This window comes from Dactylosporangium sp. NPDC000521, from assembly GCF_042898305.1.
GTDB lineage: Bacteria > Actinomycetota > Actinomycetes > Mycobacteriales > Micromonosporaceae > Dactylosporangium.
Genome location: NZ_JBIAYW010000013.1, coordinates 42,110 through 98,688 on the forward strand (window position 1 = coordinate 42,110; position 56,579 = coordinate 98,688).

General features: G+C 72.1%; 51 protein-coding genes, 2 tRNA genes, 1 pseudogene and 1 riboswitch (1 of these 55 cut by a window edge). Of the genes and pseudogenes, 19 read left to right on the forward strand and 35 right to left on the reverse strand.

Annotated elements, in window-relative coordinates:
• Positions 1–311: pseudogene (locus tag ACFY3L_RS35415) on the reverse strand (hypothetical protein); the annotation flags it as partial.
• 106 nt (positions 312–417) lie between these two features.
• Here ACFY3L_RS35415 and ACFY3L_RS35420 point away from each other — a divergent pair.
• Complete coding sequence (locus ACFY3L_RS35420) at positions 418–1,104, forward strand: hypothetical protein (RefSeq protein WP_389334316.1); 687 nt, start codon at positions 418–420, stop codon at positions 1,102–1,104.
• Between the two features lie 318 nt (positions 1,105–1,422).
• Here ACFY3L_RS35420 and ACFY3L_RS35425 read toward each other — a convergent pair whose 3' ends face one another.
• The 3 genes from ACFY3L_RS35425 to ACFY3L_RS35435 form a co-directional block, all read right to left on the reverse strand.
• The gene (locus ACFY3L_RS35425) at positions 1,423–2,784 is read right to left on the reverse strand and encodes a DUF1996 domain-containing protein (RefSeq protein WP_389334319.1); all 1,362 of its coding nucleotides are present in this window, start codon (positions 2,782–2,784) and stop codon (positions 1,423–1,425) included.
• A gap of 114 nt (positions 2,785–2,898) precedes the next feature.
• On the reverse strand, positions 2,899–3,546 hold the full coding sequence (locus ACFY3L_RS35430; RefSeq protein WP_389334322.1) for a response regulator: 648 nt from the start codon (positions 3,544–3,546) through the stop codon (positions 2,899–2,901).
• An 11-nt stretch (positions 3,547–3,557) separates the two neighbouring features.
• Positions 3,558–4,778: a sensor histidine kinase gene (locus ACFY3L_RS35435; RefSeq protein WP_389334324.1), complete on the reverse strand. Its 1,221-nt coding sequence runs from the start codon at positions 4,776–4,778 to the stop codon at positions 3,558–3,560.
• Between the two features lie 86 nt (positions 4,779–4,864).
• Here ACFY3L_RS35435 and ACFY3L_RS35440 point away from each other — a divergent pair, with 86 nt between their 5' ends.
• The 3 genes from ACFY3L_RS35440 (at position 4,865) to ACFY3L_RS35450 (ending at position 8,101) form a co-directional block, all read left to right on the forward strand.
• Entirely contained in the window at positions 4,865–5,569 is a 705-nt protein-coding gene (locus tag ACFY3L_RS35440; protein ID WP_389334327.1) for a helix-turn-helix transcriptional regulator, read from the forward strand.
• A gap of 676 nt (positions 5,570–6,245) precedes the next feature.
• Positions 6,246–6,584: a VOC family protein gene (locus ACFY3L_RS35445; protein ID WP_389334330.1), complete on the forward strand. Its 339-nt coding sequence runs from the start codon at positions 6,246–6,248 to the stop codon at positions 6,582–6,584.
• 137 nt (positions 6,585–6,721) lie between these two features.
• Positions 6,722–8,101, forward strand: a complete 1,380-nt coding sequence (locus ACFY3L_RS35450) for a UDP-glucose dehydrogenase family protein (RefSeq protein WP_389334333.1) — start codon at positions 6,722–6,724, stop codon at positions 8,099–8,101.
• A gap of 19 nt (positions 8,102–8,120) precedes the next feature.
• Here ACFY3L_RS35450 and ACFY3L_RS35455 read toward each other — a convergent pair whose 3' ends face one another.
• Entirely contained in the window at positions 8,121–8,648 is a 528-nt protein-coding gene (locus ACFY3L_RS35455) for a hypothetical protein (RefSeq protein WP_389334336.1), read from the reverse strand.
• A 2-nt stretch (positions 8,649–8,650) separates the two neighbouring features.
• Positions 8,651–8,791: a hypothetical protein gene (locus tag ACFY3L_RS35460; protein WP_389334339.1), complete on the reverse strand. Its 141-nt coding sequence runs from the start codon at positions 8,789–8,791 to the stop codon at positions 8,651–8,653.
• Between the two features lie 235 nt (positions 8,792–9,026).
• Between ACFY3L_RS35460 and ACFY3L_RS35465 the strand changes: the two genes are divergently transcribed.
• Both ACFY3L_RS35465 and ACFY3L_RS35470 read left to right on the forward strand, forming a co-directional pair.
• Complete coding sequence (locus ACFY3L_RS35465; protein ID WP_389334342.1) at positions 9,027–9,341, forward strand: proprotein convertase P-domain-containing protein; 315 nt, start codon at positions 9,027–9,029, stop codon at positions 9,339–9,341.
• Between the two features lie 124 nt (positions 9,342–9,465).
• Positions 9,466–10,452 (forward strand): fibronectin type III domain-containing protein, encoded by a 987-nt coding sequence (locus ACFY3L_RS35470; protein WP_389334345.1) that lies wholly within the window; start codon positions 9,466–9,468, stop codon positions 10,450–10,452.
• Between the two features lie 197 nt (positions 10,453–10,649).
• On the opposite strand, the gene ACFY3L_RS35475 is transcribed toward ACFY3L_RS35470, so the two are convergent.
• Positions 10,650–11,654 (reverse strand): hypothetical protein, encoded by a 1,005-nt coding sequence (locus tag ACFY3L_RS35475; protein WP_389334348.1) that lies wholly within the window; start codon positions 11,652–11,654, stop codon positions 10,650–10,652.
• Positions 11,654–12,268, reverse strand: a complete 615-nt coding sequence (locus ACFY3L_RS35480) for an RNA polymerase sigma factor (protein WP_389334351.1) — start codon at positions 12,266–12,268, stop codon at positions 11,654–11,656. The genes ACFY3L_RS35475 and ACFY3L_RS35480 overlap by 1 nt, the downstream gene beginning before the upstream one ends.
• 74 nt (positions 12,269–12,342) lie before the next feature.
• Here ACFY3L_RS35480 and ACFY3L_RS35485 point away from each other — a divergent pair, with 74 nt between their 5' ends.
• The gene (locus ACFY3L_RS35485; protein ID WP_389334864.1) at positions 12,343–12,759 is read left to right on the forward strand and encodes a DUF4357 domain-containing protein; all 417 of its coding nucleotides are present in this window, start codon (positions 12,343–12,345) and stop codon (positions 12,757–12,759) included.
• A gap of 464 nt (positions 12,760–13,223) precedes the next feature.
• On the opposite strand, the gene ACFY3L_RS35490 is transcribed toward ACFY3L_RS35485, so the two are convergent.
• A tRNA-Ile gene (locus ACFY3L_RS35490) sits at positions 13,224–13,297 on the reverse strand.
• A gap of 92 nt (positions 13,298–13,389) precedes the next feature.
• A tRNA-Asn gene (locus ACFY3L_RS35495) sits at positions 13,390–13,462 on the reverse strand.
• Positions 13,463–13,710: 248 nt separating this feature from the next.
• Here ACFY3L_RS35495 and ACFY3L_RS35500 point away from each other — a divergent pair.
• A complete protein-coding gene (locus ACFY3L_RS35500; RefSeq protein ID WP_389334354.1) occupies positions 13,711–14,058 on the forward strand; it encodes a hypothetical protein in 348 nt (115 codons plus the stop codon).
• Positions 14,059–14,116: 58 nt separating this feature from the next.
• On the opposite strand, the gene ACFY3L_RS35505 is transcribed toward ACFY3L_RS35500, so the two are convergent.
• The 11 genes from ACFY3L_RS35505 to ACFY3L_RS35555 all read right to left on the reverse strand — a co-directional run bounded on the left by ACFY3L_RS35505 (position 14,117) and on the right by ACFY3L_RS35555 (position 28,261).
• A complete protein-coding gene (locus ACFY3L_RS35505) occupies positions 14,117–15,124 on the reverse strand; it encodes a sugar phosphate isomerase/epimerase family protein (protein ID WP_389334357.1) in 1,008 nt (335 codons plus the stop codon).
• A 360-nt stretch (positions 15,125–15,484) separates the two neighbouring features.
• Positions 15,485–17,035, reverse strand: a complete 1,551-nt coding sequence (locus ACFY3L_RS35510) for a ThuA domain-containing protein (protein ID WP_389334360.1) — start codon at positions 17,033–17,035, stop codon at positions 15,485–15,487.
• Between the two features lie 194 nt (positions 17,036–17,229).
• Entirely contained in the window at positions 17,230–18,408 is a 1,179-nt protein-coding gene (xylA, locus tag ACFY3L_RS35515; RefSeq protein ID WP_389334363.1) for a xylose isomerase, read from the reverse strand.
• On the reverse strand, positions 18,405–19,541 hold the full coding sequence (locus ACFY3L_RS35520) for a Gfo/Idh/MocA family protein (RefSeq protein WP_389334867.1): 1,137 nt from the start codon (positions 19,539–19,541) through the stop codon (positions 18,405–18,407). The genes xylA and ACFY3L_RS35520 overlap by 4 nt, the downstream gene beginning before the upstream one ends.
• 81 nt (positions 19,542–19,622) lie before the next feature.
• A complete protein-coding gene (locus ACFY3L_RS35525) occupies positions 19,623–20,678 on the reverse strand; it encodes a substrate-binding domain-containing protein (RefSeq protein ID WP_389334366.1) in 1,056 nt (351 codons plus the stop codon).
• Between the two features lie 142 nt (positions 20,679–20,820).
• Entirely contained in the window at positions 20,821–21,876 is a 1,056-nt protein-coding gene (locus ACFY3L_RS35530) for an ABC transporter permease (protein ID WP_389334369.1), read from the reverse strand.
• Positions 21,873–23,444, reverse strand: a complete 1,572-nt coding sequence (locus ACFY3L_RS35535) for a sugar ABC transporter ATP-binding protein (RefSeq protein WP_389334372.1) — start codon at positions 23,442–23,444, stop codon at positions 21,873–21,875. The genes ACFY3L_RS35530 and ACFY3L_RS35535 overlap by 4 nt, the downstream gene beginning before the upstream one ends.
• On the reverse strand, positions 23,441–24,631 hold the full coding sequence (locus ACFY3L_RS35540; protein WP_344506037.1) for an ROK family transcriptional regulator: 1,191 nt from the start codon (positions 24,629–24,631) through the stop codon (positions 23,441–23,443). Before ACFY3L_RS35540 ends, ACFY3L_RS35535 begins: the two co-directional genes overlap by 4 nt.
• 1,112 nt (positions 24,632–25,743) lie before the next feature.
• Complete coding sequence (locus ACFY3L_RS35545; RefSeq protein WP_389334375.1) at positions 25,744–26,562, reverse strand: ABC transporter permease; 819 nt, start codon at positions 26,560–26,562, stop codon at positions 25,744–25,746.
• Positions 26,562–27,329 carry an ABC transporter permease gene (locus ACFY3L_RS35550; protein ID WP_389334378.1) on the reverse strand — a complete coding sequence of 256 codons (768 nt, stop codon included), beginning with the start codon at positions 27,327–27,329 and terminating at the stop codon, positions 26,562–26,564. Before ACFY3L_RS35550 ends, ACFY3L_RS35545 begins: the two co-directional genes overlap by 1 nt.
• On the reverse strand, positions 27,329–28,261 hold the full coding sequence (locus ACFY3L_RS35555) for an ABC transporter ATP-binding protein (RefSeq protein WP_389334381.1): 933 nt from the start codon (positions 28,259–28,261) through the stop codon (positions 27,329–27,331). Before ACFY3L_RS35555 ends, ACFY3L_RS35550 begins: the two co-directional genes overlap by 1 nt.
• Before the next feature lie 78 nt (positions 28,262–28,339).
• Between ACFY3L_RS35555 and mptB the strand changes: the two genes are divergently transcribed.
• Positions 28,340–29,986 (forward strand): polyprenol phosphomannose-dependent alpha 1,6 mannosyltransferase MptB, encoded by a 1,647-nt coding sequence (gene mptB, locus ACFY3L_RS35560; protein WP_389334384.1) that lies wholly within the window; start codon positions 28,340–28,342, stop codon positions 29,984–29,986.
• Between the two features lie 418 nt (positions 29,987–30,404).
• On the opposite strand, the gene ACFY3L_RS35565 is transcribed toward mptB, so the two are convergent.
• Together ACFY3L_RS35565 and dnaG are read right to left on the reverse strand one after the other, a co-directional pair.
• Positions 30,405–30,944 carry a hypothetical protein gene (locus tag ACFY3L_RS35565; RefSeq protein ID WP_389334387.1) on the reverse strand — a complete coding sequence of 180 codons (540 nt, stop codon included), beginning with the start codon at positions 30,942–30,944 and terminating at the stop codon, positions 30,405–30,407.
• Between the two features lie 421 nt (positions 30,945–31,365).
• Positions 31,366–33,216 (reverse strand): DNA primase, encoded by a 1,851-nt coding sequence (dnaG, locus tag ACFY3L_RS35570; RefSeq protein ID WP_389334390.1) that lies wholly within the window; start codon positions 33,214–33,216, stop codon positions 31,366–31,368.
• 121 nt (positions 33,217–33,337) lie between these two features.
• Between dnaG and ACFY3L_RS35575 the strand changes: the two genes are divergently transcribed.
• Both ACFY3L_RS35575 and ACFY3L_RS35580 read left to right on the forward strand, forming a co-directional pair.
• A complete protein-coding gene (locus ACFY3L_RS35575) occupies positions 33,338–34,324 on the forward strand; it encodes a vancomycin high temperature exclusion protein (protein WP_389334392.1) in 987 nt (328 codons plus the stop codon).
• Positions 34,325–34,477: 153 nt separating this feature from the next.
• Positions 34,478–35,683: a polyprenyl synthetase family protein gene (locus tag ACFY3L_RS35580; protein WP_389334395.1), complete on the forward strand. Its 1,206-nt coding sequence runs from the start codon at positions 34,478–34,480 to the stop codon at positions 35,681–35,683.
• Between the two features lie 156 nt (positions 35,684–35,839).
• Here the strand turns inward: ACFY3L_RS35580 and ACFY3L_RS35585 are convergent, their stop codons facing one another.
• Positions 35,840–36,595: a hypothetical protein gene (locus ACFY3L_RS35585; RefSeq protein WP_389334398.1), complete on the reverse strand. Its 756-nt coding sequence runs from the start codon at positions 36,593–36,595 to the stop codon at positions 35,840–35,842.
• A gap of 131 nt (positions 36,596–36,726) precedes the next feature.
• Positions 36,727–36,869, reverse strand: a riboswitch (cyclic di-AMP (ydaO/yuaA leader).
• Positions 36,870–36,914: 45 nt separating this feature from the next.
• Positions 36,915–38,429 (reverse strand): diguanylate cyclase domain-containing protein, encoded by a 1,515-nt coding sequence (locus ACFY3L_RS35590; RefSeq protein ID WP_389334401.1) that lies wholly within the window; start codon positions 38,427–38,429, stop codon positions 36,915–36,917.
• Positions 38,430–38,650: 221 nt separating this feature from the next.
• On the opposite strand from ACFY3L_RS35590, the gene ACFY3L_RS35595 reads away from it, so the two are divergent.
• Positions 38,651–39,337 carry a hypothetical protein gene (locus tag ACFY3L_RS35595; protein ID WP_389334404.1) on the forward strand — a complete coding sequence of 229 codons (687 nt, stop codon included), beginning with the start codon at positions 38,651–38,653 and terminating at the stop codon, positions 39,335–39,337.
• Here the strand turns inward: ACFY3L_RS35595 and ACFY3L_RS35600 are convergent.
• From ACFY3L_RS35600 to ACFY3L_RS35620, 5 genes are all read right to left on the reverse strand, one after another.
• Positions 39,271–40,413, reverse strand: coding sequence for a sensor histidine kinase (locus ACFY3L_RS35600; protein ID WP_389334407.1), 1,143 nt, complete (start codon positions 40,411–40,413; stop codon positions 39,271–39,273). The genes ACFY3L_RS35595 and ACFY3L_RS35600 overlap by 67 nt on opposite strands.
• Complete coding sequence (locus ACFY3L_RS35605; protein WP_389334410.1) at positions 40,410–41,075, reverse strand: response regulator; 666 nt, start codon at positions 41,073–41,075, stop codon at positions 40,410–40,412. Before ACFY3L_RS35605 ends, ACFY3L_RS35600 begins: the two co-directional genes overlap by 4 nt.
• 24 nt (positions 41,076–41,099) lie before the next feature.
• Positions 41,100–42,344, reverse strand: coding sequence for an NAD(P)/FAD-dependent oxidoreductase (locus tag ACFY3L_RS35610; RefSeq protein WP_389334412.1), 1,245 nt, complete (start codon positions 42,342–42,344; stop codon positions 41,100–41,102).
• Between the two features lie 41 nt (positions 42,345–42,385).
• Positions 42,386–43,642, reverse strand: a complete 1,257-nt coding sequence (locus ACFY3L_RS35615; protein ID WP_389334415.1) for a deoxyguanosinetriphosphate triphosphohydrolase — start codon at positions 43,640–43,642, stop codon at positions 42,386–42,388.
• A 301-nt stretch (positions 43,643–43,943) separates the two neighbouring features.
• Positions 43,944–44,297, reverse strand: coding sequence for a VOC family protein (locus ACFY3L_RS35620; protein ID WP_389334418.1), 354 nt, complete (start codon positions 44,295–44,297; stop codon positions 43,944–43,946).
• A 305-nt stretch (positions 44,298–44,602) separates the two neighbouring features.
• Between ACFY3L_RS35620 and ACFY3L_RS35625 the strand changes: the two genes are divergently transcribed.
• The 4 genes from ACFY3L_RS35625 (at position 44,603) to ACFY3L_RS35640 (ending at position 47,049) form a co-directional block, all read left to right on the forward strand.
• Entirely contained in the window at positions 44,603–44,989 is a 387-nt protein-coding gene (locus ACFY3L_RS35625) for a hypothetical protein (RefSeq protein ID WP_389334421.1), read from the forward strand.
• A gap of 25 nt (positions 44,990–45,014) precedes the next feature.
• A complete protein-coding gene (locus ACFY3L_RS35630; RefSeq protein ID WP_389334424.1) occupies positions 45,015–46,124 on the forward strand; it encodes an ADAM 12 protein in 1,110 nt (369 codons plus the stop codon).
• A 29-nt stretch (positions 46,125–46,153) separates the two neighbouring features.
• Positions 46,154–46,579: a roadblock/LC7 domain-containing protein gene (locus ACFY3L_RS35635; RefSeq protein WP_389334427.1), complete on the forward strand. Its 426-nt coding sequence runs from the start codon at positions 46,154–46,156 to the stop codon at positions 46,577–46,579.
• Positions 46,580–46,677: 98 nt separating this feature from the next.
• Positions 46,678–47,049, forward strand: coding sequence for a hypothetical protein (locus ACFY3L_RS35640; protein ID WP_344511889.1), 372 nt, complete (start codon positions 46,678–46,680; stop codon positions 47,047–47,049).
• Positions 47,050–47,071: 22 nt separating this feature from the next.
• Here the strand turns inward: ACFY3L_RS35640 and ppdK are convergent, their stop codons facing one another.
• Positions 47,072–49,744 carry a pyruvate, phosphate dikinase gene (ppdK, locus tag ACFY3L_RS35645; RefSeq protein ID WP_389334430.1) on the reverse strand — a complete coding sequence of 891 codons (2,673 nt, stop codon included), beginning with the start codon at positions 49,742–49,744 and terminating at the stop codon, positions 47,072–47,074.
• Between the two features lie 309 nt (positions 49,745–50,053).
• Here ppdK and dusB point away from each other — a divergent pair, with 309 nt between their 5' ends.
• Positions 50,054–51,175 (forward strand): tRNA dihydrouridine synthase DusB, encoded by a 1,122-nt coding sequence (gene dusB, locus ACFY3L_RS35650; RefSeq protein ID WP_389334433.1) that lies wholly within the window; start codon positions 50,054–50,056, stop codon positions 51,173–51,175.
• Between the two features lie 321 nt (positions 51,176–51,496).
• Complete coding sequence (locus ACFY3L_RS35655) at positions 51,497–52,372, forward strand: NAD(P)H-binding protein (RefSeq protein ID WP_389334436.1); 876 nt, start codon at positions 51,497–51,499, stop codon at positions 52,370–52,372.
• Positions 52,373–52,405: 33 nt separating this feature from the next.
• Here ACFY3L_RS35655 and ACFY3L_RS35660 read toward each other — a convergent pair whose 3' ends face one another.
• The 3 genes from ACFY3L_RS35660 to ACFY3L_RS35670 form a co-directional block, all read right to left on the reverse strand.
• Positions 52,406–53,203 (reverse strand): SAM-dependent methyltransferase, encoded by a 798-nt coding sequence (locus ACFY3L_RS35660; protein ID WP_389334439.1) that lies wholly within the window; start codon positions 53,201–53,203, stop codon positions 52,406–52,408.
• A gap of 93 nt (positions 53,204–53,296) precedes the next feature.
• Complete coding sequence (locus ACFY3L_RS35665; RefSeq protein WP_389334442.1) at positions 53,297–54,310, reverse strand: CU044_5270 family protein; 1,014 nt, start codon at positions 54,308–54,310, stop codon at positions 53,297–53,299.
• Positions 54,307–54,909, reverse strand: coding sequence for an RNA polymerase sigma factor (locus ACFY3L_RS35670; protein WP_389334445.1), 603 nt, complete (start codon positions 54,907–54,909; stop codon positions 54,307–54,309). Before ACFY3L_RS35670 ends, ACFY3L_RS35665 begins: the two co-directional genes overlap by 4 nt.
• Positions 54,910–55,101: 192 nt before the next feature.
• On the opposite strand from ACFY3L_RS35670, the gene ACFY3L_RS35675 reads away from it, so the two are divergent.
• Positions 55,102–55,899 carry a zf-HC2 domain-containing protein gene (locus tag ACFY3L_RS35675; RefSeq protein WP_389334448.1) on the forward strand — a complete coding sequence of 266 codons (798 nt, stop codon included), beginning with the start codon at positions 55,102–55,104 and terminating at the stop codon, positions 55,897–55,899.
• Positions 55,900–55,978: 79 nt separating this feature from the next.
• Here the strand turns inward: ACFY3L_RS35675 and cobF are convergent, their stop codons facing one another.
• A protein-coding gene (cobF, locus tag ACFY3L_RS35680) for a precorrin-6A synthase (deacetylating) (RefSeq protein ID WP_389334451.1) crosses the window boundary here: on the reverse strand, positions 55,979–56,579 show its 3' portion. It continues 155 nt past the right edge of the window; 601 of the gene's 756 nt are visible here — the last part of the coding sequence; the start codon falls outside the window, past its right edge; it ends in the stop codon at positions 55,979–55,981.

Consider the following 56,579-nt stretch of genomic DNA (forward strand, 5'->3'; position numbering starts at 1 on the left):
GCACCTGATGGCTTTGGAGCGCCCGCCGCGCCCATCGCGCCCGCTGCTTCCGCGGCGCCCGCCGCGCCCGACACGTCCATTGCCTCCGCGGCGCCTGCGTCCGGCGCGCTCACTGCTTCCGCGGCGCCCGCTGCACCCAACGCGTCCACTGCATCCGCGGCGCCCGGCATGTCTGCTGCATCTGCGGCACCTGATGGCTTTGGAGCGCCCGCCGCGCCCATCGCGCCCGCTGCTTCCGCGGCGCCCGCCGCGCCCGACACGTCCATTGCCTCCGCGGCGCCCAGCGCGTCCGCTGTCTCCGGGGCGTCCACTGCTTCTGCGGCGCCCGCTGTCTCTGGAGCGCCCGCTGGGCCCGGCGCGTCCGGCGTGCCCGCTACGTCTGGGGTGCCCGCTACGTCTGGGGTGTCCGCTGGGTCCTTGGTGGACGACCCGCGGCGGGAGTGGGTGCGGCGGGCCGGATGGGTGGCCCTCGCCGTCGCGGTCGTCGGCACGGCGACGGTGGTGCCGCCGCTGGTGCTGCCGGACGGTCGCGGCCACCCGCCGGCCGCGACCGCCTCGACACCCCCGCCGGGCGGCGCCGCCCCGGCGCCGGTCCCGACGACGCCGACCCTCACCGCACCGGCCCCGACGACGCCGGTCCCGGCGCTGCCACGCACCTCGGCGCCTTCCCCTGGGGTCTCATCGCCCCGTCCGGCCTCCGCATCGCCGGCCGTCGCGTCCCCGGCCTTCGCGGCGGTCAGCCTGCACGCGGCCGACGCGGCCAACCTGCGCAACGGCGCCCGCGTCATCGAGTGCCCGACCTGCGTGGGCGGCAGCCGGGTCGGCTACATCGGCGGGCCCAACACCCTCGCCATCCGGGTCACCGGCGTCACCGCGGCGGGCGAGCGGACGATGACCGTCACGTACGAGACCGCCGAGACCCGCACGCTCCGCGTCGCCGTCAACGACGGGCCCACGCAGTCGCTCACGCTGAGCGGCGCCGGCGACTGGCGCATCCCCGCCACCGTGACGCTGCGCGTGCACCTGCCCGCCGGCACGAGCTGGATCCGGTTCTTCAACGACGAGGGCCCGGCCCCCGACGTCAACCAGATCCAGCTGCGCTGAAGGCCCGCCGCCGCGGTGTCCACAAACGCCCGGCAAGCGATGCGAACGGACGTGACCCCGCCGGCCTTCGACGGTCGACCCGACGGCCGGGAGCAGCACACCGGACAGGTCGCCCCCACCCCACCGGACCCGGCCGCCACCGGCCCCACCGGACCCGGCCGCCACCGGCGGCGACGCCCCGGAAGGCAGGGACGGCCGGGCCGGTCGACCGGCTGAAGCCCCGCCCCACGCCACCGGTGGGGCGTCGCTCGGCCACGCGCCGCGGCGAGGAACCGCGACACCACCACCGACCCCGTGAACCGTCCCGTGGTCACGGCGCTAGAACGTCCCAGCGGTGTTGCACTTGGCCTTCTGGACGATGCAGTTCTTCACCCGGTGGCCCTGTGCGGCGTTGTCCCATGCGAAGAACGCGTCACCGTGGAACGACGACGCCATCCCCGACGACAGCGTGAACCCGTCGGCCGACCCGGGCGTCGGGTAGGCGATGACGAACGACACCGACGGGATCGCCACCGGGAACGCGCCGCCGCACTTGCCGTCGTACGTGTAGGCGACGTGCCCCTTGTGCGTCGGGCTGTCCAGGTGGACGCCGTCCCAGCAGTCCTGGAACACGAGCTGGAACAGCAGCGAGGCGCCCGGCGCGCACCGCGGCCAGTTACCGTCGGCGCTGCGCCCGATCTCGCCGCCCGGGCCCGCGCAGTAGAACTGGTTGACGGTGCCGGCCGGGGTCGGCGCCTGCAGCTTCGCGTCGCCGGCGATCATCCGGAAGCCCTGCGGGAACGGCACCGTCTTGCTGGAGTCCGTGAGCCTGGAGCCGTAGTACACGACGACGGCCTTCGGCTCGACCGGCTGGCCGTGCTCGTACAGCGTGGGCACCCAGTATGCGGAGAGGTCCGGCGCCGGCGCGCAACTGGTGCCGGCGTTGGCGAGCAGCGTGTCGGCGGTGCTGTTGGCGTCGGTGCTCCGGTTGCCGATGAAGCTGTGCATGTGCGACGCGCCCGGCAGTCCGGGGAACACGATCGGGTCGTCCTTGCGGGAGTGGCTGTACGTGCAGGACGCGTTGAACTCCGGGACCCGGACGGCGCCGGCGGGCGCGGGGTCCATGGGCATCGCGTTGAACGCGGCGAGCTGCGCATTCCACTTCGCCTGGTCGACGTCGACCCACCCGGTCGTCGCAGGGCTGCTGCTTGCCGCGCCCGTCGTGAACGAGAACCAGTTGATGTTCACGAAGTCGCCGCCGCCCGGGCTCTTGAGCACGGCGAACACCGGCTGCGGGCCGGCGGTGGCGTGGGTGCCGGTCGCGGACAGCGTCGTCCACGCCTGCCAGCCGCCGGTCGCCGCGATCGGGAACTGCGCCAGCAGCGGCCCGGTCAGCGAACCCGTCCGCAGCTCGACGGTGCCGTTGCCGACGGCGGAGGCGACCCGGGCCGCGGCGGTGACGCTGCCGGCGGGACCGAGGTCGACGCCGTCGAACCGCATCCAGTCGCCGTTGGCGAGATACGCGACGTTCTGACCGCCGCCGGCGTCGACGGTGGTCTCCACCTGTACACCGGACTGCGCGGCGAACGACTCGGCCTGCACGACGAGCGGAGTGGCGGCGTCGGCCATGTTGACAGCGGTGACGGTGACGGCGGCGAGCACGACGGCGATGACACCGGCCGCGCGCCTGAGTCTGGACATGAGGCTCCTCCTGGCGGGGAAGGGGGATTGACCGCTTTCCACGCTAGGACCGGCACGGCCGCGGCACCTGAGCCCGAAGACCCATTTTCGGGGGCCCAAATCTCGTTCTTTCGGTCAGGTGCGCAGGTACTTGAGAACGGCGAGGACGCGGCGGTGACCGTCGTCGGGGCCGGGCAGGTCGAGCTTGGCGAAGATGTTGCCGATGTGCTTGGCGACGGCGGCGTCGCCGATGTGCAGCGCGCGGGCGATCCACGCGTTGGACCGGCCCTCCGCCATCAGCCCCAGCACCTCGCGCTCCCGCGGGGTGAGCCTGGCCAGGGGGTCGGCGGCGCGCTGCCGCGTCAGCAGCTGCCGCACGACGTCCGGGTCGATGACGGTCTCGCCCGCCGCGACCCGCGCGACCGCTTCGGCGAACTCGGTGATGTCCCCGACGCGGTCCTTCAGCAGGTACCCGACGCCGGCCCGCCCGGCGGGCGCGAGCAGCTCCGCGGCGTAGGCGGTCGCGGTGTACTGCGACAGCACCAGCACCGCCGGCTGCGGGTCGCCCTCCCGCAGCGTCAGCGCCGCGCGGAGGCCCTCGTCGGTGTGCGTCGGCGGCATCCGTACATCGGTGATGACGAGATCCGGCCGGTGCTCCCGCGCGGCCGCGAGCAACGCCTCGGCGTCACCGACGGCGGCCGCGACCGTGTGGCCGAACCGTTCGAGCAGGCTGGCGAGGCCCTCCCGCAGCAGCACCGCGTCATCGGCGAGCACGATCTTCATGCCGGCCGACCTTAGGTCAGGCCGCACGGCAGGTCCACCCGCAGCGTCGTCGGACCCCCCGCCGGGCTGGTGACGGTGAACGTGCCGTCCATGACCGCGGTCCGGTCGGCGAGGCCGCGCAGCCCGGTGCCGGTGGCGGGGTCGGCGCCGCCGCGGCCGTCGTCGGTGACCGTCAACGTGAGGACGTGCCGCGTGCTCCGGGCGCTGACCGTGATCCGGGACGCGCCGGCATGGCGGACCGCGTTGGTCAGCGCCTCGCACACGACGAAGTACGCCGTCGTCTCCACCGCCACCGGCAGCCGCCGCTCCAGAGGCAGGTCGATGACGACGGGCACCTGGCAGCGTTCGGCGAGCTCTCCGACGGCGGCCGGCAGGCCCAGGTCCGTGAGCACCTGCGGGTGGATGCCATGGATCAGCTCCCGGATCGACGCCAGGGCCTGCCGCGCCTGCCGTTGCGCGTCCTCGAGCAGGTGGGCCGCCTTGCCGTCGCCGACCTCCAGCCGCGCCAGCCCGAGCGTCATCGCGAGCAGCACCAGGTGCTGCTGGGCGCCGTCGTGCAGGTCCCGCTCGATCCTGCGGCGCTCCGCCTCGAACGCGTCGACCAGGCGCCCGCGCGACCGGGCCAGCTCCTCGACCCTCCGGTTGAGCTCGGCGTCGCGCGGAGCGAGCAGCCACCGGGCGAACGCGGCCTGCGTCGCGGCGACGGCACTCAACGCGTACAGCCCGACCGCCGTCGCCGGCACCGCGAGCACCATCGCGGCCAAGGCCTCCCCACGGGTGTCGACGATCATGTCGCCGAACTGGAACGGCACCCCCGCCCGCACGAACACCGGCGCCGCGGCCACGATCAGGCAGTTGACGAGCAGGCCGAGGCTGATCAGGTCGACGAGCAACAGCACCGACGCCAGCGCCCCGACGTAGCCGAGCTCCCGCCACGTCGCGCCTTCCCCCAGCCGCGACCGGAACCACCCACCGAGCCCCGGCTTCGGCACCGGGTGCGGGCTGGGCACCGGCACCCGGTCCAGGATCCGCAGCCGCCGCCGCTCCAGCGCGCCGACCGGCAACCCCAGGAACACCACGGCCGGTGGAAACAGGATGCCGGCGATGAGCGCCATCAGCAGGCCCACCGCGACGACGACGCTGCCCAGCAGGTACACCAGGCACCGCAGCGGCCAGCTCGACAGCAGGAACCGGTGCGGAGCCCTCCCCATCGCCTGCCACACACCGCTCACGGCACCGACCATACGGACGCCACCGGCGCCGTTCAGTAGACCTGGCTCCACCATTTCTTGTCGTACCTGGTGGATAGTCTGTCGGCGTGAATCGGACGGATCGGTTGTATGCGCTGGTCGAGGAGCTGCGCGCGGTGGCGCCCCGCCCTCGCAGCGCCCGCTGGCTCGCCACCCGGTTCGAGGTCTCCACCCGCACCATCGAGCGCGACATCAGCGCCCTGCAGCAGTCCGGCGTCCCGATCTGGGTCTCCCTCGGCCGCACCGGCGGCTATGTCCTCGACCGCACCCACACCCTGCCCCCGCTCAACATGACCCCCGCAGAGGCGGTCGCGATCGCCGTGGCCCTGCACCGCCTCCATGGCACCCCCTTCCACGCCCCCGCCCGCACCGCCCTGCACAAGCTCCTCGCCGTCATGCCCGCCGCCGACGTCCACCGCGCCACCGAGATCGCCGCCCGCATCCACCTCGTCCACGGCGCCGACCCCGGCCCGGCCCCCGTCTCGCCCGCGGTCGTCGAAGCCTTCACCACCGGCCGCGTCCTCGACATCGCCTATGCCGACCGCTTCGGCACCACCACCCGCCGCCACATCGAACCCGTCGGCTACCTCGGCGGCCCCACCGGCTGGTATCTGCTGGCCTGGTGCCGACTCCGCGACGCGGTCCGCTCGTTCCGCGTCGACCGCATTCACGACGTCACCCCCACCCCCGAGCTCACCACTCCGCGCCCGCTGCCACCCGACGCCCTCGACATCCCCGGCAAACTCATCACCCGGGTCGCCATCGCCGCCTGATTCCACTCCGCCTTTCCCGGCCACCGGCCTCGCGTGGGTTCGGCGCCGCCGAGGGCGTCATTCGGTGCGTCCACGCCGTCGTTGGTTCCACAACCAGCGCACATCACCGACCGCCGACGCCGCCCTCGCCGTCGTGGTGCGCAACCAGCGCATCGCGCCTTGACCGCGCACATCGACCGCGCACATCGCGTCGCCGTCGCGGGTCGCAACCAGCGCACCGCAGCTCGACCGCGCACATCGCCTCGCCGTCGCCGTTCCCCGTGGGTCGATCGAGTCGTGGACGCCGTGATCACGCACATCGCCTCGCCGTCGCGGGTCGCAACCAGCGCATCGCAGCTCGACCGTGCACATCGGCCGCGCGCATCGCGTCGCCGTCGCGGGTCCCCCGTGGGTCGATCGGGTCGTGGACGCCGTGTGATCGAAGTCGCCGGGTGGCCGTCCGCGTGGCCAGGGCTGTCCTTCGATCACGGTGACGGCCGGCTTCCCGTGGTGCCGTCCGTGTCGTGGTCGCGATCGGGATCCCCGGCCGTCGGTCCCACGTGGTGCAGCGGCTGCCGGAAGCACACGGGATCGCGCGACGGGCGGAAATGCCGACAGGACGGTGTCGCGGGAGGGGGTGAGGGTGGTGGGCAGTGGCCGGGCGGGAAGCAGCACGGCTCGAGGCTTGAGGAGTGGGATGAACGGCATCGGGTGGTTCCAGATCGGGGTCAGCGACGCGGCGGTGGCGCGCCGGTTCTACGGGGAGCTGTTCGGCTGGACGTTCGGCGGGGACGAGGCGTACCAGATGATCACCACGCCGGACGAAAAGTCGGTCATGGGCGGGTTGGCGGTGGGGCAGCCGGGACACGCGATCTTCTGCGTCGTCGTCCAGGACGTGCCGGCGGTGTGTGAGCGGGCCGAGGCGGCCGGGGGCAAGGTGCTCGTGCAGCCGACGACGACCGGCGACGGTCCCATGTTCGCCAACATCACCGACCCGGAGGGCAACCACTTCGGGATCTTCCAGCCGCGGGCGTAGCGAGGCCACAGGACCGGCGGGGGCGGGCAGCCTCCGCCGGAAAGGCGCCGGTGGCACGGTCCGGAAGCGGACCGAGCGACCGGTATGTCCAAATATGTGGAATCAGTCGCAGATGACGGCTGTGTATCATCGCCCGGGTGAAGGTATGCGTCGTGGGCACCGGTTACGTCGGCCTCACCACCGGCATCTGCCTGGCCTATCTCGGGCACGAGGTCACCTGTGTCGACCTCAGCCAGGAGAAGGTCGACCTGCTCCGTGCGGGGCGCTCGCCGATCTACGAGCCGTTCCTCGACGAGCTCATGCACGAGGCCGCGCACAACCTGACGTTCACCACCGACTACGCCGAGGGCGTCCCCGGCGCCGAGGTCGTGTTCGTCGCGGTGCAGACGCCGTCGCTGCCGGACGGGCAGCCGGACCTGCGGTACCTGCGGATGGCCGCGGAGAGCATCGGCAGGACCATCGACGGGGAGTTCACCGTCGTGGTCAACAAGTCGACGGTGCCGATCGGCTCCGGGAACTGGGTCGAGTCGATCCTGCGGGAGTCGTTCGAGCAGTTCCACTCGCGGCGGGCCGCGGGCGAGTTCGCGGTGGCGTCCAACCCGGAGTTTCTGCGCGAGGGGTCGGCGATCCACGACACGCTGTTCCCGGACCGGATCGTCATCGGGTCGGACAATCCGCGCAGTCTCGACGTGCTCAACCGGCTCTACCGGGCGGTGCTCAACCAGTCGTTCACGGCGCCGACGTTCCTGCCGCGGCCCGAGGAGGTCGGCGCGGTGCCGCTGGTCTCGACGGACCTCGCCTCGGCTGAACTCATCAAGTACGCGGCGAACGCGTTCCTCGCCCTGAAGATCAGCTACATCAACGAGATCGGCAAGCTGGCGAACAAGGTCGGCGCCGACATCAACCAGGTCGCGCGGGGCACCGGGCTCGACGCGCGGATCGGTTCGCGGTTCCTGCAGCCGGGCGTCGGCTGGGGCGGGTCGTGCTTCGGCAAGGACACCGCGGCCCTGATCGCGACCGCCGCCGAGTACAGCTACGACATGCCGATCGTGTCCGCCGCCCGCGAGGTCAACCAGCGCCAGCGCGAGGAGGCGGTCAACAAGCTCCTCGACGAGCTGCGCATCCTCAAGGGGCGCAAGATCGGCCTGCTCGGCCTGGCGTTCAAGCCCAACACCGACGACCTGCGCGACTCCCCCGCGATCGACATCGCCAAGCTGATGATCGCCCGCGGTGCCCGCGTCAAGCTGCACGACCCGGTCGCCGCCGAGCGGTTCCGGGTCGAGGAGCCGGAGCTCGCCGCGAGCCTCTGCGCGAGCGTCGACGAGGTCTTCGATGACAGCGACGCCGTGGTGCTCGTCACCGAGTGGCCGCAGTACCTGGAGCTCGACTGGGGCAAGTACGTCGGCCTCATGCGCACCCCGGTCGTCCTCGACGGCCGCAACGTGCTCGACCCGCAGCGGCTGAGCCGGCTCGGCTACACGTACCTCACGATCGCCGGCCGACCCGTCGGCCTCTGAGGCGCCCGCCCCGCAGGGATCAGCGGGCCGGGGGCTGGTACTTGACGCCGAGGTGGGGCCGGGCGATGGCCGCCACCGCGGTGTCGGCGCCGGGGTGCCAGCCGAGCCAGGCCTCGCGGCGGCCCTGCAGGCCGAGGCGCGGGGGGCGGGGCATCGGGACGGTGGTGCGCAGCTGGTACAGGTGGCCGCCGGCGGACGGGACGGCGCGCAGCTCGTCGATGTCGAACCAGCCGATCGTCGCCTCGTGGCGCCCCGACCGCAGGACGACGCCCCGGTCGGTCAGCGTGGTCGTGCCCGTCAGCCAGCTGAGCTCGGCCGCGACCAGCAGCACCGCCAGCGTGGCCCAGAGGACGGCGAGGACCGTCCAGCCCCAGCGCAGGCCGAACGTGAGCGCCGAGAGGAACGCGGGCAGGTCGTGGTCGCGGCTGTCGATCACCGCCACGGCGACGCTGAACGCGGTCATGAGGACGAGGAACGCCAGCGCGAGGAGGCTGGCCCGGTGGCTGCGGTGCAACGCCCGGGCCCGCCGCAGCACGACCGGTGACATGATCAGCATCCGCCCTGGCGGAGGCCGCCGAGGGCCTCGCCACCGCCGGCCATCGCCGCCGGCCGGCGCTGGAAGTCCTCGACCTGCCGCATCTGCCGCAGCGACTCCTCGACCAGCCGGCCGGGGTCCATGTTCAGGTCCACGTGCCGTTCCTGTCCTATTTCGCCGGGCCGGGCAGCTCGCGCCGGGGCGCGACGTACCCGTTGCGCGGAACGTGCCCAGCTGGTCACGTGGATGTCCCGCGCCATCGACCCTTCCCCGAATCGTCGTCGAAGATCCGACCGTAGCGGAACCAGGTGGCCGCCGGACACCTCGGACCTGGCCTGGAAGCACCCGGCGACCTCCGCCGCCGCGGCCGAGACCTGCACCGCCACCGACGTGACCATCGTCGACCTGGCGACGGTGGAGAGCACGGTGACGCTCTCCGGCTGCTCCGGCAACGCTTCAGCCGTGAGCACCGTCGAGGTGCACATCGTCCACACGTACCGCGGCGACCTGGTCGTGTCGCTCATCGCGCCCGACGGCAGCGCGTACATCCTGAGCAACCGCCAAGGGGGCAGCGCCGACAACATCGACCAGACCTACACCCTGGACCTCTCCTCCGAGACCCGCAACGGCACCTGGCGGCTGCGCGTGCAGGACGCCGCCGCGTCCGACAACGGCCATATCAACACCTGGACCCTCGCCGTCTGACGCGCCGCCGGACGGGGCACTCCGGTGCCCGTCCGTTCGCAGCATTGACATCGATGATTCAGGAAGCTTTCCTTACAGAATCGCGGCCGACATTGGCGGTCCGGTTCCCGGGAAGGGGCACACTGTGCGCCGGCTGACCACTGTCGCTCTCGCGACCTGCCTTTGCATCGGCCCGTTCGCTCCCTCCGCGGCCGCGGCTGCCGAGATCAACCTGCTGGCGAACCCGGGGTTCGAGTCGGCGGCCGCCCGATGGACCTGCGAGTCCGGCACGGCGGCCGCGTGGGGCGGGCACTCCGGGCAGTACGCCCTGACCGGCAACCCCACGCTGGCGTCGACCGCCGAGTGCGCGCAGGTCGTGCCGGTGCGGCCGGGCTCCTCGTACACCGTCTCCGGGTGGGTCCGCGGCGGGTACGCCTTCCTCGGCAGCGAGTTCGGCGGCACCTGGTCGCCACCGACCGGCCAGTGGACCCGGCTGTCCGTCCCCTTCACCACCGGCCCGGCGACCACGACCGTCCGGGTGTACGTGCACGGCTGGTACGCCCAGGCCGCGTTCGAGGCCGACGACCTCGTGCTCGCCGGCCCGGACAGCACCGGCACCGTCCCCGCGCCCCCGACCGACCTGGCCCCGTCCGAGACCACCAGCCACTCGGTGCGGCTGACCTGGACCGGCTCGCCGGGCGCCGGCCGGTTCCGGATCTACCAGGACGGCACGCCGCGGACCACCACCACCGAACCTTCCGTCACACTGACCGGGCTCACCCCCGGCACCTCGCACACGTACGCGGTGTCGGCGGTCACCACGGCCGGCGAGTCGCCGCTTTCGCAGCCCGTCACCGCGAACACCATGCCCGCCCAGGCCGCCCCGCCGTACGCGCCCCGCTCGCTCGTCGCTACCACCCCCGCCCCGGGCCAGGCGTGGCTGGCCTGGGAAGCGGTCCAGACCGCCACCGACGGCTACAACGTCTACCGCGACGGGGTCCGGATCGCCTGGAGCTACGGCCCCGCGACCCTGGTGGCGGACATCGCCTCGGGCGAGCACACGTTCGAGGTGAGCGCCCTGAACTCCGCCGGCGAGTCCCCCAGGTCCCACCCGGTCACCATCACCACCTGACCACCGGCCGCGACCTATGAGAGCGGTCCGGATCGGCTCGCCTTGTCTTGGCTTGTCTCGGCTCGGCTCGGCTCGGCGAGCGCGACGGCGGTCCGCGGCTGCGGTCGCACGCACGTGTGCCAGGGCGCCGCCCCGGGCCGGGTTCGGCTCGGGGCGGCGCCTGGCCGCTGGGTGTGCCCGACCGCGGTCCGGTCTGACTACTGCGTGTCGCCGGGGCGGTCGACGATGGTCATCTTCGAGTAGATGACCTGGCGGTACACGTCGCCGCGGTGGCTGACGGAGTCACCGTCGTCGCCGTGGGTCACGTGGTCCTTGATGGCAACCAGCCGCTCGCCGATGAACTGGTAGGTCTGCTTGTCGAACAGCAGCTCCTGCGACAGGTAGCCCTCGATGATCCGGCCGAGACCGACCGCCGGGCGGCCGTCGATGTTCACCGCGTCGGGATTCATCGTCATCCCGGGGGTCTGCGCCAGGTGCCGGAAGATCGCCGCCTGTACGTTCGGCGGCACCACGTACTGGCCGATGAACGCGTCCAGGTCGATGCCCATCGAACCGGGTCCGCGCACACCGTCAGGAACCTTGTCCGGGCTGGTCATCGAGGTGATCGTCGACCAGGCGATCCGGTCCCAGGTGTCGCCGCCCTCCCCGCGCTTCGTCACCACGAGCCGGCCGTCCTTGTAGCTCGCCTTGGTCTGCCCGTCGATGCTGTTCCAGTCCTGGATCTTGCGGGTCTCGCCCATGCCGGCCTTGATCGGATCGTTCGGATGCTCGCGCTCGTAGGCCGGCTTGTTGCGCAGCTCCAGCGTCTCGATGTACATGAACTGGTCGGGCCGCGGCTCCTTCCACGGCTTGCGCTCAGCCGTCCAGGCGGCGTTCTCCAGGTACTCGGCGGCGCTGGCCGGGCGGGCGAACGGCAGAACGCCCCTCGCCGGTGAGCTCGGCGTCGGCGCGGCGACCGGTGCCGGCGGGCGGTCATCGCCTCCCGACACCACGACCGCGACGGCGGCGACCGCGGCGGCGGCCGCCACAGCGGCCCCGGCCGCGATGACGAAGCGGTTCCGGCGGTGCCGGTCAATCCTGATCACTCGTTGCTCCTTCGACGACATCCGCTGGTGCAGGGCCGCGCGGGCCCGGTTCTCGGCTGCCTGGCTGGGGACCTCCTCGGGCCCGAACGCCTCACGCAGCACGCCGATCTCATCCATCACTCGCTCACCTCGATCTCGGCGCCGAGCGCCTGCCGCATCTCCTGTCGCGCCCGGTGCAACCGGGACCTGGCTGTGCCGGCGGGAATGCCGAGCGCCGCCGCGACCTCCTGCTGGTTGAGCCCCGCCCACGCCACGAGCAGCAACACCGCCCGGACGGACTCGGGCAGCCGCCGTAACGCGTCGGCGAGGCGGCCGCGCACAGCCATCGCGTCGAGCCGCCCGGCGACGGCGTCGGCGTGGTCGCCCGCCTCCTGCGCGCCGACGGCCTTGGCCAGGGCCTTGTACCTGCGCGTCTCCGCCCTCGCATGGCGGGCGATGAGATTGGACGCGATGCCGTACAGCCACGGCCGCACGCCGGCACGCGCGCTGTCGTAGCTGTGCCGCCGGTCGAACGCGACCAGGAACGTCTCCGACGCGACGTCTTCGGCCAGGTCGGGACCGAGGCGGCGGGCCGCGTACGCGTAGATCTGCCGGTAGTGCTGGTCGAATACGGCGGTGAACCGCTCGGGCGCGTGTTTCGCCTGCTCAATGAGGTCGGCGTCAGCGTCCTGCCCATGCGCCGAGCCGGGCTGCGTCATCACGGCCAAGTCCGCCTCCCCCACGTCGTCCACAGTTGCATCACACCGGTAGTTCGCCGGAGGGCGCGAAAGTGTTCGGACAGGCCGACGACCACTGCTCCCGGGAAGTGTCGTACCTGGTCGCTAGGCTGACCATCGACAGCTCAGAGAAGGGAGCCCACCTGCCGAAACGGGCCGTCCGCCTGCTCAACGAAGCACGCCAGCCACGGCACCCACGCCCGTCGTCGCCTCAGCGTGCGCAGCACCTGCCATTCGCCGGACGCTCACCATCGCAGGGTCATGACCGCGAGCCGGCACGCTCGGGCACCAGGCCCCAACCAGCTCGCCTGATCGAGACCAGCCAACGACCCGACGGTCATCGCCTGCACCAGGTCCGAAGCCGGGGCACATTCACTTCGCCATCAAAGGCAGCAACCGCCGTGACGGGCTCTCAAATCAACGGGTGGACGTCCTGGCACCGTGAAAGCGATGGACGAACGCTCGACCAGCTTCGCGAGGACTTGGACGCGGCAGATCATGAGTAGCCGCGTTTCCGGCGGGCGCCACAACGACCGGCCAAATCAGGGTGATCGTGCTGCGACGCCACGGCGAAGTGGTCAAGGTCGACGGATCAGTACCAAGACGCGCGCTCGGTCGCCGATCCGCGACGACAGGACCATGGCCGGCAGTGGGCAGCGCTCGGCGAAATTCGGCTTGCCAGCAATGCTGTCACGCTCTGGCTCTCCTGTAACCCCCTCCGCCGGGTGCGCGGATGACTGTGGAGCGCACGATGCGCCACACGAACCGGGCAACCAAGGCCGAAGGCCAGCCACTCGCCACGAACGCGACCAGCCGATACGACAAGACGGCGCCGCGACGGGTTTAAGGGGGCGCGGGTGGAGCGCAGCTCCCCCGATGGGGAGCACGGCGAAGCCGTGCGCGGGGAATGACAGGCGCCCCGGCGAGCCGCCCCCGAAGGGGACGCGCGAGCAGGGTGCGCCCAAGCCTGTGGGGCGGGCGGGACTCGAACCCGCGACCGAGGGATTATGAGTCCCCTGCTCTAACCCGCTGAGCTACCGCCCCGAGCGATCGCAAGCTTACCGACCTGCGCAAGCGGGACGCCGCCCGGAAAGGGTTCGGGCAGTAAAATGGCCCCTGTAAGGGGCCGTTTGGAGCTCCCGCGATAGGACTCGAACCTATAACCTGCCGGTTAACAGCCGGCTGCTCTGCCAATTGAGCTACGCGGGATTGCAGCACCCCGTCCCCCGGGAAAACCCGGTGAATCAGGGCGACCGGCAAAGAGTACAGCACGCACCCGGGGGTCGCGCCAGCGGGTTATGCGCGGCGCGGCGGAGACCATCCCATCGTGTGCCAGATCTCGGCAAACGGGGTACATGATCGATGTGTCGGAACGAGGATGGACGGGTAATCCAGGACCAGGACGGCGCTGAAGACGCAACTATGACCGGGCGCCGCTCAGAAGGAGGTTCGTCGCTATGCGCGGCAAGCTACTGTTTCTCGGCGGACTGGCCGCGGGCTTTGTGCTCGGCGCCCGGGCTGGTCGGGAGAAGTACGAAGAGCTCAAGGCCACTGCTATGAAGATCAAGGAGAGCCCGACGGTGCAGGAAGCCGCCGGGGTCGTCCAGGAGCAGGCGACGCGGCTCTACAGCGAGGGCAAGACCAAGGTGACCGACAAGCTGGCCAACAGCCGGTTCGCCGAGAGCGATCTCGGGCAGCGGCTGATGGGCTCTTCGGAAACGAGCACGACGCCCGCCATCGAGCGGGACGTGCTGGCGACCACGGGTTCGTCCAAGACGACGACCAGCGGCGGCACCAGCTACTGAGAAGTGCGAGAAGGGCCGGCCCGACGAGGGCCGGCCCTTCTGCGTGTCAGCTCAGCGGTCAGGAAGAGGACGAGAACGCCGCGTCGAAGGCGGCGGCGGGGGCGTCGAAGGCCAGCCGGCGCACGAACGACAGGGCCTCGGGCGCGCCGACGAGGCGGTCCATGCCGGCGTCCTCCCACTCGATCGAGATCGGGCCGTTGTAGCCGATCGCGTTGAGCGCCCGGAAGCAGTCCTCCCACGGTACGTCGCCGTGGCCGGTCGAGACGAAGTCCCAGCCGCGGCGCATGTCGGCCCACGGCAGGTGCGAGGCGAGCCGGCCGCGGCGCCCGTCGCCGGTGCGGACCTTCGCGTCCTTGCAGTCGACGTGGTAGATCCGGTCGGCGAAGTCGAAGATGAAGTTCACCGGGTCGAGCTCCTGCCACACGAAGTGCGACGGGTCCCAGTTGAGGCCGAACGCGGGCCGGTTGCCGATCGCCTCGAGGGTGCGCTTGGTGGTCCAGTAGTCGTAGGCGATCTCGCTGGGGTGCACCTCGTGCGCGAAGCGGACGCCGACCTCGTCGAAGACGTCGAGGATCGGGTTCCACCGGTCGGCGAAGTCCTGGTAGCCGTCCTCGATCATCTGCGGCGGCACGGGCGGGAACATGGCCAGGGTGTGCCAGATGGACGAGCCGGTGAAGCCGACCACGACGTCGACGCCGAGCTTGCGGGCGGCGCGGGCGGTGTCCGCGATCTCAGCGGCGGCCCGCTGGCGGACACCTTCCGGTGATCCGTCGCCCCAGATGCGGGCGGGCAGGATGCCCTGGTGCCGCTGGTCGATCGGGTGGTCGCAGACGGCCTGGCCGACCAGGTGGTTGGAGATCGCGTAGACCTTCAGGTTGTGCTTGGCCAGGGTCTCAAGTTTGCGGTCCACGTAGGACTCGTCGGAGAGCGCCTTGTCGACCTCGAAGTGGTCGCCCCAGCAGGCGATCTCGAGGCCGTCATAGCCCCATTCCGAGGCGAGCCGGCAGACCTCCTCGAAGGGCAGGTCGGCCCACTGGCCGGTGAAGAGCGTGATCGGACGCGCCATGAGGTTTCCTCCGGTGAAACGGCGGTGATAAGGGCGCGAGGGAGGGTGCAGACAGGCCGGCGACACGAGGACACGCAGAGCGGCGCGGGTGGGTTGCGCCTCCCACCCGCACCTGTCCAAGGGCCGACCAGGTGCTGAAGCCAGTCTAAGAACCAGCTCCCGCCGGTACAAGCTGCAAAAAAGGCGACCCGTCCGCCCGGATCGCACCTGCCCGGCCACGGGGGGAGTCGGCGTCACCACCCGGGACGTTGTGCAGGTGCTGTGGTGCATCCGAGCGGACGGGGCCCGGACAGCGGGGCCGGTCGGCGTCGCGACCCCGCCACCCGTCTGTCCGGTCGCGGGAAAACCCACGACCGAAGTTCAGGCGCCGAACACCGTGAATTCGTCGACGTCGAAGAGCGATCCGCTGCCGCCGCGGAACACCAGGTACAGCGTGGTCGACGCGTTCGGGGTCACGGCCACCGACGCCGTGCGGAACGTATCCCAGCCGCCCGTGTTGGCGACCGCGAGCGTGCCGAGCAGCGCGCCCGTCGCCGAGCCGGCCCGGAACTCGATCGTGCCGCCAGGGCCGGCCGAGGACCACTTGACCCGCACGCCTGCCGCGCCGCTCAGCGCGACACCGGTGTACGCGGCCCAGTCGTTGTTGTCGATGAACCCGGCGGTCTGCCCACCGGTGGCCGGGGCGTGCGCGGCGACCTGCAGGCCGCTCATCGACGACCACGCCTCGCCCTGGCGGGTCGTGGCGGAGCGCGTCAGGGTGAGCTGGTCGAGGTCGAACAGGGAGCTGCCCGTACCCCGGAACACCAGGAACAAGGAGGTGCCGGCGTTGGACGTCAGCGGCGTGAACACGTCGCGGAAGGTCTCCCAGCTGCCGGTGTTGGCGATCGCGGCGCTGCCGAGCAGGGTGCCGGTGGTGCTTCCGGCGCGCAGTTCCACGGTACCGCCGGCGCCGGCCGACGACGTGCGCAGGGTGACGCCGGTGACGTTGGACAGGTTCACGCCGGTGAACGAGATCCAGTCGTTGTTGTCGATGTACCCGGCGGTCTTGCCGCCGACGGCGGACGCGTGGTTCGCGACCTGGACGCCGCCGGTCGCCGACCACGCCTCACCCTGGTAGACGCTGCCGGACGGCTGGACCGGCGCCGCGCAGTTGCCGTCGACGCGCTTCGCCGTGTACCGGATGGCCCCCAGCAGCAGGTTGCGGAAGTTGGCGTCGGTGTAGCTCTCCTCGGTGTGCCCGAAGCCGGTGTAGAACGACCGGCCGCTGTCGATGGTCTTGCACCAGGTGATCGGGTGGTCGCCGCTCATCGATCCACCCGAGTACGACGACTCGTTGAGCGAGGCCAGGACGTGCGCCGTGGCCCGCGGGTTGGTCTGGTAGTTGTACCACTCGTCGGTGCGGGTCCAGGTGGCGCCGAGGTGGGCCGTGGCCGGGTGGCTGCGGTCCTCGACGTTCACGCTCGCCTGCTGGATCGCCGGGTGCGACGCGAACCAGGCACCGGCGAGCGTGCCGTAGAACGGCCAGCTGTACTCGGTGTCGGCCGCGGCGTGCACGCCGACGTACCCGCCGCCGCCGCGGATGTAGGCCTCGAACGCGGCCTGCTGGGCGTCGTTGAGCACGTCCCCGGTCGTCGACATGAAGACGACCGTCTGGTACTGGGCCAGGTTGGCGGCGGTGAACGCGGCGGCGTCCTCGGTGGCGGTGACGGTGAAATTGTTGGCGGTGCCGAGCGACTGGACGGCGGCGATGCCGTTGGGGATCGACGAGTGGCGGAAGCCCGCGGTCTTCGAGAAGACCAGGACCTTGTACGGGGCGTCGGCGGCGCTGGCGGGCACCGGGTTCAGTGTGGCCGCGGCGAGCAGGCCCGCCGTAGCGGCGGCGAACCAGTTCCGGGCTGTGCTTCTGGGCATGACAGATCCTTCACGATGGGCGTGAGCGCGCGCCGTCGCGCCGTCATGATGTCGTCTTCAGTTGTGCCCGTCCGCCGGCGCGGCACACGTGCCGCGCCGGCCCGACGGACCCTTCCCCGCCGGCTACCCGGCCGCGGGGCGCAACCGCGGCCAGGCCCTCGCTGCCGGCGAGGAAAAGCTTCGTTATGCCGAACTCATCCCCTGATCCCCAGGAGGTGTTCCATGGCGAGCTGGTCGAGGCGTTCGAAGGCCATCCCGCGGGCGGCCACCGCATCGACGTCGATCTCCTCGGCCCGCAGCGCCGAGAGCGACTCCCCCGGCATCAGCGTCGGCACCGACAGCTCGTCGACGCGGGCCGCCGCGAGCGCCGCCGACACCTCGGGGTCGTCACGGAACGCGCGGACCTTGTCCTTCAGGATCAGGTAGTTGCGCATGCACGCCGCGGCGGTGACCCACACCCCCGCGGCGTCCTCGGTACGTGGTGGCTTGTAGTCGAAGTGGCGGGGTCCCGCGTACGCCGTCGGGTAGCCCGAGCTGTTCTCCAGCACGTCGACCGTCCAGAACGCGCCGCGCAGGTTGCCGGCGCCGAAGCGCAGGTCCTGGTCGAACCGCGGGCCGTGCTGGCCGTTGAGGTCGACGTGGAAGAGCTTGCCGTGCCAGAGCGCCTGGGCGATGCCGTGGGCGAAGTTGAGCCCGGCCATCTCCTCGTGCCCGACCTCGGGGTTGAGCCCCACCCGCGACGGCTCATCCAGGGTCGAGATCAGTGCGAGGGCGTGGCCGATCGTCGGCAGCAGGATGTCGCCGCGCGGCTCGTTGGGCTTCGGTTCGATGGCGAGGCGGATGTCGTAGCCACGCTCGCGGATGTACGCGCACAGGGCGTTGATCGCCTCGCGGTACCGGTCGAGCGCCGCCCGCATCTGCTTGCCGGCACCGGACTCGGAGCCCTCGCGGCCGCCCCACAGCACGTAGGTCGGCGCGCCGAGCTCGGCGGCGAGGTCGATGTTGCGCAGCACCTTCTGCAGCGCGAACCGGCGGACGGCACGGTCGTTGGCGGTGAACGCGCCGTCCTTGAAGATCGGGTGGCCGAACAGGTTGGTGGTGGCCATCGACACCACCATGCCGCTGGTGTCGAGGGCCTCGCGGAAGCGGCCGATCAGCTTGTCCCGGACGGTCCCGTCGCTGCCGAACGGGATCAGGTCGTCGTCGTGGAAGCTCACCCCGTACGCCCCCAGCTCCGCGAGCCGGTGCACGGACTCGACCGGGTCGAGCGCCGCGCGGGACGCCGAGCCGAAGACGTCCTGGGCCTGCCAGCCCACCGTCCAGAGCCCGAACGAGAACCGGTCCGCGGGAGTGGGGGCGTAGGGATCGTTCATGCCAGCACGCTGACCCAGGAGGCGTCGGACTTCTCCACGGCGTCGAGCACGAGTTGTACCTGCAGCGCTTCCTCGAACGACGGCGTCGGATCCGATCCGGTGGCCACCGCCTCGATGAAGTCCCGCATCTCGTGGGTGAAGGAGTGCTCGTAGCCGATGATGTGGCCCGGCGGCCACCAGGCGGAGAGGTACGGGTGCTCGCCCTCGGTCACCAGGATGCGGTTGAAGCCCTGCTCGGCGGCCGGCTTCGTGGCGTCGTAGAACTCGAGCTCGTTGAGCCGCTCCAGGTCGAAGACGAGCGAGCCGAGCTCGCCGTTGATCTCGACCTTCAGCCCGTTCTTGCGGCCGGTCGCGAAGCGGGTCGCCTCGTAGGTGGCCAGGCCGCCGCCGGAGAGCCGGGCGACGAAGACCGCTGCGTCGTCGACGGTGACCTCCCCCGTCGTGGCGCCCGCGCTCGCCGAGAGCCCGCTGGACGCCTCCGGCAGCGGGCGCTCCTTGACGAACGTCTCGGTGATGCCGGTGACGCCGGTGATCTGCTCCCCGGTGACGAACTGGGTCAGGTCGATGATGTGCGCGCCGATGTCGCCGAGCGCGCCCGAGCCGGCCTTGTCCTTCTGGAGCCGCCAGACGAGCGGGAAGTTGGGATCGGTGATCCAGTCCTGCAGGTAGACGGCCCGGACGTGCCGGATGGCGCCGAGCCGGCCGTCCGCGATGAGGTTGCGCATCAGCGAGACGGCGGGGACCCGGCGGTAGTTGAACCCGCAGGCGGACCGGACGCCGAGCGCCCGGGCCTTCACCGCCGCCGCGACCATCGCGCGCGCCTCGTCGACCGTGTTGGCGAGCGGCTTCTCGCACAGCACGTGCTTGCCCGCTTCCAGCGCGGCGATGGCGATCTCGGCGTGGCTGTCGCCCGGGGTACAGATGTCGATGACGTCGATGTCGTCCCGGGCGACCAGCTCGCGCCAGTCGGTCACCGCTTCGGCCCACCCGAGCCGGCTAGCGGCGTCCGCCACCTTCGCCCCATCGCGGCCGCAGACGGCGACCATGGTCGCCCGCGCCGGCAGGTCGAAGACCCGGTTCACGGTGCGCCAGGCCTGCGAGTGCGCGGCGCCCATGAACGCATATCCGACCATGCCGACGCGCAGCTCCCCGCTGCTGCCCTGAGTGGACACTTGGCGGTTCCTTTCTGGTGGTTGGCTCTACCTGACGACCTGCTAGGACTTGAAGCCGAGCGGCAGGTACTTGTCGACGTTGTCCTTCGTGATCGTCTCGGACTGCAGGACGATCAGCTTCGGGACCTGCAGCTCGACCAGGTCGCCCATGCCCTTGCCCTGGGCGGCGAGGCGGGCCAGGATGATCGCCGAGGACGCCATCGACGGCGGGTAGGTGACCGTCGCGGTCAGCACCGAGTCGCCGGCCTTGATGTGGTCCATCGCGTCGCGGGAGCCCGCGCCGCCGACCATGAAGAACTCCTTGCGGCCCGCCTGCTGGATCGCGGCGAGGACGCCGACGCCCTGGTCGTCGTCGTGGTTCCACACGGCGTCGAGCTTCGGCGCGGCCTGCAGCAGGTTCGCCGCGGCCTTCTGCCCGGACTCGACGGTGAAGGCCCCCGCGACCCGGTGCTTGACGGTCAGGCCGTAGGTCTTGAGCGCGTCGGCGAAGCCCTTCGACCGGTCCTTGGTCAGCTGGAGCTCGTCGATGCCCGGGATCTCGCCGATGACGGCGTCGGTCTTGCCCTTGAGCTTCTCGCCGATGAACTTGCCGGCGGCGATGCCCATGCCGTAGTTGTCGCCCTTGATCAGCGAGAACGACGCGGCCGAGTCGGAGAACTCCCGGTCGAGGTTGATGACGATGATGCCGGCCGCGGTGGCCTTCTTGCCGATCTCGGTGAGCTGCGCGCCGTCCTGCGGCAGCAGCACGATCGCGTCGGGCTTCGAGCCGATCAGGGTGTCCAGCGCGGCGATCTGCGCGGGGGCGTCCTTACCGGCGTCGACGACCTTCAGGGTCACGTCGGAGAACTTGGCGGCCTGCGCCTTGGCGTTGGCGGTGATGGCACCGATCCAGCCGTGGTCGGCGGCGGGGGCCGAGAAGCCGATGGTGACGGCCTTGCCGGGCGCCTCAGAGGCGGCGGCGTTCACCTTCGTGTTGGTGCCGGCGTCATCGTCCTTCTTCTCGTTGGACGTGCAACCGGCGAGCAGTGCACCGGCGCCGAGGGCGGCCCCGCCGAGGAGAAGCTTGCGGCGGGACATGTCACCCGAGGATGCGCTCATCACGACCTCCTGGTCGTCTGTGGGATGGGGGGCGGGTAGGTATTTGCTGCATTTTGGGCGTGCTGATCCACACTGCCGTCGCGGCTGGACGGCGGTGCTGGTGTTCGGTGGCGATCTGCCTATCGAGGTGGGACCGAGGTGCCTAAATCTTGAGGCGGGTCCGGAAGAAGGAGCCGACCCGGAACTGCTGGATCAGGACCGCGACGACGATGATGCCGCCGTTGATGATCCGCTGGACGTCGAGCTGCAGGTTGTTGACGATGAACAGGTTCGTGATCTGGGTGAAGATCAGCACGCCGAGGAGCGAGCCGACGATGGTGCCGCGGCCGCCGGTGAGGGCGGTGCCGCCGATGATCGCGGCGGCGATGGCGTTGAGCTCGTACAGGTCGCCGTGCGTGTTGCTGCCGGAGGTCGTCTGCGACACGATCATCAGCGCGGCGATGCCGCAGCAGAGGCCCGACAGCACGTACAGCAGCATCGTCTGCAGCCGGACGTTGATGCCGGCCAGGCGGGCGGCCTCGGCGTTGCCACCGATCGCGATGGTGCGGCGGCCGAAGGTGGTGCGGTTGAGCAGGACCCAGCCGAGCGCGGTGACCAGCACGAAGATGATGACCATGTACGGGACGCCGAGCAGGCGGTCGCCGGCGAGGCTCTTGATGAACGGGTCCGACGTGATCTGGGTGTGCGACCCGGAGATGTTCTGGGCGAGACCGCGGGCGGACAGCATCATGGCGAGCGTCGCGATGAAGGGCACCAGCTTGCCGTAGGCGATCAGCCCGCCGTTGACGAGGCCGGCGACCGCGCCGACGGCGAGCGCGGTGAAGACCATCGCGGCCGGCCCCAGGTCCTGGGTCGCCACGGTGGTGCACCAGACGCTGGCGAGGGCCAGCAGCGCGCCGACCGACAGGTCGATGCCGCCGCTGATCATCACGAACGTCATGCCGACCACGATCACGCCGATGCTGGACGCCTGGGTCAGCACCGTCAGCTCGTTGGACCAGAGCCGGTCGATGTCGAGGAAGATGTCGGAACGGGTGACGGCACCGATGATCAGCAGCAGCACCAGCACCCCGATGAGGGCGAGGTTGCGCTTGACGGAGTCGGCGCCGTCCCGCTGCCACCAGCCCTGCCCGGCGGCGCTCGACGTGCCTTTGCTCAGCTCGACGGGGTCGGCGGACGGTGTGGTCGCGGTGCTCATGCTGCGGTCCCTTCAGGGGCGGTGCTCGCCAGGTCGGCCCCGTCCAGCAGTGAGCCGGCCATCACGAGGTCGAGCACGGTGTCTTCGTCGAGTTCGTCCGCCGGTGCCTCCCGTACGAGCCGCCCCTCACGCATGACGAGCACGCGGTCGGACAGGCCCAGCACCTCGGGCACCTCACTGGACACGAGCAGCACACCGACACCCTCGTCGGCGAGTCTGCGGATCACCTGGTAGAGCTCGGCGCGGGCGCCGACGTCGACACCCCGGGTGGGCTCGTCGAGCAGGAGCAGCCGGGTGTCGCCCAGCAGCCAGCGGCCGACGACGACCTTCTGCTGGTTGCCGCCGGAGAGGGTACGCACGGGGCGCCGGACGTCGTTCGGGCGCAGGTCGAGGCCCTGGGTGATCTTCTGGGCCTCGGCGCGCTCGCGCCCGGCGTCGGTGAAGCCGGCGCGGGCGAAGCGGGTGAACCCGGCAAGGGTGACGTTGCGGTAGATCGGCTCGCCGAGCAGGAGCGCCTGGCTCTTGCGCTCCTCGGGAGCCATGCCGATCCCGGCCTTGACGGCGGCGTTGACGCTGCCCTTGCGCAGGACCTTGTTGCCGACCACGACCGTGCCGGCCGTCGCGCGGCGGGCGCCGAAGATGGTCTCGAGCACCTCGGACCGGCCGGAGCCGACCAGGCCGGTGATGCCGACGATCTCGCCGGCGTGCACGGTCAGCGAGACGTCACTGAACCGGCCCTCCAGCGACAGCCCCTCCACCTGCAGGAGCGGCCCGTCCTGGTCGTACACCTGCGGCGGTTGCTCCGGCTTCTCGGGGAAGACGTATTCGATGGTGCGGCCGGTCATCCGGCTGACCAGCTCGCGGGTCGGCGTGCTCTTCGCGTCGAGGTTGGCCGCGGTGGTGCGGCCGTCCTTGAGCACCGTCACGCGGTCGCCGATCTCGCGGATCTCCTCCATGCGGTGGGAGATGTAGATGACCGCGATGCCCTGCGCCGTCAGCGCGCGGACCATGCGGAACAGGTTCTGCACCTCGTCATGGGCGAGCACGGCGCTCGGCTCGTCCATGATGAGCAGCCGCGCCTCGCGGGACAGCGCCCGGCCCATGCTCACGATCTGCTTCGCGGCGGCCGGCAGCTTGCCGACCTCCCGGCCCACGGGGATCTCCGCGTGGCCGAGCCGCTCGAGGATCTCCAGCGCGCCCTTGCGCATGGTGCGCCGGGCGACGAACCCGGCACTGTTCGGCTCGTGACCGAGGTACATGTTCTCGGCGACGCTGAGCCCGTCGACGAGGTCGAGCTCCTGGTAGATGGTGGCGATGCCGGCCTTCATGGCCGTCTGCGGGCTGTTGAACGTGGCCGGCTGACCCAGCCACATGATCTCGCCGGAGTCCGGGGTGTGCGCGCCGGCGAGCACCTTGATCAGCGTGGACTTGCCGGCGCCGTTCTGCCCGAGGAGGCAGTGCACCTCCCCGGCCCGCACCTCCAGCTGGACCCCGTCGAGCGCGCGGACGCCGGGGAAGGTTTTCACCACATCGGTAAGTTTCAGGACGATGTCGTCCGTAGTTGTCATGATGGCCGTCCATATGCGAGTTCGCTGGCCAGGACCGCGGCGCCAACAACGCCGGCGCGGGGGCCGAGCTCGGACAGGACGACCGGCAGATTGCCGGTCGCGAGGGGAAGCGAACGCCGGTAGACGACGCTACGAATCTCCGCCAGCAGGATGTGACCGAGGCCGGCGAGACCGCCGCCGATCACGATCATCGACGGGTTGATGAAGCTGACCAGGCCGGCCAGCACCCCACCCACCCGGCGCCCACCGTCACGGATCAGGCGGATGCACGTGACGTCACCCTCGGCGGCGCCGTCGGCGACGTCCTTGGCGGTCACGATGCCGTTGGCGTTCAGACGGTCGGCGAGCGCCGGTGACGCACCACTGCGGGCCGCCGCCGTCGCGTCACGCGCCAGCGCGCCGCCGCCGAACAGGGCCTCCAGGCAGCCGACGTTGCCGCACGAGCACACCGGCCCGTGACTGTCGACCTGGATGTGCCCGATGTCGCCGGCGCATCCGTCGGTGCCCCGGTACACCTCACCGTTGAGGTAGATGCCGCACCCGATGCCGGTCCCCACCTTGAGGAAGAGCAGGTTGTCCACCGAGTGCGCGACGCCGCCGTAGCGCTCGCCGATGCTCATGATGTTCACGTCGTTGTCGACGACGACCGGGCAGTTGAACTCGCGCCCGAGCACTTCCCGCACCGGGAACCTGTCCCAGCCCGGCATGATCGGTGGCGAGACCGGGACCCCGTCCCGGAAACTGACCGGCCCCGGCACGCCGATGCCGATGGCGTGCAACCGCTCGAACGAGCCATCCACACGGAACTTGTGCAGAATCTCGTTGACCCGTTGCAGTATTACTTTCGGTCCCGACCTGATGTCGGCTGGCTCCCCGTACGCCGCGACCGGCTCCAGCCGCCCGTCGGTGATCTCGACGTCGATCGAGCTCGCCCCCAGATCCACCGCGGCGAACCGCAGATCCGGGTTCAGCTCCACCAGCGTCGACCTGCGACCACCCCGGCTCGCCGCCGGGCCCGCCTCGCGGATGAGCCCTGTCGCGACGAGCGCGTCCAGGTCCGCGAGCAGCCGCGGGCGCGGCACCTCCAGACGATCGGCCAGCTCCGCACGCGACAACGCACCGGTGTCCCGCAACAAGCGGAGCAGGCGCGACTGAACGGGGCCGTCTACCGCACTGACCGTGTTCACAATGGCACCTCCTCATCTGGTCGCAGGCAGGCGTCCGCGACACGCGGCTACACCACCACACCTCCGATGAGGCGCCGGTTGCCGGGTCGTGTGCCATGCGTTACACCCGTGTTGCGTCGAGACTTTAGGCCCTCTGAAGCGCCGCGTCTAGGTCTTCTATCTCCCGTTACCAAACTTTTGCTGAATCCAACGGAAGTTGACCCACTTCCGAACGTTACCGCGTTTGCCCAGCTCACCGCCGCAATTCCCGCCACCGTTGAGGCCGCAGGGGGCCCGCGAGGACTTCTCACCCGCACCGCAGCGTGACGACACCGTTGCCAGTCATGGCCACATGATCGAAGGACAGCCCTGGCCGTCCGCACCGCCAGATCCGTCCTTGGATCACGCGGTCATCCGGCCGGGTCCAGGCCGCGGTGGCGCGGTCGTCGGTCTTGAGCCCTCGATCGAGGGACGGTCATGGCCGTGGACCCGCTCAGCGCCGCCGGCCCATCCGGACGCCGACGGTTGCGGCCGCCGCACCATGCCGCATCAACACCACCACGACAGCCCAACCCGAACCACGGCCGCCGCAACATGCACCACCACCACGACCGCTCGACCAGAACCCGCGACAGACCGAACCCAAACCACAGCCGCCGCAACACGCAGCACCACCACCACAACCGCTCGACCAGAACCCGCGACAGACCGAACCCAAACCACAGCCGCCGCAACACGCAGCACCACCACCACGACCGCTCGGCCAGAACCCGCGACAGACCTGAACCCGAACCACGGCCGCCGCAACACCACCACCACGGCGGCCCAACCCGGACCACGACAGACCCGAACCACGGCCGGCGCAACATGCAGCACACCACCACGACAGTCCAACCCGGACCCACGACAACCCGAACCCGAAGCGTGGCCCAAGCCCTATCCAGTTCGACCCGGAAACCACACCATCCCGAGCCGCACCGTCAAAAGCCGCATGATCCGCAAGCACACCGCCCAAAGCCGTACAGCCTGAAGCCGCACGGTGCGGAGCCGCCGACGCCGCACTGCCATGCCCGAGCGGCGGCGAGCCTCTCCCCCCAGCACGGAACCGCCAGCCGGCCGGAGACGCGGACCGCTCACTTCAGCAGCAACGTGCCCATCCGGCGGCTGGCCATCGTCAGGCCGGCCGCGGCCAGCGCGGCCAGGTACGCCACGTGCCACAACAGCGTCCAGTCCGGCGAGCCCGTCGTGATCGACCGGAGCAGGGCGACGCCGTGATACAGCGGGGTCAGCTCGATCAGGACCTGCAGCGGCGCGGGGAAGTCCGACGGCGGTGAGAACGTGCCGCTGAACAGGAACAGCCCGAACTGGGTCACGTTGATGTAGTCGAAGTCCTGCCAGGACCGCAGCAGCGTCGACAGTCCCATCCCGAGCGCCCCGAACGCGAACCCCACCAGCAGCGTCACGGGTAAGGCCACCAGCGCCCACCCCCACGTGGTGAGGTCCAGCGCAGCCATGACCACGAGAAAGACGGCGGAATACGTGCCGCCGCGGCACATCGCCCAGACGAGTTCGCCGACGGAAACCTGCATGGGCGTGATCGGGGTGGCGAGCGTCGCATCATAGATGCGCATGAACTTGAGCTTGCCGTAGAAATTCATGGTGGTCTCGGCGAGCGCCCCGTTCATCGCGGAAGCGGCAAGCATCGCCGGCGCGACGAACTGCGCATAGGTCACCAGCCGGCCGTCGGGCAGCGCGATGCCCCCGACGAGCCGCCCGACGCCGACGCCGATCGACAGCAGGTACAGCAGGGGCTCGACGAACCCGGACAGCAGCACCCACCAGTACGCCGCGTGCCTGGCCGCCGCGAGGTTACGCGCGGTGACGGACAGGGCGCCGGAGGCCCGGTGGTCGAGACGGGACATCGCCCGCGGGAAGATCAGTGTCGTGACCATCAGTCGCCCAGCTTCCGGGTGAACGAGCGCACCGCCAGCACATAGCCCACCGCGCACCACACCGCCAGCACCGCGGCGTGGGCGGGCAGCCCCCAGGCGGTCGTGGTGCCGAGCGTCGCGGCCCGGGACAGCTCCACGCCGTGCCACAGCGGCGACACGTACGCCAGCAGCCGAGCCCCCACGGGCAGGCTCTCCACGGGGAAGAACACGCCCGCGAAGAGCGTCATGGGCACCACCGCCACGCGGAACAGCACCGCGAACGCCCCATCGGTCTCGGTCCACGCCGCGAACGCGAAGCACGGCGCCGCGCACGCCGCACCAAGCAGCACGGAGACCAGCGGGGTCGCGAGCGACCACCACGAGTGCAGCGCGCCGAACAGCGCCAGCACCACCAGGAATCCGACGCTCGACAGCGCGACCCGCAGCGTGACGAACGCCAGATGCCCCCGCAGCACGTCACCCACCGTGAGCGGCGACGCCCGCATCGCGTGGTAGACCCGCGTCCAGTGGAAGCCGCTGAACACCGGCCACGTCGAGTCGCCGACCGCGACCTGCAGGGCGGTCGAGGCGAGCAGCCCGGGCCCGAGAAAGTCCAGGTACGGCACGCCGATCGACGTCGACCGCTCGTCGATGTAGTGCCCGACGGTGATCCCCATCGCGACCAGGAACATCGCCGGCAGCGCGAACGAGCTGAACACGCTCGCCCGCCAGGTGCGTTTGTAGGACACCAGGTGGTATTCGAGCGCCAGGGCGGTCCGGTGCGCCATCAGTCCACCAGCGTCCTGCCGGTGAGCTGCAGGAACACGTCTTCGAGCGACCCGCGCCGGACCAGCACGCTCGACGGCGTCAGCCCCCGGGCGTGGACCTGCGCGGCGGCCGCGTCGCCGTCGCCGGTGTAGACCAGGACGCGGTCGGGCAGCACCTCGGTGCGCTCGCCGATGCCCTCCAGCTTGCCGGCGAACCCGTCGAGCGCCTCGTTGCCGAACCGCACCTCGAGCACCTCCCGCGTCGAGTGCCGCTCGATCAGCTCGCGCGGCGAGCCCTCCGCGACGATCCGGCCGCCGTCCATGACGACCAGGCGGTCGCACAGCTGCTCCGCCTCGTCCATGTAGTGCGTGGTCAGCACCAGCGTGACGCCGCGCTGCTTGAGCCGGAACAGCCGCTCCCACACCAGGTGCCGCGCCTGCGGGTCGAGGCCGGTGGTCGGCTCGTCGAGCAGCACGATCTCGGGCTCGTTGACCAGTGCCCGCGCGATCGTCAGGCGGCGCTTCATCCCGCCCGACAGCGGCTCCACCTTGTCACCGGCACGGTCCGCCAGCTGCACGAACTCCAGCAGCTCCATCGCCCGCGCCCGCGCGACCCGGCGCGGGATGTTGAAATACCGCGCATACACGGTCAGGTTCTCCAGCACGGTCAGCTCGAGGTCGAGCGAGTCCTGCTGCGGGCACACCCCGAGCCGCGCCCGGATCGCCGAGCCGTCCCGCGCCGCGTCCATGCCCAGGATCCGCAGCGAGCCGCCGGTCGGCCGCGACACGCAGCCGATCATGCGCATCGTGGAGGACTTGCCCGCCCCGTTGGGCCCGAGGAACCCGAACGCCTCCCCCGCCCGCACCCGAACGTCGATCCCGTCGACCGCGGTGAAGTCACCGAACTGTTTCACCAGCCCGGTCGCCGCGATCAGCGCTGCGTCTTCAGCCACGTCGCGACACTAACCCGGGGGTCTGACAAAAATCGGCCCGATTTGCCGCCAGCGACGGCCGGTTGGCACCATGTGCTGGTGAGCGTCAACCCGCGCTGGCTCGGGCTGGCCGCTTCCGTCCTCCTCGCCACCAGCGGTTTCCTGGCCGGCAAGCCGGTGCCGCACGACGGGGCGTGGCTGCTCGGCGTGATCGTGTGGTTCGTCGCCCTCGCGATGCTGATCCGCGCCTGGTGGACGCTGCGCGAGGAGACCGACCAGCGCGGCCTGCTGGTCACCGCCGCGCTCTGGAGCGTGCCGCTGCTGGTCGCACCGCCGCTGGGCAGCCACGACATCTACGCGTACGCCTGCCAGGGTCAGCTCTTCGACGCCGGCTTCGACCTCTACGAGGTGGGGCCCGCCGCGCTGCCCTGCACGTGGCTGTCCGACGTGCCCGAGCTGTGGCGCGAGACCCCCACGCCCTACGGTCCACTGTGGATCGCCGTGGAGGGCGCCGCCGCCTGGCTCTCGCACGGCAGCCTGCCCGTCGCTGTCGTGTTGCTGCGCCTCGCCGCCGTGCTCGGCCTGGTGCTGTGCGTCGCCGCGGTGCACCGTCTCTCCCGCGGCAACGCGCTGCTCGCCGCCAGCCCGCTGGTCCTCGTCCACGTCGTGTCCGGCGCCCACAACGACGTCGTCCTCGCGGGCCTGGTCCTGGCGGGTTTCGTCGCCGCGAGGCGGCCTGGCTTCGCGGCGTCCGCCGCGTCCGGGCTCGCCTTCGGCCTCGCCGTCGCCGTCAAGGTCACCGCGCTCGGTGCCGTGCCCTTCGCCCTTCTGTTGGTGTTTTTCGCCGGTACGACCAGAGCCCGCTGGACGAGCGCCGTGACGTTCGCCGCGGCGATCGGTGCGACCTACGCTCTCCTGGCCCTGCTCACCGGCCACGGCCTCGGGTTCCTGCACGCCCTCGGCTCGACCAGCACCATGGTCCAGTGGCTCTCCCTCCCCACCGGCGTCGGGATGGCCGTGGGTTACGTGCTGCGCGTGCTCGGTCACCCAGAGTCGTTCGCGACGGCGGTGGCGGTCGCGCGGGCTGTGGGACTGCTAGCGTTGGCGGTGATCCTGCTGGGGCTGTGGTGGCGGACCGCGACCACCCTGGCCTCACTCCACCGCGCCGTCCACCCCGGCAGCGCACCGACCGACAGCGTCCACAGCGGCAGCGCGACGCACCCGGAGCCGGCGTACGGTGCCGCAACCGGCCGCAGCGCCACGGACGGCGGCCCGACAGGCGGCAGCGCCCCGGGCGGCGAGTTCGCGGGCGGCACGGCAACAGACGGTGGCGCGACGGGCAGCGGCGTCTCGGGCGGCGGCGTCTCGGGCGGCGGCGCCACAGGGCGGCGGGGGCAGGACGTGGTGCTGACCGCGGCGGGGTGCGGCATGCTCGCGGCCGCGGTGCTCGGCCCGGTGTTCTACGCCTGGTACGCGATCGCCGGCATCGCCCTGCTCGCGGGCACGACGCTCACCGGCCGGCTGCGCACGGTCGTGCTGGTCGCCGCGGCCGGGTTGCCGCTGCTGACGCTGCCCGACAGCCTGGGGCTGGCGACGAAGACGAAGGTGCCCGGCGCGTTCCTGGACGTCGCGCTCATCACCGCCGCCGTCGTCCACCTGATCCGCCGTCGCCGCCGGACCACACCCCCGCCCACGTCGCGCTCTGCCCCGGGCACACCCGCCGTCAGCGGCCCAGCAACCGACTGACCGGCCGGCCACCCACCGCCGCGAACAGACCGCTTCGCGAGCCACCCCAGCAGCGCCCGCCACCGGCCGACCGGGCCCCCGACCGGCCGCACCCGACCGGCCGACGACGCGACCACACCGCTGCGCACACCACCCCGGCAGCACGCGGCGCCAGCGGACCGGAGGTCCGGCCGGCCGCACGCAACCACCCACTCCGCGAGCCGCCGACGGCAGCACTCGCCGTCGACGACCAGACTCCGACCGGCAGCACCCGACCGCCCGACGACGCGACCGCACCACTCCGCGAGCCATCCCTGGCGGCGCCGGCCGGCGGCGGAGCGGGCTTCGGGCCGGTTGGTGCTGGTCGGGGCGTCCGCCTGACGGACTGACCGGGCGACCTGGTGGGCCGCGGCCACCGTGTGGGGGCGGGCGGGTGAGGTCAGGCGGTGGCGGGGGTGCCGATCGACTGGCGGGCGGCGGCGACCAGGGCGGTGGTCTGTTCGGTGACGGCGGGGGCGGTGGGGTCGACGCCTTCGTCGTAACGGACGGTCCAGCGCAGGCCGTCGACGCCGCTGACGCGGCGGGCGACGACGCGGACGCCGAAGCCGGTGGCGAGCGGGTGGTGTGAGGTGTGCGCGATGGACTTGTTGACCCTGGTGCGGACCTGCTCGGGCACCCTGTCGGGGTCGAGCAGCGTGATGACCAGCGGTGGCAGGTCCTCCATGACGACGTAACCGCCGGAGGCGTCGACGGGCAGCTCCCGGGCGGCGGTCAGGGTCAGCTGCCGGCCCGACCACGTGGCCTTGTGGATCTCGTGCCAGCCGAGCCGCTCGCCCGCGCCGGGGAGCCAGAGGCCGAGGTTGGTGACGACGACCACCATGTCGCCGGTCGCGCCCGCCCACGACAGGATGCGCTCGTCGGCGGCGAGGGCGGGCCGCTGCCCGGCCGGCAGGCGACGCTTCTTCAGGAAGCCGAACACGACGCTCTCCTTCTGTCGGACGACCACGGGACCAGACCCCGGCCGCACCCCACCGACCTGCTACCCACCACGGACCGGCCGCGCACCGCCGGCCTGCGACCCACCACGGACCGGCCGCACCCCGCCGGGCTGCTACCCACCACGCACCGGCCGCGCACCGCCGGCCTGCTACCCACCACGCACCGGCCGCGTGCCACCGGCAACCGGCCGTCCACCACCGACCCGCCACCGGGCACCGGCACCCCGCCGCGGGTCACCGGCGGCCACCCGTCCACCACCGCCACCCCGCGTCGAAGGCCGGCACCGGACCGGCCGGCAGCGACCCAGCCGGCACGCGACCGGCCGCCGGCGACCCGGCCGTCACCGGACCGGAGCCCGCCGGCGCGGAAGCGCCCGCGGGCTCCGGAACGCCTGAGCACGGTCACCAGCGGCTGGCGCCGCGGTCGCGCAGCGCCCTCGCGTGCTGCTCCAGGGAGACGAGCTCGCTGAAGAGGCGCAGGTACTCGTCGGCGTTGGTGACCGGGTTGATGCGCTGCTGCTTGGACTTGAGGTCGGCGATCCGGCGGTTGAGGGCGGGCAGCTGCAGCCGGACGATCGTGGCCTCGACATAGCGGGGATCGGGCTCCCCGTCGAGGCGGAGCGGCTCGACGGCCAGCTCGGTGACGAGGGCCGCGGCGGCCGGGTCGGGGCACGCCTCGCGGACCCGCTCGATCCAGACGGCCCCGCCGGTCGCGGACGAGGCACCGCCGGCGTCGGCGATCGCGGCGCGCAGCGCGGTGTAGGTCGGGTGGGCGTAGATGTCGGCGCCGATGACGTCGAACATGGGGCCGGCGAGGGCGGGCTGCTGGAGGGCGAGCTTCAGCGCCTCGCGCTCGACGAGGGCCTCGGCGCTGTCGGGCGCCAGGATCTTGCGGGTGGAGGCGGCGGGCGGGGGCGCGACGACGCCCTTCGCGGCGGCGCCGACGGCGCGCTGGACCGTCTCCAGCTCCATGCCCAGGTCGCCGGCGAGCTTGCGGGCGTACTCGGGGCGCAGGGTGCGGTCCTTGATCTTCGCGACCAGGGGGGCGGTGGCCTTGAGGGCGCCGACGCGGCCTTCGGCGGTGTCGAGGTCGAAGCGCTGGATGACGGAGCGGAGGGCGAAGTCGAGCAGTGGCTGGCGGTCGGCGACGAGGTCGCGGACGGCGACAGGGCCCTTCGCCATGCGCAGCTCGCACGGGTCCATGCCGTTGGGGCCGACGGCGATGAACGTCTGCGCGACGAAACGCTGGTCGTCCTCGAATGCGCGCAGGGCGGCCTTCTGCCCGGCGGCGTCACCGTCGAAGGTGAAGATGATCTCGCCGCCGTAGCCGTCGGCGTCGAGCAGCAGGCGGCGCAGGACCGCGATGTGGTCGGCGCCGAACGCGGTGCCGCAGGTGGCGACCGCCACGGGCACGTCGGACAGGTGGCAGGCCATCACGTCGGTGTAGCCCTCGACGATGACCACCTTGCTCTGCTTGGCGATCTCGCGCTTGGCCTGGTCCACCCCGTACAGGACGTGGGACTTCTTGTAGAGCGGGGTCTCGGGCGTGTTCAGGTACTTCGGGCCGTCGTCGTCGTCGAACAGCTTCCGCGCGCCGAAGCCGATCACGTCGCCGGAGATGTCCTTGATCGGCCACAGCAGGCGGCGGCGGAACCGGTCGATGAGGCTGCCCGAGCGGGCCTCCTTCGACAGCCCTGCGGTGATGAGCTCCTGTGCGGAGAAGCCCTTCAGCCGCAGGTGCTTGCTCAGCGGATCCCAGCCCTCGGGGGCGAAGCCGCAGCCATAGCGCTCCGCCTCCTCACGGCCGAAGCCGCGCTGCGCGAGGAACTCGCGGGCCAGCCGGGCGCCGGGCGAGCCGAGCTGCTCGGCATAGAAGCGGGCCGCCTCGGCGTGCGCGGCGATGAGCCGCTGCTTCTGCCCCGTCTGGCGGACCGGCGCGCTGCCCGCCTCCACGTACTGCAGCTGCAGGCCGGCGCGGGCGGCGAGGCGCTCGACGGACTCGACGAACGTCAGATGGTCGTGCTCCATCAGGAACTTGATGGCGTCGCCACCGTTGCCGCAGCCGTGGCAGAAATACACGTTGCGCGCGGGCGAGACGTTGAACGAGGCGGTCTTCTCGTCGTGGAACGGGCAGAGCCCCTTCAGGTTGCCGCCCCCGGCCGACTTCAGCGTCACATGCTCGGAGATCACATCCGCGATCGCGGTGCGCTCCCGTACCAAGGCGATGTCCTCGTCCTTGATCTTGCCGGCCACCCGACGCCACCTCCCCAACCCGAGGCTTACATCCTGCCCCGCGCCTACGACAATTTACGACTTCACAGAAGCAACACCACACGGGCACCACTGGCGCGCACCACCGTGCGATGCTGCCGCCATGCCGAAACTGCGGGACGAGCGGGTCGCCTGGCTGGCCGTACAGGACCGGTTGCGGCAGCGCAGTCGCCGGCCGGGGCCGCTGGGCTGGCTGCTGACGATCGCCACGCTGGGCGCGTGGGCGGTGCTGCGGTCCCAGGGGCGAGGGGCGGCGCGGATGGCGGCGTACTCGCTCGCCGTCGACCACGTCACCGGCTACCTCGGTGACGACGAGCGCGAGACGCTGCGCACGCACGGCACGGTGCCGCCGTGGTTCCTGTTCGAGGTCGAGCGGGCCAGGTGGGCGGCGCGCGACAGGCAGCGGCTCCCCGCCGGCCGCGAGACCCGTCTGGAGCGGCGCCGCCGGATCCTGCTCAGGGTCGTGCTCACCGGCACGGTCGCGGCCGCCCTCGTGCTGGCGCCGACCGTGTGGGTACGAGCGGCCTCCCTCGGCCTCATCGGCCCCGCCGCGACGGCCCCGGACGCGGGCGTCGCGATCGTGTTCGGGGCCCAGGTCGCGCCGGGCGGGCAGGAGCCGATGCCGTTCCTCAAGGGGCGGCTCGACGTCGCCGCGCAGCTGCTCACGTCCGGCAAGGTGAAGGCGCTGCTCATCTCCGGTGACGCGCAGGGTGGCTCCGGTGACGAGGTCCGGGTCATGCGCGACTACCTGGCGGGCAAGGGCGTCGATCCGGCCAGGATGGTCGTCGACCCGCACGGGCTCGACACCTATGACACGTGCCGCCGCGCCCACGACGTGTACGGCGTGACGAAGGCCCTGCTCGTCAGCCAGGAGCTGCACCTGCACCGTGCGGTGGCGCTGTGCCGGCGGCTGGGCGTCGACGCGTACGGGGTGCCCGCCCTCTGCGAGGGATGCCAGCGGGTGACGATCTGGTACAACACGGTCAGGGACGTCGCGGCCGGGCCGAAGGCCGCCTGGGAGGCACTCCGGCACCGGCAGGCGGCCGTCGTGTCGCCACCGGATCCGTCCCTGCGGCAGGCGATGCGCTGACCCGCCCACCATCGTGGTTTTGGGCGTGTCCGGCGGGCACCGGCGGCATACTTGACCAGTCCACGGCGCCGACATCAGATCGGCGCTTGTCCATGACTGGCCGATGGGTGGTGCGTTACCGGTGATGGTCCCGCGTCCGGGGGTTTCCGGCTGATGGTCACCGTACTGCGCACCGTCGACGACGTCCTCGCATGGGCGGAGCTGCTGGTGGAGCCGCCGCTGCGCACCGCCGTCGGCCGCCTGCCGGAGCCGTCGCGCGAGGTGGCCGAGCTGCAGCTGGGAGGGCTCGACGAGGGTCCGCCCGCCGCTCGTACACGAGCCGCACTGACACTCGTCTGCGCCGGCGCCGTCGGCGGTGATCCGCACGACGCGGTGGCGGGCGCGGTCGCGGTGGAGCTGGTGCACCACTGGTCGGGACTGCAGCGGGACCTGTTCGACGGCGACCTGACCCGCCGGCACCGGCCGACCGCCTGGAGCGTGGTGGGGCCGCACCCGGCGACGCTGGGCGGGCAGGCGATGCTGGCGCTCGCGTTCGACGTGGCGGCGACCGGCGACCCGACCAGGCGGGTGCCGCGCCCGCTGCGCCAGGCCAGCCGCGCCACGCCCGGGACCGCGCCGACCGCGCCGACCGCGCCGTCCGGGGAGCCGGCGCGGCAGGACCGGGCGACCCGGGACAGGTTCACCGACCAGCATGGCACCCCCGACCCGCGCGCCGACGCGCGGCGGCAGTCCGGGGCGGCCTCCGTCGACCGGGCCGGCGTCCGCGTCCTCGGCGACACCGTCCAGCAGCTGCTGCACGGCCAGCACACCGACCTCGGCACGGCCCTGGACGCCGCCCTCCCCGGGCACCGCTCCGGCAACGACCTGCTCCGCGAGTGCATCACCGCGGTCGAGCAGCGCAGCGGCGCCCTCTTCGGCTGCGCGTGCGCCCTCGGCGCCCTCGCCGGCGGCGGCGACCCGGCGCAGGTGGAGCAGCTGCGGCTGTTCGGGGTGCGGCTCGGGCTGGCCGTCCGGTTCGCCGAGGACCTGCAGGGCATCTGGGGTGACCCGGCCGTGACGGGCCGCCCGGCGTTCGCCGACCTGCGCGGCCGCCGGCGCTCGCTGCCGGTCGCCGCCGCTCTCGCCGCGGGCGCCGACGAGCTGACCGGGCTGCTGCACCGCGAGGGCAGCCTCAGCGACGCCGACCTGGAGCGTGCCGCGAAGGTCATCGAACGCTCCGGCGCCCGCTCCTGGTGCGCCCAGCAGGCCGACGACCTCCTCGCGCAGGCGCTGGTCGCCCTCGACCTGGCGATCCCCGAGCCGGCCGCGGTCGCCGAGCTCGTCGGGCTGGCCCGCTGGGCGACCCGACACCCAGCCTAACCAGCACTCCCCCAACAGGAGCGCACCCGCTGGGCGACCCGACACCCAGCCTAACCAGCACTCCCCCAACAGGAGCGCGCCCGCTGGGCGACCCGACACACCGGCCTGACCGGCACTCCCGCGAGGGAAACGCCGGCCAGGCGGGTGCGATGCGCGTCAGGTGAGGGCGGCGACGACCTGCTCCGCGCGGCCGGCGTGCTTCTGGTACGCGCCGGGGAAGGCCGACCGCTGCACCGCCTGCGCGGCGGCGGTGACGCTCATCCGCTGCCAGCCCTCGACGCGGTTGAGCGCGTTGTAGAAGAGCATCGCGGAGTGGGCGGGGTTCATCAGCTCTGCGACGGTGCCCCAGCCCTGGCTGGCCCGCTGCTGGAAGAGCCCGACCGAGTCGTGGTCGGTCGAGGTGCCCTCGTGCGGCAGCCGCAGGGACGCCGGCACGGCGGAGCTGGCGATGTTGTACAGGTCGCTCTCCTGCATCGCGGTCGCGAGCGCCACGACCAGGGCCCGGTCAGGCATGCCCTGCGCCCTGCCCTGCTTGACGATGATCGCGGCGTTGTCCATCTGCCGCTGGTCGAGGCCGGCGACGGGCTTGACGGCGGGCTGCGCCGGTGGAACGGGCGCGGCCGGCACCGCGACGGCCAGGGGCTCCGCCCGCGCATCGGCGGAGGGCGCGGACGACGGTCCGGAAGCGGACAAGGACGACGGTGACGGCCAGGTCCAGGCGGCCGCGACGGTGCCGGACTCGGCGTACGCGGGGCCGGTGAACATCGACGCCGGCGAGTCCGCCGGCAGGGTGCCCAGCAGCGTGGCGGACAGGACGGCGACCGAGACGGTGCCGGCCTTGGCGCCCAGCACGGGCAGCCGGCGATGTCGCGGGTGGAACTGGCGTGGCAACGCCTTCAATACGGGCTTCACTACTGATATGTCCTTCGTGGCAGGCAGAAAATGGCATGCGGAATCGGCACGTCGCCCGGGGACGGCGTGCTGGAAGGGGGGAACCAGTGGTGAGGTGCTACGAGGGCGCGTGGGCGGCCGGCATCGGCGCAGACTCCTTCCGGTGCCGCCTACCGGGTTAGCTGACGGGTTCGGGCGGGAAGTTTCGCCCTACCGCGGCCAGGCCGCGGATACACCCCAGAGGACGCGCATGGGTCCCCGGCTCGCGAAGATCGCGACTCGACGGCGCCCGCCCGGCAGCACCGATCGGTGCAGGTCGACCGGAGCGGACTCAACGACCCTACTGGGCCGTCTCGGGCCGGGCCAACCGCAGCAACGGCATACCACCCGGCGCACCCGAACGATCACCGAACGCTGTCACCCTTCTGGTCACCTCGCCGGCGTGACGACCGCCCTTGACCAGGTACATCGCGCGGTCGGCGGCCCGCAGCGCGGCGCCCGCGTCCTCGACCGTGTCATCGATCACGGCAACACCGACGCTGACCCTGACCCGCATGATGTGCCCCTGGTGCGTGACGGGTGCGCAGACGGCGCGTTCGAGGCGGTCGACCAGCGCGCCGAGGTCACCGACGGCGACGTTGCCCATGAGGACGACGAACTCGTCGCCGCCGAGGCGCGCGACGGTGTCGGTGGGCCGCACCAGCGACTGGAGGCGCCGCGCGACGGCGACGAGGACCGCGTCGCCGGCCTCGTGACCCAGGGTGTCATTGACGATTTTGAAGTCGTCGAGGTCGCAGAAGAGCAGCGCGCTGATCACGTGCTCGGCGCGGGCCCGCCGGATCGCGGCCGCGAGGGGTTCGGCGACGGCCTCGCGGTTCGCCAGGCCGGTCAGCGGGTCGCGTAAGGCCCTGCGGACCAGGTCGGCCTCGGTGGCCTTGCGGCTGGTGATGTCCTGCACCTGCGTGATCGCGAACGCGGGCGACCCGGCGACCACCGACATCGTCGCGGAGATCCAGATCGTCTCGCCGTCGCCGCGGACGCAGCGCACCTCGTAGTCGCGGATCGTGCCGGCGCCGCCGGCGAACACCTCCCTGCTGCGCTCGAAGTCGTCGGGGTGGATGAAGTCGCCGAAGCGCATCGAGACGAGCACGTCCTCATCCCGCCCGAGCAGCTCGCACAGCGCGGGGTTGACCCGCACGAGCCGGGTCATGTCGGCACCCTCCAGGCCGATCATGCACATGCCGGTGCCGGCGCCGTTGAACGCGAGCCGGAACGCGGCCTCGCTCGCCTCCAGGTGCTGCCGCTCCCGGCGCAGCGCCTCGACCAGGTTGGCGTTGTTGATCGCGATGCCGGCCTGCGCGGCGAGCATCTCGAGCAGCTCGCGCTGGAACGCGCCGGGCCGCCTGCCGTCGGCGGGCAGGTCGACGCTGAGCACGCCGACGAGCGAGCCGTCGGGGGCGTGCAGCGGCGCGAACAAGGCGTCGAGGGGGTGCCAGCGCTCCTCCTCCGGGATGTCGTCCGTGCCGTCGGGCGCGGCCGGGATCCAGGACTGGATGCCGTCGTTGTGCCGCTCGTGCGGCCGGAAGCGCAGCTGCCCCCACTCGTCGGCGGCGGCCAGGTGCGCGTCGAACTCCGCCGCGGGGTACCGGACGCCGAGCAGCTCCGCCCGCGCCTCCTCGGACCCGGCGATGGCGACCGCCTCGTACACACCCTCCGGATGCAGGTAGTTGACCACGGCGGCGCCGAACCCGACGCTCTCGACGACGGCGTCGGCGATCCGGTTCAGCGTCTCGACGACGGTGCTGCCGGTGTTGATGCGCCCAGTGATCCGGTAGACCGAACGGATGGCGGCCATCGCCATGTCCCGATCTCGATCCACGGCTCGCCTACCCCGATCCGGCCGACCCTGCATCCCTCACATCGACGCACCGCCTCCGATCCTAAGCAATTGCGGACGCCGTCCGCCGCCGCGCGGACCCGCGTCAGCGCCGCGGCTGACGACGGCGCGGCGACGGCCGGCTTACGGTTCCGGCTCGACATCCCGTCGAGTCACACAAAACCGTCTGAAAGGTCGCTATGCCGCACAAACTCCGCCGTCTCCTCGCCGGGGGCTGCCTGGTCGCCGCCCCGCTGGTGTACGTGGCGGGCCTGCTCACCGACCCCGCGCTACGCGCCGGCGACGCCGCCGACGGCGCGTACGGCCGCCACCCCGGCCAGGTCTCGGTGAGCGCCGCGCTGCTGCACTGGAGCTGGGTCCTGCTCGTGCCCGGCATCATCGGCATGATCCACCTGGTCCGCCGGCGCGCCGTGCTCTTCGGGCACATCGCCGGGCTCGTCGCGCTGCTGGGCGTCGTCAACTTCTCCGCGCTGATGCTCGGCGACTTCTTCTACGCCCGGCTCGAGGCGGACCTCGGCACCGCGGCCGGCGACCGCCTCGCCGACGCCGCCTTCGCCGCCGGCGGGGCACAGTGGGGGTTCCAGGTGCCGGGCTTCCTCGGGCTGCTCGGGGTGCTCCTGCTGGGGTTGGCGCTCGCGTACGACCGGCGCGTCCCCTGGTGGGCACCGCCGGCGATGGTGGCCGGGATGCTGACCGGCCCCATCTACCCGATCGGCATGATCGCCGGCAGCCTGCTCTACATCGCGGGCGCGGGCGTGATCGGCGTGCGGATGCTGCGGATGACCGACGCCGAGTGGGCTCAGGAGCCGGTGGCGGGCGGGACCGCCGCGGCGCCGCCGAGCGGGAACGTGGCCGCGACGGTGTAGCCGCCGCCGGGCCGGGGTCCAGCGTGGAGGGTGCCGCCGTGCAGGGCGGCCCGCTCCCGCATCCCGGCGAGCCCGTGCCCCGTGCCGGCGACCGTGGCCGACCCGTCGTCGCTGACCTCGACGGTCAGCGCGGGCGGCGGGAAGCCGATCGTCACCTCCACCGTCGCGGCCCGGGCGTGCTTGAGCGTGTTGGTCAGCGCCTCCTGGACCACGCGGTACGCGGCCAGCCCGAGCGCCGGCGGCACCGGGCACGGCGTGCCGGTCGTGCCGATCCTGACGTCGAGGCCGGCGGCGCGCAACGGCACGGCGAGCCGGTCGAGCTGGTCGAGGCCGACCGGCGCCCGCCCGTCACGCAGGACGCCGAGCAGCATCCGCAGCTCCTCGACCGTCTCGCGGCCGGCCCGCTCGACGCTGTGCAGCAGGTCGCGTTCCCGTTCGCGGGCGGGGTCGCCGGCCAGCAGCATCCGCACCCCGCCGGCCTGCAGCGTCATCAGGCTGACGTGGTGCGAGATGACGTCGTGCAGCTCCCGCGCGATGCGGGTGCGCTCCTGCGCGGCGGCGACCGCGGCCCGCTCAGCCATCCGGATCGTCCGGTCCGTCTGGCGCCGCAGCAGGACGCCGCTGCCGTACGCGACGCCCATGAAGATCGCACTGATCAGCCCCTCCGCGACGTCCTGCCCCGGCAGCGTCTGCAGCAGGGCGTAGGCGGCGAGGACGGTGGCGGCGCCGGCGGCCCGGGCCCGCCGCCCTGACGCCGCGCTGCCGACGGTGTGCACGAGGATGAGGTTGGAGTAGAACTGCCAGGCGGTGAGCGGGTAGTCGTCGTCCAGCACCGCGAACCGGAACAGGGCCGACAGCGCCGTCAGCGCGGCGAGGGCCGCGACCGGGAACCGGCGGCGCGGCAGCAGGATCACGCCGGCGAGCACCGCCCCGGCGGCGACGAGCCCGGGCCGGTGCACCTGTCCCGGACCGGCGCCGGCCCGCCCGTACGCCTCGACGACACCGGCCCCGGCGACCGCGAGCGCCAGCACGACGTCGAGCCAGGCCGGCCGCGACGGCCGGGGAACGGCGGTCATCCGCCCGGCCGGACGAGGCCCGCCTCATAGCCGTACACCACGGCCTGGACCCGGTCGCGCAGCCCGAGCTTGGTGAAGATCCGGCCGACGTGGGTGCGGACCGTCGCCTCCCCCATCAGCAGCCGCGCACCGATCTCGGCGTTGGACAGCCCGCGGACGAGCTGCTCGAGGACCTCCCGCTCCCGCCCGGTCAGCGTGTCCAGCGCGGGCGGCGCGACGGGCTCGGGGCGGGCGGCGAACGACGCGATCACCCGGGTGGTCACCGCCGGGTCGATGAGCGCGTCGCCGGCCGCCGCGATCCTGACCGCGTCGACGAGCTGCTCCGGCGGTGACACCTTCAGCAGGAACCCGCTGACCCCGAGCCGCAGCGCCGCGTGCAGGTGCTCGTCGGTGTCGAACATGGTGAGCAGCACGACCTTCGGCGGCCGCGGCCCGGCGAGCACCTGCCGGGCCGCGGCCAGCCCGTCCAGCCGCGGCATGGCGATGTCCATCACGAGCACGTCGGGCCGCAGCCGCTGGACGGCCGCGACCGCCTCCGCACCGTCGGACGCCTCGCCGACGACGGTGATCGATCCGGCGGCCGCGGTCTCCACGACCAGCCGCAGGCCGGCCCGGATCATCGCCTGATCATCGGCGATGACCAGCCTGACCTGCTCAGACATATCTGCAGGATAGCCAGCGCGGGCTCAGCCGAGCAGCTCGCCCAGCGGCACCCCCGGGTCCTCGAGGCGGGCCAGGTCGACGGCGGTGCCGGCCCAGCCGGCGCGGACGAGGGCCTGGATGTCGTCGGTGACGTCCCAGACGTTGACGTTCATGCCGGCGAGGACGCGGCCGCCCTCGACCCAGAAGGCGATGAACCCGTCCTTGACCGAGGTGCCGCCGCGGAAGACGACCCGGTCGTAGCCGCCGGGGGCGACGAAGCCGGAGTACTCCATGCCGAGGTCGAACTGGTCGGAGTAGAAGTACGGCACCCGGTCGTACACCGCATCGCCCAGCAGCGAAGCAGCGGCGATCTTGCCGCCGTTGAGGGCGTTGGCCCAGTGCTCGACGCGGATGCGCCGGCGCAGCCCGGGGTGTTCGAGGTTGACGACGTCGCCGGCGGCGTAGATGTCGGGGTCGGAGGTGCGCAGGGCGGCGTCGACGAGGATGCCGTTGTCGACCTCGAGGCCCGCGTCGACGGCGAGCTCGGTGTTGGGCTGGATGCCGATCCCGACGACGGCGACGTCCGCGGGCAGCTCCGTGCCGTCGGCGAGGACGACCGACCGCAGTTTCCCGTCTGTACCGCGGAACTCCGCCACGGAAGCGCCGAAGCGGAACTCGACGCCGTTGGCCCGGTGCAGGTCCGCGAAGATCGTGGCGACCTCGTCGCCCAGCACCCGTTGCAGGGGCAGCTCGGCGACCTCGACGACAGTGACAGCCGCGCCGTGCTTGCGGGCCGCGGCGGCGGTCTCCAGGCCGATCCAGCCGGCGCCGACCACCACCACGCGCTCGGCGCTGCCCAGGTGCGCCAGCAGCGCGTCGGACTCGTCGACGGTGCGCAGGTAGCGCACGCCGGTCAGGTCGGCGCCCGGCACGTCGAGGGTGCGGACCCGGGAGCCGGTGGTGAGCAGCAGCTTGTCGTAGCGCAGCTCGTCGACGCCGTCGAGGGTGACGGTGTGCGCGGACGGGTCGACGCGGGTGACCCGGGTGGCGAGGCGCAGGTCGACGCCGTTGTCGGCGTACCACGACTCGGGGTGGACGAACGCCTTCTCGCGGGCGTCCTTGTCACCCTGCAGGTAGCCCTTGGACAGCGGGGGCCGCTCGTAAGGGCGCTCGGTCTCCTCGCCGATCAGCACGATCCGGCCGGTGAAGCCACCGGCCCGCAGCGTCTCCGCCGCCTTCGCCCCGGCGAGGCTCGCGCCCACGATCACAAATGTCCGCTCGTCAGCCATGCGTCCCAGCCTTCCCTACCGGTTCGCGATCCGCCAAGGCCTCACCCGCCCGCGGAGTCCGCCGGGTGCAGCAGCCGCTGGTGCCAGGCCGTGGCGGACAGGTCGGTCAGGCTGGCCACCTGGTCGATGACGACCCGCAACCGGCCCGCGTCGTCGGGGGCCGCCCGCCACATCGGGGCGAAGGCGGCGTCGAGGCCGTCCGGCGCACGGTCCGCCAGGGCGGCCACGAGCTCCTGGAGGACGGTGGCCTCCTGCGCGTAGCGCTGCTTCGAGCCGGGGCGGCGCATCACGTACCGCAGCGCCATCCCCTTCAGCAGCGCGCACTGCGCCCGCACGACGGGCGGGACGACCAGGTCGGCGTCATAGCGGCGGACCGGCCCGTCGCCGTGCGCGGCCCGGGTGGCGGACACGGCGGCCGCGGCGAAGCGCCCGGTGAGCACGCTCGTCACCCGCTTGAGGGCGACCTGCGCGGCATGGCTGCCGTCGTAGTGGTCCAGCGGCACGAGGACCGGGTCGGCGAGCAGATCGAGCAGCACGGTCTCCAGGTCCGCGGCGCGCTCGGAGGAGTACGCGGCGGCGACGTCCTCGCACAGCGCGGCCCGCTCACTGCCGTCGGCGCGCAGCGTGGCGAGGTGGACGTAGCCGCCGTGGATGCCGTCCTCGACGTCGTGCACCGAGTAGGCGACGTCGTCGGCCCAGTCCATGACCTGCGCCTCGAGGCATCGTCCGGAGTCGGCACGACCCGCGCGCAGCCAGTCGAAGACGGCCGCGTCGTCGGCGTACACGCCGAACTTGCGATACCCGTCGCGGCGCGGCCACGGGTACTTCGACACCGCGTCGAGCGAGGCCCGGGTCAGGTTCAGCCCGGCGGAGGCGCCGTCCGGCCCGAGGACCTTGGCCTCCAGCCTGGTGAGGACCCGCAGGGTCTGCGCGTTGCCCTCGAAGCCGCCGCACGCCTGGGCGGCCTCGTCGAGGGCGTCCTCGCCGTTGTGCCCGAACGGTGGGTGGCCGAGGTCGTGGGCGAGCCCGGCGGTGTCGACCACGTCGGGGTCGCAGCCGAGCCGGGCGCCCATCTCCCGGGCGATCTGCGCGACCTCCAGGGAGTGGGTGAGCCTGGTGCGCAGGAACGCGTCGGCACCCGCCGTGTGCACCTGCGTCTTCGCGGCGAGGCGGCGGAACCCGGCGGAGTGCAGCACCCGGGCCCGGTCCCGCTGGAACGGGCTGCGGCCGTTGTCCGCGGTGGTCGTAGTGCGGTCCTTCTGCGGCTCGTGCACATAGCGTTCCGCGTCCGGGTTCACGTGTCGAGCTTAGAGGTCTTCGCAGGTTCTCCGCCCTGTTCCCCGGCCGCTCGCCCGCCCCCTCGCACGGGGAACGGGCACGGGCGGCCGCGCCGGCCGGGCGGCCGCGCCGGCGGTGGCACCGACGCGCGGGTGCTGATACTCACACCGCCGATCCCGCCCACAAGCCTCCCCGTCAGCCTGTAGCGGTCAGCGACCTGGCCAGAAGCCTTCGATCCTTCAGACAGCTTCCATAAGTACAGGTCGCCACCCCCCCCGGCCGGCAGCGCCACGGCCCGGCGGCGCGCCCCACCGAGGTCCGTCACCCGGGATGACGCAGGATGCAGAACTCGTTGCCCTCCGGGTCGGCGAGGACGACCCATTCGGCGGCCTCGTGCTGGCCGACGTCCACATGACGGGCGCCCATGTTGACCAGACGCTCGATCTCCGCGTCGAGGTCGTCGGGGCGTAAGTCCAGGTGAAGCCGGTTCTTGGCGTGCTTGGGGTCCTCATGGCGCAGGAAGATCAGCCGCGGGTGGCCGGCGACGCCGGGGCCGACCACGACCTCCCGCGCGGACACGCTCTCGACCCGGTGGTCGAGGACCTCGGCCCACCACCGGCCGAGCCGCTCAGGGTCGAGCGCATCGACGATCAAGGCATCCCACCGGCTCCCCATGCGCACCTCCGTGGTCGGCGTGGGGACTCACCTTACGCCGCGCCGTCGGGCGTCGCAGCCGTGCCGGAGCGCGGGGGTGCCGCACTCTAGCGACTTCGCGACCCCCCTGTCAGGCAAACGTGCAAATTGCAAAAAGCAGTGACCGATCGGCTCATCGTTACCGCCCGAACGCACGGAGTAGATGATCAAGAGGGTCAGGGTAATTTGCCGGAAGCTAATCGTTACGGCCGTTTCTCCCACCTGCCGTCGTGCGCGACTCCCCCTGCCCGCCGGCTCGTCCCGGCCGACCGTGAACTGGATGCTCAGTGCCTGCTATCGATGACTGCCTTCGCCGCGCCATGACGATCCGGGGCGCGATCGGGGCGAGCCTCATCGACTACACGACCGGGCAGTCGCTGGGCATGCAGGGCGGGAAGGATTCCGTCGCGCCGCACGCCGACCCGGCCGCGGCGGCACTGGGCACCGCGAGCGTCATCCACGCCGCGATGCAGACCGCCGCGTACGCCCCGACGGTGCCCGGCGACACGGTCGAGGACGTCATCATCAGCACGTCGGCGGCGTACCACCTGATCCGGCCCGTCCGGACCGGCTTCGACTCGCGGCTGGTGCTCTACGTGTGGCTCGACCGGGCAGAAGGCAACCTGGCCATTGCGCGGCGCCGCATCCGTGCCCTCGCCGAGGAACTTGCATGATGGCAAGCATGTCGGAGGTGACGGCGTGACCAGTCGGGGCAGGGCGACCGTGAAGGACGGACGGCAGCAGCCGAAGTTCGACCGTGGCGTCACCCCGGTGAAGGCACTCCAGCAGCTCGCCGGCCTGGGCGTGACCGGCGCGCTGACCGTCGTCGGCGAGCCTGGCGGCGTGATCTTCCTCCGCGACGGCCTGGTCAACGGCGTCGAGTCGCCGGCCGCGCCGAGCGTCGACCGGCTCCTGACCGCCGCCGGCGTGGTCGACGAGCGGGTGTGGGAGACGATCCCGTCCCGGCCCGCCCGGGCGCTCGTGGAGGGCGGGCACCTCACCGCCGCCGAGATCGAGCTGTGCGCGATCAACGCGATGTACGACGCGGCCTACTTCGTGCTGTCCACCGAGCGGGCCGAGCTGCGCTTCGCCCCGGACATCGAGCACTGGCTCGGCGCCGAGGGCATGGTGACGACGGACCAGTTGTGCGACCACGTCGCCCGGCAACGCCGCATCCTCGACGAGGTGCACCCCTCTGACGCCACTGACACCGCTGCGGTCAGGCCGGTCCTGCGACCGGGCCTGGACCGCGTGTTGCTGTCCGGGTTGCAGTGGGAGATCGTGCTGCACGCCGACGGGCAGCGCACCCCGCAGGACCTGGCCGGCCTGCTGGGGCGCTCCGCGTACGCGGTGACCCTCGACGTGCGGCGACTCGCGGCGGCGGGCCTGCTCGAGCCGCCGCAACCCACCGGGGACGGACCCACGCCGTCGTCAGAGCCGTCCTCGTCCGCGGTCTCGGCGCCGGTACCGGCAGCGCCGGCGCCTTCGTCGTCCGCGGTCCCGGCGCCGGTACCGGCGACGCAGGCGTCAACGGTGTCGCCTCCGGCCTCGTCGGCACCGGCCACTTCAGCACCGGCCTCAGTGGGACGGGCCACCGGCTCGGCCCGGGTCAACGGCGGCGGGGACGGCGAGGAGATCCTGCCGCAGCGGGTGCCGGGGACGTACACGTTCGAGGATCCGGCGACCGACACCCGCAGGCACCTGCCGGCGGGGGTCAGCGCCCTGGCGGTGCTGCCCGGCGCGATCGACAAGGCTCCCGACGACACGCTGCTCAAACGCATCCGCTCGGCGCTGCAGTCCCTGCGATGAGCCGACGGGGAGATGGAGGTATACCGACGATGACCACCGATGCGGAACTGCGCGGCGCGCTCCTGCTCGAGCTGGGTCGCCTGCGCCGGGCCGTGCCGGAGCTCACCGGGTGCCTGGTCGCCAGCACTGACGGCCTGCTGATCGTCGACGAGGCCGAGACGGTCGTCGCCGAGGGGGTCGCCGCGCTCGCGGCGGCGTGCCTCGGCGTCAGCCAGCGCATCGCCGACAGTGCCGGTCAGGACAACTTCCAGGAGGTGTTGATCAGCAGCATGGGCGGGCACGTCGCCATGTACATGGCCGGCCACGGCGCCGTGCTGGTGCTGCTGGCCGCCGCCGACGCGAACGTCGGGCGGCTGCACCACGAGGCGCGACGGTCGATCAGCGTGGTGTCCCACATCGTGGCCACCGCCGCACTGTCCTTCGCGCAGGCGATCCCGGAGCCGGCCCGATGGTAGGCCGCAACGGCGGGGCGCACCGACGCCCCAGACGAACGAACGACGCAACCCCGAAGAACATCGATAGTCCCCCCACGAACAAGCTCACGGAGGTAGCCATGGCGGACATGGAAACTGCGCTCAAGGAACTCATGACCATCGACGGCGCGATCGGCGTCGCGCTGGTGGACTACAACAGCGGTATGGCACTCGGCGTGCTCGGCGGTTCGAAGGACCTGGACCTGACCGTGGCGGCGGCCGGCAACACCGACGTGGTCCGCGCCAAGATGCGCACCATCGAGATGCTGAACCTCAAGGACGGCATCGAGGACATCCTCATCACGCTGAACAACCAGTACCACCTGATCAGGCCGCTCACCGGGCGCTCCGGCAAGGGCCTGTTCCTGTACCTGGCGGTGCTGCGGTCCCGGGCCAACCTCGCGCTGGCCCGGCACCAGCTGGCTCGCGTCGAGGAAGACCTCGACGTCTGACCTTCAGTACAGCGGTTTCGCCCTAGCGGGTGTCGGAGGTCGACTGCTCGGCAACTGCCGCGCGGCCGGCCTCCAACCGCGCCACGGGCACGCGGAACGGTGAGCACGACACGTAGTCCAGGCCCACCTCGTGGAAGAAGTGCACCGACTCCGGGTCGCCGCCGTGCTCGCCGCAGACCCCGAAGTGCAGCTCCGGCCGGGCCGCCCGGCCCTCGTCGACCGCGATCCGCACGAGCCGGCCGACGCCGTCACGGTCGATGGACTCGAACGGTGACACACCGAAGATGCCGAGCTCCAGGTACCGCCAGAAGAACGCCCCCTCGACGTCGTCGCGGGAGAAGCCCCACCCCATCTGGGTGAGGTCGTTGGTCCCGAACGAGAAGAAGTCGGCGGCCTGGGCGATGTCCCCCGCGGTCAGCGCGGCCCTCGGCACCTCGATCATCGTGCCGATCTTCACGTCGACGTCGTGCTCGCCGATGATCTTCTCGGCCTCGGCGCGGATCGTCTCCAGCTCCTGCACCGCGCCGACCAGCGGCACCATGATCTCCGGGTGCGCGCCGTCGACCTGCGCGGCGGCCTCGACGATCGCCCGCACCTGCATCGCGAAGAGGCCGGGGATGACCAGCCCGAGCCGCACGCCGCGCAGCCCCAGCATCGGGTTCTCCTCGTGCATCCGGCGCACCGCGTCCAGCAGGTCCTTGTCGTGCCCCGGGTCCTGGCCGCGCTCCTCGGCGACGGCGACCTTCACCGCGAGGTCCTCCAGCGGCGGCAGGAACTCGTGCAGCGGCGGGTCGATGAGCCGCACCGTCACCGGCAGGTCCCGCATCTCGCGGAAGAGCTCGACGAAGTCGGCCCGCTGCAGCGGCAGCAGCTCCCGCAGCGCCGCGTCGCGGTCCTCCGCGGTGCCGGCCAGGATGAGCCGCTCGACGAGGGCCCGGCGCTCACCGAGGAACATGTGCTCGGTGCGGCACAGCCCGATGCCCTGCGCCCCGAACCGGCGGGCCCGCGCCGCGTCCTCGCCCGTGTCGGCGTTGGTGCGCACCTTCAGCCTTCTGGTGGCGTCCGCGTGGGTGAGGATCCGGTGCACCGCGCTGACGAGCGGGTCGGCCTCGGCGTCGAGGGTGCCTTCGAAGTACTGCACGACCGGCGACGGCTGGACGGGCACCTCGCCGAGGTAGACGCGCCCGGTGGTGCCGTCGACGGAGATGACGTCCCCCTCGGACACCACGTGACCATCCACCGTGAACTGTCCCTTGTGGAGGTTCACGTCGAGGTCGTCGGCGCCGCACACGCACGTCTTGCCCATGCCGCGGGCGACCACCGCCGCGTGCGAGGTCTTGCCGCCGCGGCTGGTCAGGATCCCCTGTGCGGCGATCATGCCGGGCAGGTCGTCGGGGTTGGTCTCCCGGCGCACCAGGATGACCTGCTCCCCCTCCTTCGCCATGGCCACCGCGTGCTTGGCGTCGAACACGGCCTTGCCGACCGCCGCGCCCGGCGAGGCGCCCACCCCGCGGGTGAGCTGCTCGGGCTCCTGGGAGAGGTCGAACGTCGGGAACATCAGCTGCGCCAGCTGGGCGCCGTTGACCCGGCGCAGCGCCTCGTCCATGTCGATGACGCCCTCGTCGACGAGCTGCGTGGCGATGACGAACGCGGCCGCCGCGGTCCGCTTGCCGACGCGCGTCTGCAGCATCCACAGCTTGCCGCGCTCGATGGTGAACTCGATGTCGCACAGGTCGCGGTAGTGCTCCTCGAGCTTCGCCATGATGGCCATCAGCTCGTCGTACGCCTGCTTGTTGACGTTCTCGAGATCCTGCAGCGGGGTGGTGTTGCGGATGCCCGCGACGACGTCCTCACCCTGGGCGTTGGCGAGGTAGTCGCCGTAGACGCCCGGCTCACCCGTCGCGGGGTCCCGGGTGAACGCCACGCCCGTGCCGGAGTCGGCACCCAGGTTGCCGAAGACCATCGCGACCACGTTCACGGCGGTGCCGAGGTCGGTCGGGATGCGCTCCTGCCGCCGGTACAGCACGGCGCGGTCGGCGTTCCAGGACCCGAAGACGGCGCCGACGGCGAGGTCGAGCTGCTCGCGCGGGTCCTGCGGGAAGTCGCGGCCGGTGTGCTCGCGGAAGATCTCCTTGTACTTCTTCACCAGGGCTTTGAGCGCGTCCGCGTCGAGTCCCAGGTCGTCCCTGGTCCCGGCGGCGTGCTTCGCGTCGTCCAGCGCGTGCTCGAACTCCTCGCCGGGCACGTCGCACACGGTCTTGCCGAACATCTGGATCAGCCGCCGGTAGGAGTCCCAGGCGAACCGCACGTCGCCGCCGGCCTGCGCGGCGAGCCCGTCGACGCTGCGGTCGGTGAGCCCGACGTTCAGCACCGTCTCCATCATGCCGGGCATCGAGAACTTCGCGCCCGAGCGCACCGAGACGAGCAGCGGGTCGTGCCGGTCGCCAAGCTTGCGGCCCATCTTGTGCTCGAGCGCGGCGAGGTGCTCATCGACCTGCCGGTCCATCCCATCGGGCATGCTGCCCGTCCTGAGGTACGCGCGGCACGCGTCGGTGGTGATGGTGAACCCCGGCGGCACCGGCAGGCCGAGGTTGGTCATCTCGGCGAGGTTGGCTCCCTTGCCGCCGAGGAGGTCCTTGAGATCCCGGTTACCCTCTTCGAAGTCATAGACGAACTTCTCCACTGAAGCCTCCATGGTTGACTGAGCCATCGTTAGGGTTCCCGTGTGCGGGACACCGTAAAGCGGTGTTCCAGGCTTTGGCATCGCCTTGAGACAAGTCGCACAAGGAACGGCACATCTGCCTCTTACGGGTGCAGTTGGGAGCGCTCCACCGAACAGATTCGCGCATCGTTCCGTTGAATGTCCATTTTGCCACTTCTCGCGTTCCCGCACGTCGTGACGCTTGGACCTGCTCCGTCCCACCGCTTTTCGATCACGTACGAGCATCGTTTGTGCGCACTGCCGCCCGCGAATTCCGGGGCCCGGCATGGCATCCTCAAAGGCGTGACGTTGAAGCTCGGTCCTTATGTCGTCGACCCACCCGTGGTGCTCGCCCCCATGGCGGGCATCACCAACGTCGCCTTCCGGCAACTCTGCCGCGAACAGGGCGCCGGCCTCTACGTCTGCGAGATGATCACCACCCGCGCCCTGGTCGAGCGCAACCCCAAGACCATGAGCATGATCCAGTTCGGCGCGCACGAGAAGCCGCGGAGCCTGCAGCTGTACGGCGTGGACCCCGCCACCATCCGCAAGGCCGTCGAGATGGTCGTCGAACAGGACCTCGCCGACCACATCGACATGAACTTCGGCTGCTCGGTGCCCAAGGTGACCCGCCGAGGCGGCGGCTCCGCCCTGCCCTGGAAGCGCAACCTCTTCGCTTCCATCGTCTCCGCCGCCGTCTCAGCCGCCGCCCCCGCCGGCATCCCGGTCACCGTCAAGATGCGCATCGGCATCGACGACGACCACGTCACCATGCTCGACGCGGGCCGCATCGCCCAGGACGCCGGCGTCGCCTGGGTCGCCCTGCACGCCCGCACCGCCGCCCAGCGCTACTCCGGCACGGCCTCGTGGGACGCCATCGCCTCCCTGAAGTCCACGCTGGACATCCCGGTCCTCGGCAACGGCGACATCTGGGAGGCCTCCGACGCCCTGGAGATGATGTCCCAGACCGGCTGCGACGGCGTAGTCATCGGCCGCGGCTGCCTCGGCCGCCCCTGGCTCTTCGCCGACCTCGCCGCCGCCTTCGCCGGCCGCTCCGACCGCAAGCTCCCCACCCAGGGCGAGGTCGCAGCCCTCATGCACCGCCACGCCACCCTCCTCGTCGACTGGTGGGGCAAGGAGAAGGAAGGCGTCACCGACTTCCGCAAGCACGTCGCCTGGTACCTGAAGGGCTTCCCCGCCGGCGGGGAACTCCGCGCCGCCATGGCCATGTCCTCATCCCTGACCGAACTCGGCGACCTGCTGTCCCAGCTCGACCCCGACGTGCCGTTCCCCCGCGAGATCCTCGGCCAGCCCCGCGGCCGCACCGGCACCCCGGCGAAGGTCGTCCTCCCCCAGAACTGGCTCGACAACCGCGACGACGACACCATCCCCGAAGGCGCCGAACTCGACGACAGCGGCGGCTGAAACCGGCCAGTTGCGACCGTCCAGGCCGGAGTCGCCGCTTCGACGCGTCTGGGACGACAACTCGCCGTTCATCACCCTCGACGGAGGAATGGACGACATCCACATCCGACTCGACGAGCAGGAGGAAAGTCTCCACGCTGGAATGAGCGGCCGCGCTTCGACTCCTGCGCTCGGCGCATTCGATGAGTGGTGCCACCGCGATGCTTGAGGTCGGTGAGCTCTCTGAGGTCCCTGCAGGCGCCGTCTCCGCGACTCCGGCGGCTGAGCGGGCCATTCGCCGGGGGTGGCGGCGTGGGGGGCGGGCGGGCCGAGCATGGGGGCATGGCGCGGGACACGGTGCTCGTCACCGGGGCGGCGGGCGGTGTCGGGTCCGTTGGGCGGTCGGTCGTGGGGCTGCTGCGGGAGCGCGGCGTGCCGGTCAGGGCGATGGTGCACCAGGAGGACGGGCGGGCCGAGGCGCTGCGGGCGACCGGGGCCGAGGTGGTGGCCGGGGACCTCACCGACGCGGGTGACGTCGTGCGGGCGCTCGACGGCTGCGGGCGGGTGTACTTCGGGATGAGCGTGTCGGCGAGCTTCCTGCAGGCGACCGTCACCATCGCGGCCGCGGCGCGGGAGGTGGGGCGGCTCGAGGTGCTGGTCAACATGTCGCAGATGACGGTGTCGGAGATGACGCTCACCAGCACCGCGGAGTCGGCGCAGCACCGGATGCACCTGCTGGGTGAGCGGGTGCTGGACTGGTCCGGGCTGCCGGTCGTGCACGTGCGGCCGACCGTGTTCCTCGAGAACCCGATCCTCGCGGTCAGCGGTGAGGAGCTGCGGCTGCCGTTCGGGTCGGCGCGGACCTCGCCGGTCGCGGCGCGTGACGTCGCGGAGGTCGTCGCCGCGATCCTGGCCGATCCCGGGCCGCACGTGGGGAAGGTGTACGAGCTGACGGGCCCACGCTCGCAGGACATAACCGCGATGGCGGCGGAGCTCACGGCCGCGCTGGGACGGCCGGTCACCTACGTCGACGTGCCGATGCGGCAGTGGATCGACGAGACGCTGACGCCGCTCGGACTGCCGGGGCACCTGCGCGACCACCTGGTCACCATGGCGAAGCTGCACCGCGCCGGCCGGTACGACCGGCTGACCCACGACGTCGAGACGATCCTCGGCCGCCCGCCCACCACCGTCCGCGACGCCGTCGCCGGGGTGTGACCGGCGGCCGGCTCGGTCGGGGGACGTCAGGGGTCACGGTTTGCGGCCCACCGCCGCGTACATGGCGACGTCCGCGGGAGTGGCGTCGGGGTAGGCGCCGCGCCAGTCGCTGACGGCGACGATCCCCGGCGGCACGAGCTCCAGCCCTTCGAAGAAGGCGCCGAACTGCGCCGCCGTGCGGGCGTAGCCGTCGGTGCGCCCCGCGGCGAACATCGCCCGGTACGCGGCCGCGCCCGCCTCGCCGGCGAAGTCCACGGTGGCGTTCGTGGCGACCAGGTAGCTGCCGGAGGGCAGCGCCGACAGCAGGGTCCGCACGAGCGGCAGCGCCTCGGCGTCGGTGTGGATGAAGTGCAGGATCGCCACGAGCAGCAGGCCGACCGGCCGGTCCAGGTCGAGGGTGGCCCGCAGGTCCGGGTGGTCCAGGATCGCGGCGGGATCGCGCAGGTCCGCCTCCAGATAGGCGGTCTTTCCCTCGGGTGTACCGGTGAGCAGCGCCCTCGCGTGGGTCAGCACGATCGGGTCGTTGTCGACGTAGACGACGCGGGACGTGGGGTCGGCGCGCTGCGCGAGCTCGTGCGTGTTGTCCGGGACGGGCAGGCCGGTGCCGATGTCGAGGAACTGCCGGACGCCGGCCTCCTGCGCCAGGAACCGCACGGCGCCGCGCAGGAACGCCCGGTTGGCCAGGACGGCGGTGCGGACGGTCGGGAACGCGGCGGCGATCTCGTCGCCGGAGGCACGGTCGGCGGCGAAGTGGTCCTTGCCGCCGAGCCAGTAGTTGTAGCGGCGGGCCGGGTGCGGCACCGTTGTGTCGATCCGGTCCTGTCCGGTCACGACCGATCCCCTCACCGCGAGCGACGTCGACGCGTCGGTGACGTCGAGGTTAGTCGATACATGCCGCACCCGTGCCCGCCCCTCGTTCAACCCTCAGCAGGCCCCTTGCTTCGGCCCCAGCGCCGCGGGCGGCGCCGCGTCGGCCACGGTGACGGACAGCTGCGCAGACCCACCGACCTGGGCGCCGGCCCCGTTGACGGTCCGCGAGCCGAGGAACGCGAACGTGACCGGGTCGAAGATCAGGTCAGTGCGCCACCCGTCGGGGCCGACCCGGCCGACGGCGGTGCCGGTGCGGCCCGCGGTGTCCTGCGCGTCGCCGACGAGCGTGGCGCCGGGGACGAGCTTCAGCGCCTGGAGCACCGCGGCGTGCTGCGCCGCCGGCATCGGGGCCGCGGCCAGCTCGATGCCGGCCTTCCACAGGTAGTGGTTCTTGTCGGCGCCGCCGCCGGGGAACCGCCGGAAGAAGTCCAGCATGCCGTTGGCGTCCGCCGGCAGGGTGCCGTAGTACGCGTAGTCCCGCCGGGTCACGTCGCCCTTCACCGGGCACAGGACGCGCACGTCGACGCTGCCGGCCTTGGGAAGGTTCGCCGGGAGCGGCTGCCCCGGGTACGGGCGAGGCTCCAGCTGCTCGGTCCTGGACACGCCCGGTTTCGAGTTGTCGGACGCGATCCAGGTCGTGACCTTCATCGCGTACAGGAAGCGCCCGCCCTCGCCGAGCTCCGCCATGTCGGACATCAGCGACTCGGTGACGACGAACTGCCCCGGTCCCGGGTTGGTCGCGCCGGGCGCCGCGGCGGCCAGGTCGAGCAGCTCCGCGACCGAGACGGGCTTGATCTTCACGGCCGGCGGGGTGGACGAGCCGGCGGCCGACGCCGGCGGCCCGCCGGCCACCCGCGGCGCGGGCGTGGGGGTCGTGGTCATCATGACGGCCACGGCGACGGCGGCCGCCGCGGTGGCGAGGCCGGCGGCGAAGATGAGCGGCCGGTGCGACCGGGGCCGCGGCGCCGACGCCCGCATCGCCGTCACGAAGGCTCGCTCGGCACGTGTCACGTCGGTCATCTCGGGCACCTCGCTGCGGAAGTCGCGGAGTGGTTGCAGGTCGTTCACAGGGCCTCCTGAATGGATGTCGGATCCGCCCCGCCGAGTGCCGCGCGCATCCTGCTTCGAGCCCGGTTCACCCGGGACCGCACCGTTCCCACGGGCACGTCGAGCGCGACCGCGATCTCCTCGTACGTGAGGTCACCCCACGCGACCAGCAGCAGCGCGTCGCGGTACACCGGACGCAGCGCCGCCAGCGCCGCGGCGAGCCGCCGGTTGACGGCCCCCGCCCCCAGCCGCGCGTCGCTGGACACTTCGAACCCCTCCGTCACCGGGTCGACGCCGGTGCGTTCGAGGGCCCTGAGCGCCCGGATCTCGGCGCGCCGGTGCCGGCCCACCAGGTTGGTGGCGATGCCGAACAGCCACGGCCGGGCGTCGAGCCGGTCCACGGCGAACCGGTGCCGCTGCCGGAACGCCGCGAGGAACACGTCGGCGCAGACGTCCTCGGCGACGGACGGGCCGAGGCGGCGGGTCACGTACCGCTGGATCACCGGCGCGTGCCGGCGGAAGATCAGTGCGAAGAGCTCAGGCTCATCCTTGGACCGCGCGATGATCACGGCGTCGCCCACCGGTTCGGTGGCCACCGCCGTCTCGGTTGGTCTGGTCATCGGACATCAGGCCTCTCGGCTGTCGGTCAGTACACACCCGTACTTGCCCGACCGCCATGAGGCGGTTCCCGAAATTTTCCAGCCGACGGCGGCCGCACCGGACACCCGCCGGTGGCGCCGCCCTTCGAGCGGCGATCCTGGCCACGCGGGAACTTCCCCGGCCGCGGCGGCGACTACCTGTCCGTGGAGTGCATGCGGTTCCGGGAAGCGCTGTCCGCCCGGATGGACGGCGAGGACGAGCCGGTCGCGCCGGCGCTGGTCGACGCGCACGTGGCGCAGTGCGGCGCGTGCCGGCAGTGGCAGCAGGACGCGTTCACGGTGACGCGGCTGGCCCGGCTCCAGCCCCTGCGCACCACGCCGATCCCGGCGGAGCGCCTGCTGGCGGGCTTCTCCGAGCGGCCTCCCGCCAAGCCGTCGCCCCGGTCGCTCTCCAGGCCGTCGCCCCGGTCGTCCGTCGGGCCGTCGTCGCGCGGATGGTCCTTCTTCAGGCGGTCGCGGCTGGTGTACGCGCTGCGGGTGCTCCTCGGCGCCTTCGGCGCGGCGCAGTTCCTGCTCGGCATCGCCCAGGCCGCGAACGCCGCGACCGTCCACGTGCACCAGGCCGGTCACGTGTTCCACGAGTCGGCCGCCTGGAACGTGGCGATCGGCGCCGGCTTCGCCTGGATCGCGACCCGCCGGGCCACCCCCGCGGGCGCGCTGCCGATGCTGACGGCGTTCGTGGCCCTGCTCGCGCTGCTGTCGGCCAACGACCTGCTCACCGGCGCGGTCGAGACGGCGCGGCTGGTGAGCCACGGGTTCGTCCTCGCCGGCTACGCCATCGTGGTCGCCCTGTCCCGGCCCGCCCTCGACCCGGCCGGCCCGCCCTCGGACCGCCGGCGCCCGCCGCGCCGCTGGGGCCGTCCGCCCGCGCTCGACGAGGTGCCGCCGCCCGCTCCCGCGCCGCTGCGCCTCGTCCCGGGCCCCGTCTCCTACTCGGACCGGGCCGCCTAGGCCCTCCTGCTCGGACCGGGCCGCCTGGACCCTCCTGTCCGGCCGGGCCGCCTGGACCCTCCTGTTCGGGCCGGGCCGCCTAGACCCTCCGCAGCAGGTACGTGTCCATGATCCAGCCCTTGCGGGCGCGGGCCTCCCGCCGGACCGTCTCGATCTCGTCGATCACCTTCCCGAGCCGCCCGGCGACGAGCATCTCGTCCGGCGTGCCGAGGTACGCACCCCAGTAGATGTCGACGTCCTCGTCCCGGTATGCCCGGCAGGCGAGGTCCGCGTCCAGCATGACGACGACGTCGTCGCAGCCCTCCGGCCAGCCCGCACCGAGCCGCCGCCCGGTGGTGATGTGGACCGCCCCGGCGACCCGGTTCAGCATGATCCTGTGCCGGGCGGTGAGCGCCTGCACGCTGGTGATGCCCGGGATGACGTCGTAGCCGACCGCCACATTGCCCCGCGCGGCGATCGTGTCCAGGATGCGGATCGTGCCGTCGTACAGCGCCGGATCACCCCAGGCGAGGATCCCGCCCACCCCGTCCTCGCCGAGCTCGGCGAGCAGCGCCTCCTCGATCAGCCTGGCCCGCTCGTCCCGCCAGTCGCGCACCGCGCCCTCGTAGTCGGCCGCGCCCCGGTCCCTGGGCGGATCAGCGATGACCACCGTGCGGAACGCCCGCTCCGTCGCGAACCGG

Coding starts and splice junctions, on each gene's coding strand:
- ACFY3L_RS35425 (WP_389334319.1), bottom strand. CDS start 2,784: ATGTCCAGACTCAGGCGCGCGGCCGGTGTCATCGCCGTCGTGCTCGCC.
- ACFY3L_RS35430 (WP_389334322.1), bottom strand. CDS start 3,546: ATGAAGATCGTGCTCGCCGATGACGCGGTGCTGCTGCGGGAGGGCCTC.
- ACFY3L_RS35445 (WP_389334330.1), top strand. CDS start 6,246: ATGAACGGCATCGGGTGGTTCCAGATCGGGGTCAGCGACGCGGCGGTG.
- ACFY3L_RS35455 (WP_389334336.1), bottom strand. CDS start 8,648: ATGTCACCGGTCGTGCTGCGGCGGGCCCGGGCGTTGCACCGCAGCCAC.
- ACFY3L_RS35475 (WP_389334348.1), bottom strand. CDS start 11,654: ATGGATGAGATCGGCGTGCTGCGTGAGGCGTTCGGGCCCGAGGAGGTC.
- ACFY3L_RS35500 (WP_389334354.1), top strand. CDS start 13,711: ATGCGCGGCAAGCTACTGTTTCTCGGCGGACTGGCCGCGGGCTTTGTG.
- ACFY3L_RS35505 (WP_389334357.1), bottom strand. CDS start 15,124: ATGGCGCGTCCGATCACGCTCTTCACCGGCCAGTGGGCCGACCTGCCC.
- ACFY3L_RS35510 (WP_389334360.1), bottom strand. CDS start 17,035: ATGCCCAGAAGCACAGCCCGGAACTGGTTCGCCGCCGCTACGGCGGGC.
- xylA (WP_389334363.1), bottom strand. CDS start 18,408: ATGAACGATCCCTACGCCCCCACTCCCGCGGACCGGTTCTCGTTCGGG.
- ACFY3L_RS35520 (WP_389334867.1), bottom strand. CDS start 19,541: ATGGTCGGATATGCGTTCATGGGCGCCGCGCACTCGCAGGCCTGGCGC.
- ACFY3L_RS35525 (WP_389334366.1), bottom strand. CDS start 20,678: ATGAGCGCATCCTCGGGTGACATGTCCCGCCGCAAGCTTCTCCTCGGC.
- ACFY3L_RS35530 (WP_389334369.1), bottom strand. CDS start 21,876: ATGAGCACCGCGACCACACCGTCCGCCGACCCCGTCGAGCTGAGCAAA.
- ACFY3L_RS35535 (WP_389334372.1), bottom strand. CDS start 23,444: ATGACAACTACGGACGACATCGTCCTGAAACTTACCGATGTGGTGAAA.
- ACFY3L_RS35545 (WP_389334375.1), bottom strand. CDS start 26,562: ATGGTCACGACACTGATCTTCCCGCGGGCGATGTCCCGTCTCGACCAC.
- ACFY3L_RS35550 (WP_389334378.1), bottom strand. CDS start 27,329: ATGGCGCACCGGACCGCCCTGGCGCTCGAATACCACCTGGTGTCCTAC.
- ACFY3L_RS35575 (WP_389334392.1), top strand. CDS start 33,338: ATGCCGAAACTGCGGGACGAGCGGGTCGCCTGGCTGGCCGTACAGGAC.
- ACFY3L_RS35580 (WP_389334395.1), top strand. CDS start 34,478: ATGGTCACCGTACTGCGCACCGTCGACGACGTCCTCGCATGGGCGGAG.
- ACFY3L_RS35590 (WP_389334401.1), bottom strand. CDS start 38,429: ATGGCCGCCATCCGTTCGGTCTACCGGATCACTGGGCGCATCAACACC.
- ACFY3L_RS35595 (WP_389334404.1), top strand. CDS start 38,651: ATGCCGCACAAACTCCGCCGTCTCCTCGCCGGGGGCTGCCTGGTCGCC.
- ACFY3L_RS35600 (WP_389334407.1), bottom strand. CDS start 40,413: ATGACCGCCGTTCCCCGGCCGTCGCGGCCGGCCTGGCTCGACGTCGTG.
- ACFY3L_RS35605 (WP_389334410.1), bottom strand. CDS start 41,075: ATGTCTGAGCAGGTCAGGCTGGTCATCGCCGATGATCAGGCGATGATC.
- ACFY3L_RS35610 (WP_389334412.1), bottom strand. CDS start 42,344: ATGGCTGACGAGCGGACATTTGTGATCGTGGGCGCGAGCCTCGCCGGG.
- ACFY3L_RS35620 (WP_389334418.1), bottom strand. CDS start 44,297: ATGGGGAGCCGGTGGGATGCCTTGATCGTCGATGCGCTCGACCCTGAG.
- ACFY3L_RS35635 (WP_389334427.1), top strand. CDS start 46,154: ATGACCACCGATGCGGAACTGCGCGGCGCGCTCCTGCTCGAGCTGGGT.
- ACFY3L_RS35640 (WP_344511889.1), top strand. CDS start 46,678: ATGGCGGACATGGAAACTGCGCTCAAGGAACTCATGACCATCGACGGC.
- ppdK (WP_389334430.1), bottom strand. CDS start 49,744: ATGGAGGCTTCAGTGGAGAAGTTCGTCTATGACTTCGAAGAGGGTAAC.
- ACFY3L_RS35655 (WP_389334436.1), top strand. CDS start 51,497: ATGGCGCGGGACACGGTGCTCGTCACCGGGGCGGCGGGCGGTGTCGGG.
- ACFY3L_RS35670 (WP_389334445.1), bottom strand. CDS start 54,909: ATGACCAGACCAACCGAGACGGCGGTGGCCACCGAACCGGTGGGCGAC.
- ACFY3L_RS35675 (WP_389334448.1), top strand. CDS start 55,102: ATGCGGTTCCGGGAAGCGCTGTCCGCCCGGATGGACGGCGAGGACGAG.